Source organism: Paenibacillus sp. 7541, assembly GCF_002276395.1.
GTDB classification, from domain to species: Bacteria; Bacillota; Bacilli; order Paenibacillales; family Paenibacillaceae; genus Paenibacillus_AQ; species Paenibacillus_AQ campinasensis.
In genome coordinates this window covers 1-47,549 of sequence record NZ_NQLZ01000043.1, presented here as the reverse complement: position 1 = coordinate 47,549, position 47,549 = coordinate 1, and the positions used below count along the sequence as shown (strand labels likewise).

Genomic DNA, 47,549 nt, shown 5'->3' with positions numbered 1-47,549 from the left:
TGTTACGTGCATCAGCGCGTTACAAGCATTCGTGTTACTGCACTGGCGTTATATGCAAGAGGTACAGCAATCCATACCGGATGCTGCTCTAATAGCCAACTTCAGAAGCGATCCATCGTTCAGAGACGACGATGGATCGCTCATTTTTTTGTCCAGCCATGGCCATGACTTTACCCGCGTCAATGCCTACATCGCTGGCCAGGCTCCGCGATCATACAGATAGCGGGCAAAGGCCATCGGCGTTCGGTAGGACTGCTTCCAGGTCTCATCCATCCCTGCCTCTAAAAAACCGTAGCGCTGATCGCATCCGTTGCATTCTATAAAGTATAGCTTTCCATCCGGCGTAACCCCGATGTCCAGGCCGAAATCGGCGGCAAACGGAATATGTCTGGACAGCGTATGGGCGGTATGCAGAGCAAACTGGACCAGCCGCTCCAGCATCAGCGCTGTAGGGATATAGGGCAGACTCTTCGCGAGAATGTCCGGCACCAGATGAGCAGAGCCCCCCTGCGCAATGTTGGAAACAAATGTGCGCGGAGGGGACGTTTTGGCGAACATGCCGGTAACTTCCCACTCTCCGGAGCCTCCCCGTTGAACGGTAACCCGGATATCAAAGGGACGCCCCTCGTACTCAGCCAGCTGAATGCGTTCCTGAACGAGGAAGGCAGCTCGTGATATCCGGCGGTGTATAAGCGGGTGCAGTTTCGCGGCGGATACCCGCACGGTCCGCCATCCCTTGGCAGAGGGAGCGGAGCGGGAGTACGTCAGATAATACTTGCCGCTGCTGGCCCGAAGCCGCATAATGGCAATCCCGACGCTGCCGCTGCATGGCTTCAGCACGAGGTCGCCGTGCTGGTGGATCATCTCGCGGATGGACATCGGTGTCGCACGGACGGTATGGGGAAGCGCGGGAAGCATTTCGGGATCTTCCCCTAGCATGCGGTGGATGACATCTTTGCCATAGCGAGTTCGTCCGTTGTAAACATAGATGCCTTGATGCATTAACCGGTCAATGATGGAGAGTGCCCGCTTGTCAGTGTAGATGGCACGCAGATGAATGGCGCGCGGGATCGGAATCTGGACTTGAACATAGCCGGATTCGGCAGGAATGCAGCCGATGAGGGTGCCTTTCTCCGGAGACAGACGATCGATGGTTGTAAAACAAGGAACCAGCCCGTACATGGCAGCTGCTTCTTCATAGTTTTTCAGGGACAATCTGGCCGATCTACCGCCGGATAATCTGCGATACAGGTTGTTGTTGAGCAGTATGCCGACATAATCCGGATGCATGGTTATCCTCCTTGTCACCACTTTCATGTAGTCGATTGCTCCTAAACAGCTTATTCAGCGGTTGCCTGACGCGGGTGGACGGGTGTCGCGAGGGGATTGCCTATTCTTGAGCGAACCTGGTTTGCTCTGAACAAGCATGCGGATAGACAAGATTCCTGTGACGGTTGTCACCAATGACAGGTCCATCGGTATATGCTGTTGTATGATCAGAATGATGTGGAGTGATGGGAATGCGTAAGGTGGCGGTTGTAACGCCTGGATCATTTGTGATTCCTTCGGGAAGGAGCAGCTCGGTCGAGCGCGTTGTGGAACAGACGATTCCACTCGCCCGGGAGGCGGTCGAGGTGCGGATTTTTGGCGTGCTTGGACAGGGTCTTCCACCCAAAGGCATGATTAACGGTGTGCCTTGCTACCGTCTGCCAGCGGGAGCAGCCTACTATCCGTCGCTGCTGCGCAGGCTTCGCCAGTGGAGACCGGATGTGGTTGAGGTTCATAACAGACCCGTAATTGCCCAGCGGCTCAAGCTGCATCTTCCCGATATCAAAATGGTGCTGAATCTTCATTCCAATACGTTTATTCGCCCTCCATATATGAGCCGTGAGCGGTTCGGGAGCATCGCCCGCTGGGTGGATGCAATCGTCGTAAACAGCCGGTTTCTATACGAAGACATTACTTCCCGCCATCCCGAATTGGCCGATAAAATAACGATTAACCATCTGGGCGCGAGCCTGGAGCATTTCACGCCCCCCTTCAGTCCAGCGGCCAAGGCTCTTCAGGAAGCCAGGCTGGAGGATATGGGCTGGAAGGGAAGACGGATCGTCCTGTTTGCTGGCCGTCTCATCCCGGATAAGGGAGTTCACCATCTAATCGAGGCTTTGCCTCGCATTATCGAGCAACATCCCGAGGTGCTTCTGCTTATTATCGGAAGCGCGGCTTACTCCTCCGACCGGGAAACCGCCTATGTGCGGGAATTAAAGGCCTCGGCGGAGCCCTATCAGAACTGGGTTGCTTTCCGGCCATTCATCCCGTACCCTGCCATCGCCGATTGGTATGCCCTGGCTGATGTGGTTGTCGTGCCGTCTTCGGCCCGGGAGGCCTTTGGGCTCGTTAATGTAGAAGCAATGGCGACCGGGGTTCCGGTCATTGCCGCCGAATCCGGCGGGATACCTGAAATAGTGGAACATGGTGTGAACGGATTCCTGGTGCCAGGCGAGAATTTGCCCTCCGGACTGGCCGACTACATCAACCGGCTGCTGGATGACGAGGATCTGCGCCAGCGCATCGGCATGGCGGCCCATGAGTCGGTACGGCAGCGGTTTAGATGGGATCACACCGCAGAGCGGTGGGTCTCGTTGATGCAGCGAATCTAGCTAACGAATAGCGGTGGCAGGCGCCCTGTCCCTGGAATAAGATGGTCACAACGAATATAGCGTAAGGAGAGAGCTCATTTGAACAAGGCCAGAAGGATTGCGGCAAGAAGCAGCGGAAGACCTTACCGGCATCACGCAGGTCCTGCCAAGCAGCGGAGGTTCAGGGCGCCGGCTGATGCGGAGCCTGGCAGGAGGCGCATGTATGCAAGGCTGTATGAGGACACGGTCAATGCTTCGCATCTCCAGCATCGGAGCGTCCGGAGCGAAGCGATTGAAAACTATGCGGTTCACAGCATCCATCTGTCCCCCGAATCGATATCCAAGATCGCTCTCGCTTCTGTAGAACCGGAGCATCTGTCGTTCAATCCGGTACAGGGTGCTGCGGGCAAACCTCTGCTGCAGCAATTTGGATGTATGGACTTCGCCTTTCCGGCAGATGAGGAAGTTCTGGAGATTGCGATTCCGTTTGAGAAACGATACGCAGACAACGAATATACGCTGATCTGCTCCAGCAGCAGCCCTGGGTTTCATGCTTGGGTATTGTCCAGAGAGGCGGGGCAAGCGGTCGTCGGAGTCCGCAGACTAGAGGGTTCGGGGGAAGAGAAGGGGCTTTTGCACTGGATTGCAGTCGGCTGGTCATGAGTTAGAGGCAGGGAGAAGACAACTCCCTGCTTTTTTATCATTTCTGCTGGCTTTCATAGAGAAGAACTACACAGAAGCCGTTACGCCGTGAGCGGCACATCATAATATAGCATAGATTGCCGACAAGCAAATGACCCTGAAAGCTGAAGGGAGGAACCTGGTTTGCGGTATATACGGCGGTCAGTACGATCAACCGAAGGATTGGCACGTTTGACAACCAAGCCTGCATTCGCTGTCAGCCGAGCCATCAAAAGGGAAAAGCCCCGTGCGGCAGCATCTGCAGATGAAGCGGGGAAGTCTGCTCGACTGTCGGGGATAATGCGGGAGGAACCTGTTCCCATACGCAACCATCCAGATCCGCTTGTATCGGTTGTCGTCCCTGCAATGAACGAGGCAGAACGGATCGGGGCGGTTCTTGCCCAGGCAGGGGCGGTGCATCCCCAGTCGGAAGTGATCGTCGTTGCCAATGGATGCAGGGATCAGACAGAGGCAATTGCAGCGCGTATGGGAGCCAGGGTGCTGTCCTTTCCCGAACCGCTCGGTCACGATGTTGGTCGAAGCATCGGCGCAAGGGAAGCAAAGGGCGGGATTATTCTATTCATTGACAGTGATATGGTGATATCTGCTGAAGAGTTGAAGCCGTTTGTCTACGCTGTCCAATCCGGCGTGGATGTTGCGTTAAACAATTATAACGGACCGATTCACAGACAGCCTGTGCACCGGGTAATTCTCGCTAAATTCACGTTAAACTCGATGCTCGGAAGATCGGACCTGATGGGAGCCTCCATGACGGCAATTCCTCATGCATTAAGCCGGAAGGCGCTGGAGGTTATAGGGGCGGAGGCGCTGTCTGTTCCCCCGAAGGCGATGGTAACTGCAGTGTGCAGAGGCTTGCGAGTAGAGACGGTCCACAGCGTCGAAGTGGGCAAGAGGAATCCGGGCCGTTCCGCTGGAGCTGATCCGCTGGAGAGGCTGGTGCTTGGAGATCATCTGGAGGCGCTCTACGAATTGGCCATGCAACGCGGACCGCGCGGCGGTTTTTCCAATGGAGAAAGACGGCGAGATCTCGTGAGGTGAGCATATTGAAGCGGCTGAACAGAACGAAAAAAACGTGGGGGAGAAGCCAGCGGCAGGCACGCCAGTCACGCCCCAAGGGCTCCGGCCTGCGCCGGAGCGCGCCGAAGAAGCGTTGGCAGCGACGGGCTTGGTATGCCGGATATACTGCGGGACGAAGGGCGCTTCGACGCGGCGGGAGGCTGTCTCCGCGCGCTTTTGAACACTGGCTTGCCACCACCGGTCTTCAGGGGCTCCGGCTGAACTCATGGCTGCCTGAGCTTGCGGAATCCTTCCGGCGTGGATGCGCCAGAGGCAGCAAGGGCAGGCTTGGGACCGGGCCGCTGCCATCGGTGAAAGCCCGGGTCTCCGCTGTTGTCTTGGCCAGAAATCATGCGGCAACGATCACAAGCATGCTTCAGCAATTGAAGCAGCTGCCGCTTCATGAATTGATTGTGGTGCTGGATGGAAGCGAAGATAACAGCTTTAGCGCAGCTCGAGCCGTAGAGGGCGTGATCATTATTCATCTTCCGGAACAGGCAGGTCTGGATACGGCAAGAGCACTTGGAGCAAGGGCGAGCACAGGGGACTACGTTTTGTTCCTGAATGGGGACTTGCCGGTGCCTGCCCCGCAATTATATAGATTTCTTGCTGCGGCGGATCGGGGGGTGGAGGTTGCCCTGAATGACATAACTTCGCAGCTTCCTCCTTTTGCCGAGCAGACTGAAACGGTTCGCTGCCAGGCCTTTCTTAACCGGATGCTGGGGCGTGATGATCTCGGGGCGAATGCGCTCACGGTGCTACCGCATGCACTCAGCAGGCGGGCCATGGATGTGATCGGATATGCGAATCTGACGGTTCCGCCGAAGGCGCTGGCGCTAGCGATACAGAGAGGGCTTCGCATCGAAGCGGTTCATGCGGTGGATGCAGCAGGACGAACCGGAAGCGGCTTTTCCGGTCAGGAAGATCCCGGGCAAATTATCGGTGATCATATTGAAGCATTAACGGAAGTGATGGAGGAACAAGGGAGCCGTCTGCACTGGGGACAGGTGTCCCGGCAGGAGCTGGCTTTGCGGAGGAATGGGATATGAACGGAATGACGAGCATTATTATCCCGACATACAACGGTCTGCATTTGCTCCGGACCTGTGTAGAGCATATTCGAGCCTATACGGATGTCCCTTATGAAATCATTGTGGTCGACAATGGTTCTCATGACGGGACCGGCGCGTACTGCACCCAGGAGAAGCTGACCTTGATTTCCCTGCCGCATAATTTGGGCTTTCCCGCTGCGTGCAACTGGGGCATGAGAGCGGCCAGGGGGGACAATCTTCTGCTGTTGAACAATGACGTCTACGTGTCTCCACGCTGGTTGTCCGGACTCATAGACGCTTTGTACAGCAGCGAGGATGTCGGGATTGTGGGGCCGGTAACGAACTATGCTAGCGGTATCCAGCAGGTCGAGGTGGGATACAGCGACCTTGCGGGTTTTGTATCCGAAGCGGATCGCCGGAACGCGCCGGGGGCTCAGGACTGGCGGGAAGTTAGGCGCATCGTCGGATTATGTTATCTGTTCAAGCGATCAGTCATGGAGCGGATAGGATGGCTGGATGAGCTTTACTCGCCCGGACATTACGAAGATGACGATTACTGCTATCGCGCTCGTCTTGCAGGCTTCAGATTGCTGGTTGCCAATCATGTTCTGGTTCATCATGAGGGCAGCGCAAGCTTCCGGCACCGGTTCCCAAGCGGATTCAGAGAGCTTGTAGAACGTAATCGGAGACGTTTCCTGAACAAATGGAAGGTGGATCCACTACAGTTCATCGATGAGAGAGGTGGTGCATCATGAAGGGCATATTGCTGGCTGGCGGGAATGGCACCCGTTTGCTTCCGCTCACCAAGTATATTAACAAGCACCTGCTTCCAGTGGGGAAGCATCCGATGATCGCTTATGGCATAAGCAAGCTGCGCGAGGCAGGCGTGACCGAGATTCTGCTGATCACAGGCTCTCGCTCCCTCGGACTTTACGCGGAATATTTGGAGAATGGAAAAGATTTCGGGGTCAGTCTGACGTACAGGGTTCAGCACCAGGCTGGCGGCATTGCTGAGGCGCTTGAACTGGCGAACGGGTTTGTATCCCCCGGGGACAAATTCATCGTTCTTCTGGGAGATAACCTGTTCCAGGATGAGCTGACTCCCTATATTCGCTCATATATGAAGCAGCCGGCAGGATCGGCGATGGTTCTGCTGAGTCCGCAGGATCATCCGAATCGGTACGGGGTCCCGGTCTTTGCAGAGGATGGCAGCGGGAGCTTGCTGTATATCGAGGAGAAGCCGGAGCATCCCCAAAGTCAGTATGCCGTTACCGGCATTTACATGTACGACGATTCGGTGTTTGAGAAAATCCGCAAAATTCATCCGTCCCAGCGGGGGGAGCTTGAAATTACGGACGTCAACAATCTGTACGCCACCGAAGGCAAGCTGAAGTATGAACTGCTGCAGAAATGGTGGTGTGATGCCGGAACATTCGAATCTTTACAGGAAGCGGCCACTCGTATGAAGGATGTTCTGCCATGAACCGGGCCCGCTCCTCCCGAGGGCTGCCACCCGTAGCTGAGGAGCTGTATGAGGCCGGATTCCGGGCAGGCTATTCACTAGGTGTGCGCTACGGACGGAAGGATCGCTCCTGCCTCTATCCAGGCGTGAGCCTGGTTATCCCGGCGGACGGAAGCATCCCGCATCGCAGCATCATCCGCCAGCTCCAGGCGTGTACGCCTCAGCCTTATGAACTCATGGTTGCCATCTCAGGCGCAGCAGGAGGAAGCCGTAACCTGGCTCGAAGCCCGGCGGTGCGGTACATCCAGTCATCTGATGGCAGCATCATCACGGCCGTTAATCAGGCGCTTCGCGCTGCCCGGGGCGAGATGGTCGCTGTGCTTGCTTCCGGCGCCGCAGTCCGGGAAGGCTGGCTTCATCCGATGACCGCACGGCTTCAGCGAGGAGATGCCGTTCATGCCGTATATCAGGCGGAGGACTCCTTGGGTCTGGAGGGTGGCTACGGCGAGCCGAAGCCATCGTCGGGTGCGGAGGGGGTGATCAAGGGAGCACCGAGCTGCTTGTTGATTCGGCGTGAAGCGCTGAATATGTATGGCCATCTGAATGAATCTGAGGCTTCCATTCGGAACAGTATGCTGGCATGGCTGTTGCAGGTTCCGTCGTCCAATCGGCTCTGCTGCGGGGCGGATGGACTTGTGCTTCATCATTAAATTTGGGGGATGGTGACATTTAGGCTGGCCCAAGGGAATGTGAAGCCCGACCAACCGTTATAGCACCGTGTCTCGCGTGCCCGCATATGCTAAATCAACAAATTAAAGTGAAGGTGAGCTTAAGGATGGAGAGTCAAGTCAACGCTTTTTTATCGCATCTATCCCGTTCCCAGCAGCAGCTGGCGAGAATTCTGGAAGCCCAGCGACATGCTGCAATCCGGGCGGCTCAAATTATACATTCCCTGCCGAGCCAAGAGACGCCAAGAACAACCGGAACGAGGCGGTCGGAGGGACAGGCGGAGCAAGTGAACAAGAGCATTACAGCTTACTTGAATGCGATGGCTGATTTTCAGCAGACAGCTGCTGACAATCTTCAGGTGGTCATGAAGGAGCTCGGGGGTACCGAGGAAGAATAAACCGGAACACAGGCCGGGGGACCAAAGGCGGGAATCAAATTGAGCAAGGTAGAATCATTGATGCAGATGCTGGATGCAGCGGTTGTCATTCAGCGTGAAACCTCTCTTATTCTGGAGGGCAAGGCTGTCGAAGCGGAGAAAGTTTGCCAATGGGTTCTGTCCAACCAAGCTCTTGGAGCAGAGGGGCTGAAGGAACCGCTAGCTCTGCATGATCAGATCGTGGAGCAGATTGAAGGGCTGACCCGGATCGGCTCGGGGCTTTGCCGGAATTTGCGGATTATTCTGGGCACCTCGGATCAGGAGGATGGCGAAGGCGGCTTTGAAGAGTTTGATTTTGGAGAATCGGACGGATGATGTCGCGACTGGAGCAGGAGCAGACGGCAAAGATCGCCATGATTTCGTCGATCGCCAGCAGTCAACAGGCTTTGGCGAGCATCTTGGGCAGCATTGCGGACATTGCGGAGCATTCGGACATTACCGCCCGTCAGCTGGCGGAGAATATTCGGGTTCTCACGGCTTACCAATCTGTCATGACGGAGATGCTGACAGGCATTTCGCTGAACCGGATCAAGACCGGCAGCCCGGCAGCACCATGGTTGTCCTCCGCGTGCGGGCCGGAGCGCAGAGCCGCCGCGGAGCATCATTGATCTATAGGGGAGGAAAACAGCATGAAAATCAGATCAGGCGTACGAAATGGGAAACGGGTCAAAGGGGCTGGCAAAAGAGGCGCCCTGACCAGACACAAAAGACGGAAGGCAAGCCGGCTTGTGGCCAAGCCAGCCCATTCCAGACGGCGCCGGGTAGGCAGACGTCACGGCAGCGCGGTTGGGAAACAAGGGAAAAGCGGGTATCCGCAGCCGACGGCCGCTTACGGCGAAGGGTTTAACCAAGCCTATGACGAGGGCTTTAAGACAGGCTTCTCTCAAGGCTATGAAGATGGACAAATCCCTTATCCATTGCCGGAGGAGTCAGTGCAAGAAGAACCAACACCGGAATAAATGAGTGTGTTTCATAGAATTTAACGATATGGCGGTCTTTGTGAGCGGGTCTCGCAAGGACCGCTTTTTATCGTGCGGCGGAACTCCCCAGCATGCTGAACATAAGCGCATAAGTACGGGCATCCGCCAAATTCCCACTCTCCAAGACAACCGTCCATGATGCATCCGTCCTCGCGGCATATAGTTATATGAACCTTAGAAATCTCGCTAAAGACAGGTGAGGATGGTGAGTTTGGCACGAAGAGCAGGACATCTGGAGGGCTACCAGTCCGGATATCGCGAGGGTTACCGATTGGGAGGGTATCAGGCTTTGCTGGAACGCATCGCAGGCCCGGCTCTCCCATCATACGATCTGAAAGTGGTGTATATCCCGCAAGGCTTTGAATCCATTGATGATGGAATTATCAGCGGTCTTCGCGCTATGGTTCGCGAGCTGATCATCGGCACACCAGGCAGCATCACGGAGCTTGCATTACGCGAGCAGCCGGATGTCGTTCTGATCCTGAACGGGCTCCATGTATTCCCTGATCATTTCGAGCTTCAGATGCAGCAGCTCCGGGAGAGGGGGATTCGGACGGCCATCTGGTTTGTCGATGACCCGTATTTCACGGAGGATACGAGCCGGCTGTGTTTGCACTTTGACTATGTGTTCACACATGAACTCAGCTGTGTCGAGCTGTACCGTCAGCGGGGGGCCAGGCAGGTCCATTACTTGCCCCTTGCCGTGCATCCCGAGCTGTTCCGCCCGGTGCATGCCGGTCCAGCGTATCAATCCGATATTTGCTTCATCGGCAACGCCTTTCGTAATCGGGCAGCCTTGTTTGATGCGCTCGCTCCTTTTCTTAAAGGGAAGAAAGTGCGGATCATCGGGGGGTTCTGGCAGCGGCTGGCGCGTTATAAAGAGCTGTCCCCGTTTGTGTATAGCGGATTTATCCCGCCTGCGGAAACGGTCAAATTTTATAACGGGGCCAAAATGGTCATTAATCTGCACAGACCTTGTGAGTACGGGGAAGACAACCGCAACTCGCTCCATATCGCAGGCCGCTCGATCAATCCGCGCACGTTTGAGATCAATGCTTGCGGAACTTTGCAAATTACGGATGTTCGGGAGGATCTGTCGGTCTATTACACCCCTGGCGTTGATATCGAGACCTTCGGATCGGTCCAGGAATTAAAGAACAAGCTGGCCTATTATTTGGCGCATGAGGAGCATCGCAGAAGCATTGCGATGAAGGGGCTTGAGACCACTCTGTCCCGTCATACCTATGCTCATCGGTTGCCCCGGCTGCTTGATATCCTCTCGGTTCAAGAGGCTGCTGCGAGGAAGTAAGCAGTCACTACCATCATACGAAGGAGTGAAACGAATGCCTGGTTTGTTGGCGCGAAGAGCGCTACGCAGCGGCGCAGCCAGCTCCTATCAGCGAGGTCGGAGTGTTGGCCTGCAAGCAGGATACGAGGAAGGCTATTTCCGTGGAAAGGCGCAGGGGATCGTGAATCGGCTGGCCTATGCGCCGCCACTGCGAAATTTGCATGTCTTGTTTATCGGTTCGGGGAAAGGCTTTCCTTACTCCCCCATTGATGAAGCTATTGCTGCTACATTGCAAGGGATGGTCTCTCAACTGACCATGTCCAACGCAAGGGAGAATATAGCCGAAATTGCCAGAACCACAATGCCAGATCTTGTGCTCGTTCTGGACGGCATGTATCTGCCGCCTGAACAGATGGATGCGGTGCGGGCCATGGGCATCAGAACCGCCGTCTGGATGACGGATGACCCTTATTATACGGACATGACGGTGGGCTGGGTGCTTCATTACGATTACGTGTTCACCCTGGAGATTCACTGTGTGGACTTTTATCGCAATATGGGATGCCCACAGGTGCATTATTTGCCTTTCGGAGCATATCCGGTCCATTATCGCCCGGTCGTGAAGCCGGCGGCTCCGCGCCGGGAAATCGGCTTTGTCGGTACAGCATATCCGAAGCGGATCCAATTTTTCAGACCGATCATGGATCGTCTGATGCGTCACAATACGGTCATAAACGGCAATTGGTGGGATAAATTCCCGGGCTATACACAGTACAAAAACAAGATGGAGATCGGTAAATGGATGGGCCCTGCCCAAACAGCGGACGTATACAACAACATTAAAATCGTCATCAACCTGCATCGGGCTCCCGATGATAGTGAGATCAATCAGAACAGAATGAACATCCCGGCAGCCTCGCCGAATCCGCGGACCTTTGAAATTAACGCCTGTGCAACACTGCAGCTGTGCGATGTTCGCGATGATTTGGCACGGTTTTACACCCCGGGAGTCGAGATCGAAACCTACAGTTCTCAAGAGGAGCTTCTTGAAAAGGTTCAGTACTACCTCGTACATGAGGCTGCACGAAAGCAGATCGCTCTTCGGGCGCTTGAGCGGACCTTCCGGGAGCACACTTACGCGCACCGGCTGAACCAGATGCTCTCGATCATTTTCCCGTGACGGAAGTCGAAGACGCTGGGACGGACCTTAGGAAATAGATGACACAGATGGCGCTAAACTCGAGCCACCCTGTGTCTGGTATTGAAGTGTTCAACTGGCTGATAAGGAGGTGAATCGCATCCGGCACTGCCGATGCCTAGCGATTGCTGATGCGGATTAACCGATGACCTTTAAACCTAAATTGCTCATTTTCTCACACGTTTCGAATCCTGCAAGCATTACGGGAGCGGAGAAGCTGCTTCTATTCTTCTGCCAGGAGCTGCTCCCTTACTTTCACTGCGTTCTGGTTGCTCCGGAAGAAGGGCGTCTTACTGCGCTTGCCCGGGAGTCCGGTATTGAGGTCAAAATTTACAAGCTGCCGCTGCTCCATCGCATGTACAGCCCCTATCCCGGATTGACGGGCGAGGCTGTGAAGATGCAAAGCTCACCAGCGTTCAGCCAACTGGTGAACTGGATTGCGGAGGAGGCGCCGAGGCTTGTTATTGTCAACACCTGCGTCCATTTTATGCCGGCGGCGGCTGCACGCCGGCTGGATATTCCGGTCATATGGCAGCTGACCGAGGCGATAGAGCAGAACGGGAGCACCAGCCTTGCAACCGATCTGATCCATCGTTACAGCAGCTGGATGATCTGTATATCCGAAGCGGTGGCAGCCCGATTTCCGCCTGAACTCAGACAGAGCAAAATGTCGATCCTTCCTCCGTCATGGCGAGAACAGCAGGAGCATCATCCGGATGAATGGCCTGCCCTGAGACACTCTTTTCGCAGCCAGCTTCAAATCGGCAGCCACGCTCCGCTGATCGGGATGATCACCTCCTTCCGGATGGAGAGCAAGGGGGTACACCATTTTATCGACATGGCTTTATCGATCAAGGATGAATTTCCTGCCGCCGTATTTCTCGTCGTTGGAGATGCGCTTCGTCCGGAATACGAGAAGCAGTGTCAGAAGCGGATTGAGGCGTACGGGGCGAGTGACCGCTTTATTTTCCTTGAGGCGCAAGGCGACATCGGAAGGGTGTATTGCGGGCTTGATATCGTCGTTGTTCCAAGCTTGGTGCCGGAAGGCTTCGGCCTGACAGCGCTGGAAGGATTGCTGTACGGAAAGCCGGTCGTAGCTTACGACGCCGGAGGCTTGGGGGAGGTGCTACGTGCCGCAGGCTCCGGGCAGTTCCTTGTTGAGACTGGTTCAGCCGGCATGCTCGCAGATCGGGTAAGGACGATTCTGAATCTGCCGGATCAAGGGAAGGACCTAGGCGCGCACAATCGGAACCAGGTCATCGCTGCCTACGGTCCTGAGGGCTACCGGGCCCGGCTTAATGCCATCGTCGCGCGCTGGCTGTCCGAGCAGCCTGGATGGTTCCACGGGCCGCCGGTCGCCGCTGGAACGAAGGTTGAGGCGAGGCCTTCCGCTTCCAGTGGGAGAAGAGGCAAGCGTAAGAAGAGGAAAGGGAATTCCGTTCGTCGCCACGATATCCGAAGGGAAAGACGCAGAAGCCGCACTCGACCTGCCCGGTCGCAGGCCCGAGCACGCAAGCGTCGCCATCATCCCATCCGGCGGCGAAAGGCTTAATACCAATACTTCTTATGGATGCAGGCCAGGAGGGAGAAGCAGAGATGAAAGTGTTAACGATACTTGGAACCCGGCCGGAAATCATTCGGCTAAGTCTTATTATTCCGCTGCTGGACCAGTATGCGGAGCGCCACGTACTTGTGCATACCGGTCAGAATTTCACGGCTGGGCTCAGCGGCGTGTTTTTTAAGGAGCTGGGGCTGCGCGGTCCCGATTATGTGCTGCAGAACAAACAGGCAACACTTGGCACTCAGCTCTCTGTCATGTTCAGCAGAATGGAGCAGATTTTGGAGCAGGAGCAGCCTGACACCGTGCTGCTTCTGGGGGATACGAACAGCGCGCTGTGCGCCGTGCTGGCCGAGCGCCTGGGCTATCCTGTTGTGCATATGGAAGCGGGGAACCGCTGTTTTGACCTGGATGTGCCGGAGGAGAAAAACCGGAAGGTCATTGATGCGGTGTCCTCGATCAATATGCCGTATACGGAGTACAGCAAGCAGCATCTTCTCCGCGAAGGCGTTCCGAACAACCGGATCGTCGTGACAGGCAATCCGATCTATGAGGTGATGAAGCACTATGAGCCTCGCATTCAAAGCAGCACGGTAATGGAGAAGCTGTCCTTGAAGCCGCAGGACTATTTTCTGGTCACCGCCCATCGCTCTGAGAATGTAGACCGTCCGGAGCATCTTAGGGAGATTTTGAACGGCCTGAATATGGTCGCCGAAACGTTCGGTCGCCGGCTGATTACAAGTCTGCATCCGCGAACCGCTTCACGCCTGTCGAGTGACCAGCCGCTCAAGCCTCACCCGCTGATTGAATTTCATGAGCCGTTCGGTTTTTTTGATTTTGTCCGGTTGGAGAAGGATGCGCTGTGCGCAATCACCGACAGCGGAACGGTACAGGAAGAATGCTGTATATTGCATGTGCCAACCGTGACGGTTCGTCGTACGACGGAACGTCCGGAAACGGTCGACTGCGGCAGCAATATCGTATCCGGGTTGAGCGCAGAGCGCATTCATGGCGCAGTGAAGCTGATGACAACACTGAGCCGGGACTGGAAATGTCCGGAAGGGTACATGGCGGAGAATGTATCGAGAACGGTTGTAAAATTTGTGCTTGGAGGGAAAGTGAATGTTCACTAATCAACGGATTTTGGTAACCGGCGGTACGGGTTCCTGGGGACATGAACTGATCAGCCAGCTGCTCCCGCTGAACCCTAAGCAGATTATCGTCTATTCCAGAAGCGAGGCTACGCAGGTCGCGATGGATCGGGAGTTTGAGGATCCGAGACTGACCTTCCGTATCGGCGATATTCGGGATAAAGAAGCGTTGACGGCTGCATGCCAGGATGTGGACTATGTCTTCCATCTGGCGGCGCTGAAGCATGTTCCGGTGTGTGAAGAGCATCCTTATGAAGCTCTGAAGACGAATGTCGTGGGCACTCAGCATGTAATCGAGGCAGCCATCGAAAACAACGTTAAAAAAGTCATCTATATATCGACAGATAAAGCGGCCAATCCATCGAACTTCTACGGAATGACGAAGGCGATTGGCGAGAAGCTGATTGTATACGCCAACTTGCTCAGCCCGACTACCAAGTTTGTCTGTGTACGTGGCGGAAATGTGCTCGGTACAAATGGCAGTGTCGTTCATGTTTTCATGAATCAGATCAAGCAGAAAGGGCAAATCAACATTACGGATCAGCATATGACACGATTCTTCCTGACGCTGAAGGATGCGATCAAGCTGCTGTTTAAAGCTTCCATTGAGAGCGTGGGCGGCGAAATATTTGTCATGATGATGCCAACCTGCCGCATTATTGATCTGGCGGAAGTGTTGATTGAGGATTCCGGGAAGTCCGGTGTGAAGGTTGTTGAGACAGGAACCCGTCCTGGCGAGAAGATTCACGAAATATTGATGAGTGATTTTGAAAGCATGACAACGGTCGTGTATGATGAAGAATATTTGGTAATTCTCCCGACGCTCGATATTCCGGATCTGAAAGACCGGTATGCCAGCCTGCCGAAAGTTTCCTTTAACAGCTTCAGCTCTGAGCATAATTTAATGAGCAAGGATGAAATTCGGGAGCTTCTGAAACGAGGAGGTTTCCTGTCATGAAGCTGCTCGTACTCGGGGGAAACGGCATGGCAGGCCATGTGCTTGTTGAATATTTTCGCACAACGGGCAAGCATCATGTGTTTTACACGACCAGGGATATGCATGATCCCGAAGGGCTCGTGCTGGATGTTCTCGACATGAATGCGGTGGAGCATGTGGTCAGAATGGTCAGACCGGATATCATCATCAACGCAGTAGGCATTCTGAACAAGGCGGCTGAGGAGAACAAAATCAATGCTTATCATGTCAACGGCTTCCTCCCGCATCGTCTGCGCTACTTGGCAGATAAAATATCCGCAAGGCTCATCCACATCAGCACGGATTGTGTATTTCTCGGCACGAAGGGAGGCTATCGGGAAGATGATCTTCCCGATGGCGTGTCCGCCTACGCGGTAACCAAGGCGCTTGGGGAAATCGATGATCCGAATCATCTCACGATCCGCACATCCATCATCGGGCCGGAAATCCGCCAAAGCGGCATCGGCCTGTTCCAGTGGTTTATGAAGCAACGCGGTGAGGTGTCCGGCTATCGTGCTGTCAAATGGAACGGCGTCACGACCCTGGAGCTTGCGAAAGCCATCGACTTTTTTATGACTAAAGATGTCGGGGGGCTGATCCATCTGGCATCGCCGAATCCTCTTAGCAAATATGAGTTGCTGCGATTGTTTCAGGATATATGGAGCAAGGATGACGTGATCATCGTTCCAACGGATGATGTCGTTCAGGACCGGACGCTGCGCAGCACCCGGCTTGATGCCGCCTATCCTGTTCCAGATTATCCGGCTATGCTCAAGGAGATGTACGAATGGCAACAAACAAATTAACAGGAAAAAAACTGCTCATTACAGGTGCAGCCGGCTTCACGGGGCGCCACGCCTGCGAATATTTCGCGAAGCAGGGCTGTGACGTTGTCGCTGTTGCCCGTCATGTCTCGGCTTTAGAGGATATGCCAGGCATCAAGCCTTGGGGCTGCCAATTGGATCATCAAACACAAGTGGAAGAGATGATCCGGCATACTCGTCCCGATTATGTTTTGCATTTGGCCGGAAAAAATTCAGCCTCCGAGTCTTGGCATAAGCCGGCAAGCTACATGGAGAGCAATGTGATGGCTTCGGTCTATTTGCTGGAGGCGATGCGCAAACATCGTCCGGACGCGGGCATCGTGATCGCGGGCTCCCGCCTCAGCATTGATCCGGCCAAAGGGGCGGCGGCGGCGCCGCATCCCTATAGCCTCAGCAAAACCTTCGGCAGTTGGGTCGCAACCGCGTGGCATGCCATGTACGGCCTTCCCGTCATTCTGGCGGAACCGTCCAACCTGATCGGTCCAGGGGAATCGGCAGGCTTCTGCACATTGCTTGCGGGTTATGTGGTAGGATGCGAACAGGGGAAATCGCTGCCCATGTTCCGGATTAGTTCAAGGCATGAGTCCCGCGATTTTCTTGACGTAAGAGATGCTGTAGCGGCTTATGCCGTTCTGCTTGCCGAGGGCACGCCTGGAAGAACATACCCGATTTCTTCAGGCAGCGAGCATACATTAGGCGAGATCGCGGCCAAGTTGCTTGCTGAAGCCAAGGTCGATGTCCCGATGGATTGGGGGCCTGAAAGCGCGCCACTATCCGCAGACGCTCTTAATAAAGGAAGAAGCGGCGACCAAGTGGGTTCACTGGATACGCTGGGGTGGCAGCCGCGGATCCCGTTTGAACAGTCGCTTTCCGATATTATGGAGTACGCTCGTCGCAAGACTGGAATGGACGATACAGGAAGACCCTAGATACAGGGTCTTCTTTTTATTTTGTACAAATAAGAAGCCCTTAGCTTCCATGTCAAAACCTTTCAGCATACCGCTCTTTCGGTGAGGTCATCCTAAACAATGTTCATACACTTATTACAGAGATGGAGGATGAATTCATGATCAAATCGAAAGCTCTTCATTTGACCGTCTCCACAGCCCTGCTGCTGAGCATGGCCGCTGTAGCAGGCTGCGGCAACACCGACGGCAACGGAACACAGATGCACAATGCAGGGAACCAAGGTCGCGTCGGTGTCAACAACAACACGCGCGGTATGACTGCAGGACAGCATGATTTGACGAACCTGAAATATAGCAGACAGCTGTCTGAGAAGGTGTCCGACATCAGCGGGGCAGGTCCGGCTCACGTATTTGTTACGAATCGCAGCGCTTATGTTGCCTTGTCCAATCAGGGCAATGGCACGGGCATGGGCACCGGAGCTGGCAATGGTGCGGGGCTTGGTAACGGCGCTGGACTAGGCACGGGTGCTAGCGGTGGCGTCAATGGAATGAACAGAGGGACAACAGGTGCCGGTACGGGTGTGGGTACAATGAACAACCGTAACCATACCGGAGCTGGAACCGGCAACGGCACTTTTGGAACCTCGGGTACAGGCACTGTCGGATTGCTGCGCGGAATGACCGCTAACAACAACGATACTCGCGGTTTCGGGGTTCGTGGAACGGCGAACGGCGGCGGCTTTGGCGGTACTGGTTTTGACACAGCGAACAACACCCGCGGTAATGGTCTAATGGGAATGAACGGTGCTCGTGGCAATGGCCTTATGGGTACCCGTACTAATGGCACAGGTAATAATATGGGAGCTCAACATCAAGTTCCAGACCATGTGCGTCAAGAAATTACAACCAAAATCCAGAAGACAGCCCCACACATCAAACAAGTATATGTTACCTCTGATCCTGATTTTTATCAGCATTCGGCAGGATATGCGAACAACAACCGTCCTGAGAACACGACAGGAACGCTGGCTCACGATTTTGAATCTTGGATTAACCGCGTATTCCCGATGAATGCGAACGATGCCGATGAGTATCGTGCCAAAGGCGGACTGATTCATAACGACCGCGATGACGGCTGGTTTGGCGGGAACCGGAACGGCAGGTAACGATAATAAATAAAGGAGCTGCGCGGGTGAATTCACCAGCAGGCAGCTCCTTTAGTCTATATATTACTGAACATAACGATTCAGCAAAGCAGGGGAAGTCATTAATGCTTACGCTGTCCCTGTATCCATACGCCACGGAGCTCCAGCTCCGAGTTCAGCAGCAGCACATCGGCCCGTTTTCCCTGTTCCAGGCTGCCGGTTTGGCGATCAATCCCGATTTTGCGTGCAGGGTTCAAGCTCGCGATTTTGGAGGCTTCCTCAATGCTTAATCCGATCGTTTGGGTCAGCAGCTGGAAGCCTTTAATCATCGTTAACGTACTGCCGGCCAGACTGCTGCGATTATCCCTTAATGTTGCGATACCATTCTCTACAATGACCGGAAGATCACCGATCGTGTATTCGCCATCGGGCATGCCGGCGGCTGACATAGCGTCCGTAATCATAATAAGATTGCCGTCTTGTTTCGTACGCGTCAAAATTTTGATGCCTGCCGGATGAACATGAATGCCATCAGCGATAATTTCGCAGCTGATGCGGTCATCACTGAGCATGGCCCCTACGACGCCAGGCTTGCGGTGATGCAGTCCTGTCATCGCGTTGAAGGTATGAACCCCGTGGCTTAATCCTGCCTCCACAGCGGCCTCCACTTCTTCGTAGGTGGCATCGGTGTGGCCAAGTGCAGCCACGATGCCGTGCTGGCTAAGCCATGCGATGGCTTCCAAGGCGCCTTCCCGTTCAGGCGCTAACGTAACCTGGCGGATGAGCCCCGGGTAAGCAGCTTCCCACTCCTCCAGCCAATCGATGTTGGCAGGAACGATATGCTCCGGATTTTGCGCACCCGGCCATTTCGGGCTGATGAATGGGCCTTCCAGATGAACGCCTTCCAGGCGTGTGTAAGGCATTGCCTGCTGGCGATAAGCGTTCACTTCCTTCAGCACGCGGTCGATCGCTGCTTTAGGCGCGGTCATCGTTGTGGCCAGCATCGCGGTGGTACCCTGGGAGCTGTGGAAGGAAGTGATTTTGTCGAGCACCTCCTGGCTTGCATCCATGAAGTCCTCGCCGTTGCCGCCATGCACATGGATGTCGATAAAGCCGGGAATGATGTAGCCATCCGGCTGCTTCAGCGTCTCGCCTGCCGCATTGCGAATCGATTCCGGAAGTCCGAAGACGGGTCCGGCATAGAGGATGAAATCCCCGCCGATGGCAAGGACGCCGTCCTGCTCCAGTCCATCGGGCAGCAGGACGTTCCCGTACAGCAATTGAACCGAATTGTTGAATGTACTCATACCAGCAATCTCCCCGCTCCCTGATCCAGCAGCACCACGACATTCGGGTGGCATTGCAGAAGCGATGCCGGACATTGGGTAGTGATTGGGCCTTTAAGCGCACGGTGCACAATTTCCGCCTTGTCCTCTCCGCGAACGAGCAGCAGAATTTGACGAGCCTTCATGATGCTGGCCACGCCCATTGTAATCGCATGGGTTGGGACATCATCAATCGATGGGAAGAATCTTGCGTTCGCTGTCCGTGTCTTTTCCTGAAGCTCAACCAGGTGGGTTGCTCCGCTCAGGCTGTCTCCCGGCTCGTTAAACCCGATATGGCCGTTGTGTCCAAGTCCCAGAAGCTGGATATCGACCGGCCCGTATGTATCGAGCATCTGGTCATACTGCCGGCATTCCTCCTCCAGATCCTCCGCATTGCCATTAGGCACATGCGTCTGTTCCAGCGGGATGTCGATATGATTGAAGAATTTCTCGTTCATAAAGGTACGGTAGCTCTCCGGATGATTCTCTGGCAGGCCGACATACTCATCCAGATTGTAGGTGGTTACGCCGGCAAAGCTGACCAGTCCCTTACGGTGAATCTCAATCAGCTTGGCATACAAACCTACCGGGGTGCTTCCGGTAGCCAATCCGAGCTTGGCGTGGGGGTTGATATGCACCAGGCTGGAAATGATGCTGGCGGCGGTTTCTACAAAGCTTTCATCGTCCTTAAATGTGTAAATATTCATGATTATTGTCCTCCTCGGCCCTTGCGGTAGTTTTGAACATTCAGATAAGACTGCTCTAGACGCGGAACATATGTTGAAAAATCACGGCTGGCCATACCCATAAACAAAATATCGATAATATGCAGCTGCGCAATTCGGGAAGCCATGTCCCCGCGGCGCATCCCCTCTTCCAGTGAAGAGGAGTACAGCGGGATATCCGACAGTTTGGAAAGCCGGGTGCTTCTGTAGGAGGTGATGCTGATCGTGAAGGCGCCGGCGTCTTTGGCACAGGTCAGTGCGTCAATCGTCTCCGGGGTTTCCCCGGAATAGGAAATGGCAACCGCCACATCGCCCTCGGAGAGCGTTGAAGCTGACGTAATCTGCATGTGGGAATCTGCGAAGGCAGTACAGTTCTTACCGATCCGTACCAGCTTCTGATAGAAGTCCTGTGCCACAATCGACGAGGTTGCAACCCCGTAGAGATCAATGCGTTTGGCGCCGCATAGGGCGTTCACCGCACGCTCCAGTTGTCCGAGGTCCAATAGCTGCGTGGTGTCGCGGATGGAGGTGAGGTGATTGGACTCAATGGCTTCCACGATGTCGGCCAGATTCTTGCCGGCCACGATATCCTGATAGCGGGTGTTACCCATTTTGGATGCCATTTCGGCATGAGCGATCTCAGCCGACAGCTTCACCTTGAAATCAGGATACCCCTTGCACTGAAAGTTCTTGCAGAAGCGGGTCACCGTCGCAGCGCTGACCTCGCATGCAGCCGCCAGATCTGTAATCCCCATGTTCACAATGTTGGAGGGGTTTGCCAGAATGAATTCGGCCAGCCGCCTTTCCTGACGGGGAAGGGAGTCCTTCTCCACGGAGATAATATGCAGGATCGGTGTCATCAAATGGCCTCCTTCATTACCCGATCCGAGCGGGTGACGAGATTTGTTATGAAAATTATTTTATTAATATGAAAACTTGAAAAGAAAATAATTTTTACCCCTTCATCATAGTCGAACTTGGACCAGGAAGCAAGGGGAAATACTATAAGTTTGAGCTATTTTCTTTTCATTGAAACAAACACAAAAAAGCCTCCTATTTCCCGTTCTTGCTGGGAAAGAAGGCTTTCGCCGTGTTCGGTCCATAAACCGGCACCGACATGATGTCAGATCTTCAATTCACCGAGTTTTATCAACTCAACGACAGCTTGCGAACGTCCTTTTACGTTCAATTTCTGCATCACATTGGAGATGTGGTTACGCACCGTTTTTTCGCTAATAAATAACTGCCCGGCGATGTCGCGAGTCGTTTTGTCCTGCACGAGCAATTCAAACACTTCGCGTTCACGGTGGGTTAACAAGAACTTGCTGTTATGGTCGTTTCCCTTCAATGGTGTCACCCCTCCTTGCCCGGGTATGTGTGGTCTAACAAGGTTAAGGGATACAGTCAACTCATTCTATGTAAGGGCACAGGTGAAGGTGCGTAGATGGCGGTTAAATGGGCTCTTACCGCATTATCAGCTCAAGGATGCTATGCCCAAGGTAGAAATGTCACCCCGAGTTTGCTAGACTTATGTAAGTTATTGTAAATTACATCCGGAGTGTGCTCACAAGCGTACTCTGTATAGCAGGCAAGCACAGGCAGGTCGTCATGGGGAGGATAAGTGATATGGATATACATACCGGACTCTGGATCAGCATCGCCGTGTTCATAGGGGCTATCGCGATAGGCGCGGTGCTGTGGGACCGAAGAAAACGCAGGAAGCGCCGATCCGGCACAGTGGTCCCGCTGCAAGGAAAGCGCAAAGGGTCAGGAAGCGCGGACACTCAGCCATGCAGCCGCTGCCGGAAGCGCCGCAAGCTGACCTATTATGCGAATGATGCCGGAGTGGTCAGCGGGCTGTGCACAGAATGCAAAAAGGTGCTGGAGCGCCATCAGGAGCTGTATCCGATGTGAGCCAGCAGCTCGGCTAACGCCATAGCGATGATGCTTGGCTTAATAAACCAGGCAAAGGCGAAGGGCCTTGATGTATCCCAAGCGCGTGCTGATTCGCTATATAGGTAAGAGCTTGGCCGCGCAATGGGATGACAGATGGCCGGGCGGCAACGGAGCAGGGGGAAGGAGAAGGAAGAGATGAACAGACTGGGCAGATTTGGGAGTTTCAATACGCTCCGGAATCAAATTTTTCTGGGTTTTATGCTGGTCATGGTCATTGTGCTGGCCCTGGTCGGTTTTTTTGTGTACAACCAGGTGTCGGTACTGCTTCAGAACAGTGCGGAACGGCATATTCAGCAGACCGCTGTCCAGGCTGCGGGCAAGCTGGATGCTTCCCTGAAGCAGGTGGATACGCTGTCGGCACAGGTGAGCACGAACGCGACGGTGCAGCGCTTTTTGACACAAGAGACCGAGGGGCAACCGATCAGCTTCAGCGAGCGCCAGTCTTTGCAGCAGGAGGTGCGAAAGTACGAGGCCTACGCGACAGGCATTCGTTCGATGGAAATCTATACGACCGATTACCGGCGCCTGTTCCCGCTCGATGAAGGCAGCCTGGAGAGCCGGGTGCCGGGCGAGTGGATTGCGCTTGCGGACAGCGGGCAAGGCCGGCTGTACTGGTTCGGGCAGGACCCGAAGGAACCGGATCTGGTCATCGCGCTGCGGCGTATTCGGCTGATTGATGAGTCTTTTGCACACGGAGGATATTTGCTGGTCCGGATGGAGAAGAGCTATTTCGATCTGACCGACACCAGCGCTGCCTCGGATATTCGGGAAGCCATGCTGCTCTATGACCAGGCGGGACATATGATTGCCTCCAATTTCCATGAGGATGTGGATCCGGCCTATATTCTGGAGCGAGAGGGAGAGACCCTTACGCTGGGCAAGGAGGATTATATATCCGTGCACAAACAGTCGGCAGCGACTGGCTGGCGGATTGTGATGCTGACACCGGTGGATTATACAACCGAAGGGATTTCGGTGCTGCGGACCTCGATTTTGGTATCCGGGGCTGTAGGCGCCTTGCTGTTTCTTGTATTCAGCTTCATCTTGACCACGATGATTACCCGGCCGATTCTGCAGCTGATCAAGGCGATGCGCGGGGCGCGCTTCGGGACGCTGAAGCCGAACAAAGCGACCTCTTCCACGATGGAGATCAATGAACTGAACAATACGTATAATCAGATGGTGGATTCGCTTAATGAACTGATTGAGGTTGTATATCAGAAGGAAATTATTCAGAGCCGCACGGAGCTGAAAGCGCTGCAGGCGCAAATTAATCCGCACTTCCTTTTTAATACGTTGGAAGCGTTTTACTGGGCGCTTGAGGAGAAAGGAGAAGAGGAGCTGGCTCAGGTGGTGGTGGCGATGTCGGGGCTGTTCCGCTATGTCATCAACCGGAAGGACGAGGACGAATGGGTCACCATCGCCGATGAGCTGGAGCACGCGGAGCGGTACTTGACCATTATGAAAATGAGGCTGCTCGACCGCATATCCTGGCGGATCGAGGCGGACGACAGATGCCGTAAAATCATGATTCCGAAGCTGCTGATTCAGCCGCTGGTGGAAAATGCGATTTTGCACGGTGTTGAGCAGAAGCTGGAGCCCGGGAAGGTTGTGCTGCGCGTCGAGCCCTCGGCGCAGCCGGGATATACCCGGATATCGGTCTCGGATGACGGGCCCGGCATGGATGAGGAGGCGTTGGCACAGCTGTATGAGGCGATGGAGAGAGGGCATTCCGAATCATCCAAAGGAAGCGGAGTCGGGCTCGCCAACGTCGGCCGCAGAATCGGGCTGTATTACAGCGCTGAGCAAGGCGGGCTCAACGCGTTGCAGGTAGAGAGCAGGAAGGGAAGCGGGACGACCGTTTCCTTTGAAATCCCGAACGATGGCAAGGGGGAAATAAGATGAAAACGATCTTGATTGTGGACGATGAGCCGAGAACACGGGAAGGGATTCGCAAGACGCTGGAAGCTTGGTCGGCAGGAAGCTGCCGGATCGAGACAGCCGCAAGCGGCGTGGAGGCGCTCCGAATGCTGCCGGAGCTTCGAGCGAACCTGGTCGTCACCGATATCCGCATGCCGGAAATCGGCGGCCTGGAACTGATCGAGAAGCTGAGCGAGGCGCCGAATCCGCCGGTAGTCATTGTCATCTCCGGACATTCCGAATTTGATTATGCCAAACGTGCGCTGCAATTCGGCGTCGTTGATTATTTGCTGAAGCCGCTCGACAAGGGGAAGCTGGTGCAGGCTGTAGAGACGGCCCTGGTGCGTGAGGAGAAGCAGAACCGGATCAAGCGCATGGAGCAGCTGGTGGACCCCAAGCTGCTGGAGACGGTGCAGGAGGAGAAGGTATACAGCGCACAGATCCAGGAGGCGCTTAAATATGTGGATGAGCATCTGCATGAGAGCATGTCCATGAAGGAGGTAGCCGATCATCTGCATCTGAACGCCAGTTACTTCAGCGTGCTGTTTAAGGAACAGACGGGGCTCACCTTCAGTGAGTATTTGACCCGGCGCAGAGTCCAGCGGGCCAAGGAGCTGCTGCTGGCCACGCCGCTGCCTATCTCTGAAATTTCGGAGAGGGTCGGCTATCAGACGGCCAAATATTTTATCAAGGTGTTCCGAGATCAGGAGAACATGAGTCCAAGCCAGTATCGCCAGCAAGCAACCGATCGCGGAGAACGAATCCAATAAAAGTGGTATTAGTCCCAATCGCCATGACCTTATCGCTCGAAATAACCACTGCTACAATTGAATTAAAGCGGTTTCATAATAAAGATCCAAAAGGGGTTGAAAACGTGTTCAAGAAAAAGTGGACTGTACTGCTGTTGACGTTGTGTCTGGCACTCATTGCCGCCGGATGCGGATCTAGTGGTGGAAATTCCGGAGCTGCCGGCGGTTCGGGCGAATCCGGAAGCAGCGGAAGCGAAGGCGACAAGGTGACCTTGAACTTCATGCATCTATGGCCGGCTGGCGTCTCTGCCGGACAGAACCGAATTGTCAACCAGATTATCGAGGAATACCAGAAAGAGAACAGCCATGTCGTGATCAAGCAGGAAGTGCTGGATAACGAGCAATACAAAAACAAGCTGAAGGTGCTGTCAGCCTCGAATGAGCTGCCGGATGTCGGCGTAACATGGGCCGCAGGATTTCTGACACCTTATGTGGAGGGCAATCTGTTTGCACCGGTGGATGACCTGCTGAGCGGGGAACTCAACGGCAAGTTTGTAGCGGGCACGACCGAGGCCTATGCGATCGACGGCAAGACATACGCGCTGCCGCTGGAGTTTAACATCGCACCTGTATACTACAACAAAGCGATCTTTGAACAGTATGGGCTGGAAATTCCACAAACGTATGAAGAATTCAAATCGATTGTGAAAACGCTGTCGGACAACGGCATCGCACCGGTTGCTTTAGGGAATAAGGATCGCTGGACCGGCTCGCTCTGGTATATGTACCTGGCTGACCGGATCGGCGGGCAGGAGAGTCTGGCTGAAGCGATCACGGGGGCCGGCTCCTTTAAGGATGATGCGCTGGTGCAGGCTGCTGCCGAAGTGCAGTCGCTTGTGGACAGCAATGCATTTGTGAAAGGATACAACGGCTTATCCAACGAGGAAGCCAAGTCGGAATTTCTGAACGGGAAAGCGGCCATGTACATGATGGGAACGTGGGAGCTGCCGAACTTTACAACGAATGAAGATATTCCGCAGGAGTTCCGCGACAGCGTCGGTTTCTTCAAGTTCCCGACCGTTGATGGCGGCAAGGGCAATGTGGACAGCTGGGTCGGCGGACCGGGTGTCGGATTGTTTATCGCGGAGAACTCGGCTGTGAAGGAAGAAGCCAAGAAGTTCGTTGAATATTTTGTCACCAAGTGGGGTGAGCAGTCCGTGACTGGGGCAGGCGTCATCCCGGCTACGAAAGTGGATACGGCTTCGCTTGAGCTTCCTCAGCTCTATATCGACCTGTTCAATGAGATGAATCAGGCCAGCAGCATCACCTTGTTTGCCGATGTTCAGATGGAAGCCGGAGCGGCGGAAACGCATCTGAATATGATCCAGGCGCTCTTTGGGAAGGCCGTCACTCCGGAGAAATTCGCGGAGGAGCATGACGCGGCGATCTCCAAGGGGAACTAAGGTTTAAAGCAGCCAAGGGGAGCAGGAACCCCTTCTCCGGCCGTCCGTGCCGGGGAGGGGGCTTCACTTCCTGCAAGCCTGTACAGAAAGGAGTGGGAGCACTTGGATAAAGTCATGTCAAATAAAAAAATCATCACGCTGTACGTGCTGCCTGCGCTGCTCCTGATTCTGGCCATCGTCTATATTCCGATTGTGCTTACGGCTTATTATGGACTGCATGACTGGAACGGAATCGGCGCTATGACCTTTGTCGGCCTGGCTCACTATCAGAAGCTTCTTATGGATGGTATGTTCTGGAGCAGTGCGGGTCACTCGCTGCTGCTGGCGGTATTTTCGGCGCTGAGCTTGATTGTGTATCTCATTGTGGCTATGGTGCTGGCTTCCAAGATCAAGGGAGCGAATCTGTTCCGCAAAATCTACCTCATACCGATGCTGCTATCCTCGGTCGCCATTGCCCAGCTGTGGCTTCGGATGTATCATCCGACGAACGGGATTGTGAATTCGGTGCTGGAATCGCTTGGGGTGGCCAATCCGCCGGCCTGGCTGGCGGAACCGTCCCTGGTGCTCTATGCACTGTTCGTGCCGATCCTGTGGCAATATGCGGGCTTTTATATTTTGATTTACTACGCCGCCTTGAAGAATATCCCTTCTTCTCTGGAGGAAGCCGCCAAGATCGACGGCGCCAATTCTCTCCAAATCGCGTGGAGAATCAAACTTCCGCTGATGATGGAGGTATTCAAGGTAACGATTGTGCTGGCGGTGGTTGGCTCCTTGAAATATTTTGATCTGATCTATGTCATGACAGACGGCGGACCGAACGGGGCCAGTGAGGTTATGGCTTCCTACATGTATCGCCAAGCTTTCCGGGCATACGATTTCGGCTACGGCAGTGCAATCGGATTTTTCCTGCTTGTCATCTGCCTTGTCGTGACGTGGGCCATTCGCCGGGCGACCGCAACGAAAGACAGAATTCAATATTCGTAAGGAGGGGGTCTATATGGTACCTTCAACTGCAGCCCGGCTCGGAACGGAAAACGCAGGCTCCCGATCGCCGGTTGGAAAGCTGGGATACTTGCTGCTTTATGTCGTGCTTATTGTTGTGGCGGCCTTTCAGTTATTTCCACTCGTATGGCTGCTTCTTTTTTCACTGAAGAACAATCAGGAAGTGTTTGATCTTCCTCCTTTGTCGCTGCCGATGAATCCGCGCTGGGAAAACTACGAGAAGGTGTGGAGCGCGGGCAACATCAGCGTCTACTTCCTGAACAGCGTCTGGATTACGATTGCGGCGACGGTGCTGACGATCATATTGGGAAGCCTTGTTACCTTTGCTATCACCCGGATGAAGTGGAAGGGCAGCTCGCTTGTGCTCGGATTGTTCATGGTGGCGATGATGATTCCGGTTCACTCGACGCTTATCCCGTTGTTCAGTCTCTTTAACCGGGTGGGATTAACAGATCATCCGCTGTCGCTTGTACTTTCTTACGCGGCTTTTAACTTGCCGATTACGATGATGATTCTGCTCGGCTTTTATTACTCGCTTCCGCGCGAAGTGGAGGAGGCTGCCGTGATGGACGGCTGCTCTGTCCACCGCGTGTTTTTCCGGATCGTGCTGCCGATGACCGGCTCTGTGCTGGCCACCACGGCGATCATCAATATGATCTATAACTGGAACGAGTTTATTTTTGTCAATACATTCATCAGCTCGGATACGTTTAAAACGTTAACGGTGGGTGTTCAAAACTTTATTGGTCAGTATACAACGGATTGGGGTGCGATTGGCGCGACGCTCATGATCAGCATTTTGCCGATTCTGCTTATGTTCCTCTTCCTGAGCGATCGGATTGTGGAAGGGATAGCGGCCGGCTCCGTTAAAGGCTGATTATGCAAGCAAAATGATCATTGCGGATTCAAACTGCTGACAAATGAAGAAGGCCTGGATGCTCGGTCAAGAGCTCCAGGCCTTTAGCGTATAACCTTTGATGAACCAAGGTGACAGCGCGTGATCAGGAATGGCTTTTATAGATGAAATAGTCAAAATCAGCTGGCTGGCTTCGCCCCGACGTATCCTGGCACTGCATGCCGACAAAGGCTCCGGTGAAGAAACCGCCGCTGCGAATGTAGTCGTCCGACAGCTTGTAGGACTCGAAGCTTACCGGAAGCTGTACCCAGTTGTCTCCATCGAAGGAGTATGAATAATGGTAAAGATCGGTTTGCACATCTACGCGGAGATACACGTACTCCACTTCGTCCGGGATCGGAATTTCTTGCCCGTACAGCGGCTGAGCGTATTCGGAATTGTCGCAGGATGACAGCTCCAGCACTCTTCCTTTCTCTTCGTGCCACGTAATCTGGCAAGCGGTCCAGTGCTGAGTGTTGTAATAGTTCACTAGTCCTGCGGCCTGCTGGAAGGTATCCGGACGGAAGTCCACCTTCGTCTCCGCGGTAAAATTAAAGTGCTGCCAGCGTCTGGCGATGAAGGCCTGCGTGAACCTCGAGGTCAGGGATTCCTTGCCGTACAGGCGCAGATGGCCCGGGCGATCGGTCAGCGAGACGATATGCTCGCCAAGCGGAATGCGCAAATTCTGAAAATGAAGATTCAGCTCGCTGCTGTCGAAATCGTCCTTTTCCGGATAATCCGGGTCCCATGGAACTTCAGCAATTTCCGGCCCTTCAATTTCAAGCGAAGGGAAGTTGCCGCCGACGACATAAGGCCAGTCATTCCTCCACTCCAGACGCTGAATGGCCGTTTCACGGCCGAGCGGACAGAATCCCCGAGGATCCAGAAGCGGCTGATCCGGTCTTGGCAGTGGTCTGCCCGTCAGGTGGACCAAAAACCATTCATCGGTATGCGTTTTCACAATGGATGCATGGCCGGCCTTTTGCAGCGGGTTTCTCGGTACGGCAAAGGACGAAATCAGCGGATTGTCAGGATGAACCTCATAAGGCCCGTGAAGCTGCTTGGATCTGGCGATGGTCGCTTGATGATCGTATTTCGTGCCGCCTTCGGCAGTCAGCAAGTAGTAATAGTCGCCAATTTTGTACAGATGCGGAGCTTCGGTCAGCTTCACATCGGTTCCCTTGAAGATCACCTCGCGCTTGCCGACAAGCTTCTTCTCTTCCGGGCTGTATTCCTGAAGCACGATGCCATAGAAGTTATGATGGCCGCTGCGGTGATCCCACATCATATTCACGAGATATTTCTTGCCGTCATCATCATGGAACAGGGAAGGATCGAATCCGGAGCTGTTCAGGAATATCGGTTCAGACCACTCGCCATCAATTGTGTCTGTGGTGACCAGGTAATTGTGGCAGTCCTTCCAGCGCCCGTCCGTCACTTTCACATCGGTATAGATGAGCCAGAATACACCGTCATGATAGGAGAGCTGCGGAGCCCAGATACCGCCTGAATCGGGGTTGCCAAGCATGTTCAGCTGGCTTAGCCGATTGAGCGGACGGGACACGAGTCGCCAATGCTTCAGATCTTTGGAATGATAGATTCCGACTCCTGGAAACCACTCGAAGGTGGAGACGGCAATATAGTAGTCTTCACCGGCGCGGCAGATGCTCGGGTCCGGATTGAAGCCTGTCAGAATCGGATTGCGAATGATTGACATGAATGGTCACTCCTTCTCGGGAATAATGAAAGACTGTGCGGATGTTATCCATCTTCACAGCATTCTATTCATATGGCTTTATCTGTATAATATCAATAATAGAGATGTGCTTCCCATATCCATACTATGCCGTTATTTACCCAAATCAACTAAATGTTTTCGTATACATGAAGGCGCATTCATAAAGGGGGATTACCATGCAGCGTTTAACTGCCCGCAACATGGGAGAGGGGGAGTTCATGCTTCCGGATATGGATACCACCTTTCGCGTATTTGCCGCTCACTGGCGAAGGGTGGAGCCGAGCTGGAGCTATCCGCGTCACAAGCACGCCTTGTTTGAAGTGAATCTCGTGCTGTCCGGGACACAGAAGACGGTCGTGAATCGAAAAACGTACGTGCAGCACCCGGGGGATCTTCTGCTGTTGAATCCGGGGGATGAACATGAGAGCTGGGCTGTCGGCGATGAAGGGATGACGTATTATTGCCTTCATTTTGATGTGGACGAGCGGGCCTTCCGCGAGCTTATGCACCGGAATCGGACATGTTATCATGCCTCGGACAGCGATCTGGCCAGAGCGATCCGGCCGGCACTGGATAAACTGATCGAGCTGACTGCCCAGGAATCTGCTGCTCGCGTAGAGGGGAGAATGATGGCATTGTCCGCTATGTTTGAGCTTTTCGGGAGTTTGAGCGCAGCGCTTTCCAGACAGGTTGGCGACCGGACAGCGCATGGGATGACCCAGACAGCGGCTCGTATAGCCGAATATATCGAGCGAGCGATCGATAGGCAGCCGGGAGGCGATGGAGACGGTCAGGAGACGATTGCCTCGATCTCAGCAGAGGTGGGGTACAGCCTGTCGTCCGTGAACCGGATGTTCTCCGAGGTGTACGGGATGTCCCCGCGCCAATATATGTCCACTTTAATGCTGAAAAAGGCGAAGCTGCTGCTGATGGACCCGGCGTTGACGATTGAGGAGATTTCTCAGCGGCTGGGATATCACAATATCGCTCACTTCAGCCGCCAGTTCAAGCGCTGGACCGGGGAGCCGCCAAGCCGCTTCCGCAGCCGATTTCATGAATAGGGAGCCCCTTCTCTGCATCTTTTGCATCCGATTCTTCGGGTTGCCGAGATGCTTTTTCTATGGTATATGTATATATGAGCAATTGAACATATATGAATAGGAGTGGGGAAGATGAGATGGGATACCCTGATTATCGGAGCAGGACAGGCAGGAATGGCTGCGGCCTATTGGCTGAAGAAAGCGAGCGTCCCCTTCATTATGCTGGATCGTGGGGAGCGGCATGGGCAGGTCTGGGAAGAGCGGTATGACTCGCTTCGCCTCTTTACCCCGAGAACGCACAGCGCATTGCCGGGATTACCCTTGGAAGGGGATCCGGACGGGTTTCCGGACAAAGCGGAGATGGCTGCTTATCTGGCGAAATATGCGGACATGTTTGAGTTTCCGATCCGCTACGGGGCTGAGGTATTCGCTGTGCATCAAGAGGAGGAGGGCTTCCTCGTGAACACGGCCCAGGGAGATTATCACGCCAGACAGGTGATTGTGGCGACCGGACCGTTCCAGACCCCGAGAATTCCGGAATTGGCCGCAAGCCTGCCTGCGGATATTGTGCAGCTTCATTCCTCATCTTATCGCAATCCTTCCCAGCTCCAGTCTGGAAGTGTGCTCGTCGTTGGCGGGGGGAACAGCGGGGCCCAAATTGCGTACGAGCTGTCACATACACGGGAGACCCATCTGTCCATGAGCAAGCGGCCGCGTCATTTGCCAATGGTTCTGGGCGGCAAGGGCATGTTCTGGTGGCTGGACAAGCTGGGGCTGCTTCGGGCAAGCTCCACTTCATTCGTTGGAAAGCTGCTGAAACGCCAGGGAGATCCCATTTTTGGATATGAATTGAAACAGGCGATGAAGTACGGTAAAGTGAAGTTGCATGGCAAAACGGTTGGCGGAAGCGAGAGCGGCGTTCGATTCGAGGACGACTCGGAGCTTCAGGTACGCAATATTGTATGGGCAACCGGTTTTGCTTCTGACTATGGCTGGCTCCAGATGAAAGGGGCTTTGAATGACGAGGGCGGCGTGCAGCATTCCCGGGGAATCAGCCCGGTTCCCGGCCTGTACTATGTCGGTCTTCCTTGGCAAACGCACCGCGGGTCGGCTCTGCTGGCCGGGGTATCTGAGGATGCCCGCTGCATCGTGGAGGCGATACTTGAAAAGAGGGGATGAAGAATGAAGGAACACTGCCATGAACTTCTGGATGAGGAGCAGGCGGTCGAAGCTTCCCGATTGCTGAAGGCGATATCGGATCCGACGCGGATTCGCATACTGCATATGCTGTCTCAGGAAGAGTGCCCGGTGGGGCACATCGCGGAGGCGCTTGGGATGAGTCAGTCTGCGGTTTCGCACCAGCTGAGCTATTTGCGAAGCCTGAAGCTCGTGAAATACCGGAGGGACGGCAATATGTTTTACTATACATACGAAGATGAACATGTCATCGCCATACTGCGGCAGGTGCTCGAGCATATATCCCACTGATACGGATGATCCGGTTTGCTCTTGACATTTGTGGCAGTTGGAGTGTAATTTATGAACAACTGAATGGAACCAAGAACGATGATCAAGGACATAAGCTCGCATCATTCGGCGATCCAGAGAAGAAGCCCCTGGCTGAAAGGCTTCCTCGCACGGGTGCCGGCTTCCTACCTTGTAGTTTTCCGGGCTGGCCAGGTACTGGGCATCCCGGACGGTTGCGGCACGTTATCGCCGCCTAGAGGATTCTTTGCGGATTTTTAGGCGCAAGAATTGAATCAGGGTGGTACCACGAGCACATTCGTCCCTTTCGGCGGATGTGCTTTTTTTGTGTTGTCCTTGGGATGAATCCAGTCATGATATACAAAGGGGAGAGAACAGATGCGTCAAAGCCAATTATTGCTGACTACGCTGCGTGATGTGCCGTCTGAAGCTGAGGCACGAAGCCACCAATGGCTGCTTCGCGGCGGCTATATCCGGCAGATTGCGGCAGGGATTTATTCCTATTTACCGCTGGGCTGGCGGGTGCTGCGGAAGATCGAACACATGATTCGGCAGGAGATGGATGCCGCCGGCGCCCAAGAAATGTGGATGCCTGCCATTCAGCCTGCTGAGCTGTGGAAGGAATCCGGCCGGTATGGCGCCTATGGAGCCGAACTGATCCGGCTCCATGATCGCCAGGAGCGGGAATTTGTGCTCGGGCCGACGCATGAAGAAGTGATTACGTCGATCGTGCGCAATGAAATATCGTCTTATCGAAGACTACCGGTCAATCTGTACCAAATTCAGACGAAATACCGGGACGAGCGGCGGCCGCGGTTTGGCCTGATGCGGGGACGGGAGTTTCTGATGAAGGATGCGTATTCATTCGATCGCGACTGGGCAGGGCTTGATGCTGCATACCGGACGATGTATGCCGCCTATGAGCGCATCTTCGGCCGCTGCGGCTTGACATTCCGGCCCGTTGAAGCCGATGCGGGCTCGATCGGCGGGCAGGGGGAGACACATGAGTTCATGGCGCTGGCAGACATCGGTGAGGACATCATCGTATCCTGCAGCGCCTGCGATTACGCTGCCAATCTGGAACGGGCGGAGTCTGGCCGGACGGCGGGGAGCTCGGGAAATCATCCACATGCAAGTACCGATGGACAGGCACCGTCCGAGGTGCGTACGCCGAATGTTAAAAGCATCGAGGAACTGAGCGCATTTCTGCGGACTGGGCCGGAGCAGATCATCAAGACGCTGGTGTATCGTGCAGACGGCGAGCTGTACGCCGTGCTGGTTCGTGGAGATCGCGAAGTGAATGATACGAAGGTGAAATCCTATCTGAAGGCGGAGCAAGTGGAGCTCGCCGGTGCGGACGAGGTTCTGCAGGCCGCCGGTGCGCCGGTCGGCTTTGTCGGTCCGGTCGGCCTGACCTTAAACATCTTGGTGGATCATGAGGTTGCAGCTATGGCTGAAGGGATTACAGGCGCGAACCGGATTGATACCCATCTCACAGGCGCTCGTCCCGGGAAGGACTTTGCGCTGGAATTTACCGGGGATTTCCGGAATGTGACAGAGGGCGAACCTTGCCCGCGCTGCGGTCAAGCGCTGGAGTTCCATCGCGGCATTGAACTGGGGCATGTATTCAAGCTTGGCACCAAATACAGCGAGGCGATGAATGCGACCTTCCTCGATTCGGATGGCCGGGAGAAACCGCTTGTGATGGGTTGTTATGGCATCGGGGTGTCGCGGGTCATGGCAGCTGTAGCCGAGCAGAGCATTGTGGAGGATCGGCTCGTCTGGCCGATGTCGGTTGCGCCGTTCGCAGCGCATATCATCCAGGTGTCGATGAAGGATGAAGAGCAGCGCGCTCTGGCCGAGCAGCTCTATGCCGAGCTCGGGGCGGCAGGGGTGGATGTGCTGCTCGACGATCGCGATGAACGGCCAGGCGTCAAATTCAAGGATGCCGATCTGATTGGCGCACCGCATCGGATCATTGTCGGGCGCGGAGCGGCTTCGGGCGAAATTGAGTGGATGGGTGAAGACGGGATCAAGACAACAATCCCGGCTGCCGAAGCGGTGCAGCATGTACGTCAGGCGGCAGATGTGGCACGCTAGACGCCGAGGAGCTGGCTTGACGGGTCCGATGAATGCATGAAACGTTAATCCCCAGAAACTATGTACATGAGTGTGGTTTCCGGCTTATGATGGAGTCAGATGAGCTACAACCTACAACAGTCTGTGGACGGAGGAGTTAGAGGCATGAGCAAGCAGCAGCGGGAGCCGGGCCCGGAAGTGAAGGAAATGCCGGAGCATCATCTTGCACAGGTGAAAATAACGCTGGACAACCCACTGCGGTGGGTGAACAGCTATGTGCTGCGCGGGGATGAGGGCGTGACCATCATCGATCCGGGGCCGCGAACCGAAGGCTCGGAGCGGGAGTGGGAGGCGGCGCTGACGCAGCTGGGCATTACGCCAGGCGACATTGCCTCCATCGTGCTGACCCATCATCATCCCGACCATTATGGGCTTGCCGGATGGTTCCAGGCACGCTCCGGGGGCCGTGTATGGATGTCGCGGCGTGCGCACCAGGAAGCGATGCTGATGTGGGGGCCGAATTCCGCGATGGAGACGGCGCTTCCGTCGCTGTTTCGTCTTCACGGCATGCCGGAGCACCGGCTGGCTGAGCTTCCGGCCCATCTCAAGGGCTTTAACGCCCAGGTCACGCCGCAGCCGGACGTCTCCTTCCTGGAGGCGGGGCGACCGTTTCATATGGGCGATCGCCGCTGGCTCCCGATCGAAACGGCCGGACATGCTCCCGGGCATCTGTCATTCTATGATGCCGACCGCGGGGTGCTGCTGTGCGGCGATGCCGTGCTGCCGCAAATCTCGCCTAACGTAAGCTTGCTGCCCGGGAGCGATGAGGCGCCGCTGGCGCTCTACCTGGCCGGGCTGCGCCGCCTGCGCGAGCTGGATGTCCGGACGGCATATCCCGGACATCGTAACCCGTTCACGCATTTCCGTGAACGGATCGACGCGCTCCTCGAGCACCACGAGGAGCGTCTGGCCCACATCGCCGGCCTGCTGCGCGAGGCCGGGCAGCTGACCGCCTACGAGGTATGCACCGCCCTCTTCGGCGACTCGCTCGGCATCCATCAGCTGCGCTTCGCCATGTGCGAAGCGCTGGCCCATCTCGCCGAGCTGGCCCGGCGCCATAACGCCCGGATGGCCGAAGGCACGGGCGGCGCGCTTTATTTTACCGTGAGCGACTGAACTAAAAACTGACCGCCTGCTTGCACGTTTGACTTCTCATGCGTAGCGCAGGCGGTTTTTTTACGTATCCGATTTTCGAATCATTGTCAATCTCGCAGTCAGAGTTCCCGCTTCTCTCGCATATACTTGAATACCTTTCCTCTTTAAGCAACGCTCTCAAACGTCTCAAGCCCCATGTTTCAGTCTGATGCATCTCCATGATGCCCCGTCCTTTTTGCAAGCAAGTGCTGCTCGTTTCTTGGCATTCAACCGCCTGATTTCTTGTCTAAGATTCTGGATCAAGCGCCTCTAAAGGAGAATCGGCCATGAAGAAAAAAGATGTCGTCGCCATGCTGCTTGCCGGAGGCCAGGGCAAGCGGCTGAAAGGCTTAACGAAAACGCTGGCGAAGCCGGCGGTTTATTTCGGGGGAACCTACCGCATTATCGATTTTCCGCTCAGCAATTGCTCCCACTCCGGCATAGACACGGTCGGGGTGCTGACCCAGTACGAGCCGCTCGTGCTGCATTCGTATATCGGTGTCGGCAGCGACTGGGATCTGGATCGGTTAAGCGGAGGCGTTTATGTGCTCCCTCCTCATGAACGCGAAGACGGTACGACGTGGTACCGGGGCACCGCGGATGCGATTTTTCGCAATCTGAAGTTCATTGATCAGTATGAGCCTGACCATGTGCTGATTCTGTCCGGGGATCACATTTACAAGATGGATTATGATCGCATGCTTGCGTATCACAAGGAGAAGCAGGCAGATTGCACGATATCGGTCATTGAAGTGACGCTGGAGGAAGCTACCCGATTCGGGATGATTAACACCGATGACAGGTACCGCATTCTCGAATTTGAAGAGAAGCCCATTAGTCCGAAAAGCACGACCGCGTCGATGGGCGTCTATCTGTTTCGGTGGCCGCTGCTTCGGTCCTACCTGCTCCGCAATGCCGAGCTCACGGATACAAGCCATGATTTCGGAAAGGATATTCTGCCGCTGATGCTCAGGGAGGGCAGGAGCCTGTATGCTTATCCGTTTGACGGCTACTGGAAGGATGTCGGCACCATTCAGAGTCTGTGGGAAGCCAATATGGATCTGTTGACTGCTCAGCCGAAGCTGAATCTGAACGATCCGAGATGGCGCATTTATACCCGTAATCCGAATCAGCCACCGCAGTATATTTCTCCCCAGGGCATCGTTCGGAACAGTATGATCAGCGAAGGATGCGCGGTTAGCGGAGAGGTGGTGCGCTCTGTGCTGTTCTACGGCGTGGAGGTCGGCGAAGGGAGCGTCATCACCGACTCGGTCATTATGCCGAAGGCCCGCATCGGTCGCAATGTGCGGATACACCGGGCGATTATCACGGAGGATATGGAAATCGGAGACCATGCGGTGATCGGGACGCCGGATGCGGCTGAAGCTGAAATCACGCTCATTACCGGACAAGACGAAGAGGGGCTGAAGCTGCTTCAGACCTCTTCGCTCCGCACGGATCAGGGGTAGGAACAGGAGGCAGGAACGATGAGAGAGCTGATGGGCATTATTAATCTGGATCGGGAACGGGATGTGCTGAATGAATTGACCTATTATCGCTGCGGGGCTGCGGTCCCGTTCGCAGGCAGATACCGGTTGATCGACTTCATTATGTCGAGCATGATGCATGCCGGGATCCAGGATATTGCGATTTTCGTGCGGCGGAAATATCGTTCCCTGATGGATCATCTTGGCGAGGGGCGCCCCTGGGATATGAACCGCAAGCGGGGAGGGCTGTTCATACTGCCGCCCGACTGGAACGATGAGACGGATATGTCAGCAGGAGAGCTGAGGCATATCAACAATAATCTCGATTTTTTCGAGCGCGGGGCCGCCTCCCATATCGTCCATGCCGGCAGCCAGCATCTGAGCACGGTGGATCTGAACGCAGTCCATGCTTACCATCTGGAGAAGAAAGCGGATGTGACGCTGGTCTATACCCGCGTCCCTTCGCCAAGACCCGAGCACCGGTTCTGCTACCGGCTGGACGTTGACGAGGACGGCAGCGTTGCAGATATTCATTACGAGCAGCGGCATGACTGCATATATATGGAGATGTTTGTGATGGAGAAGTCGCTGTTCCTGGAGCTTGCCGAGCACTGCATCGCCCATGGCGGAAAGCACTTCTTTCGCGATGCCCTTATGAAGAACCGCCACAAGCTGAGCATCGCCGCCTATGAATACAAGGGCTACCATGCCGTGATCAATTCGCTGGAGAGCTATTACCGGACCAGCATGAACCTGCTGAATCCCCAAACGTATGACAGTCTGTTTGGCAAGCGGACCGTTCATACGAAGATCAAATACGAGGTGCCCGCTAAATATTTGGACACGGCGGACGTCAGCAATGCCTTGGTGGCCAACGGCTGCTGGATCGAAGGGGAAGTGAAGAACAGCATTCTGTTTCGCGGAGTCCAGGTAAAGCGAGGCGCAAGCATTCACAATTCCATCATCATGCAAAAATGTGTCATCGGTGAAAACGTCCGGCTTGAGAATGTCATCCTGGACAAAGATGTCATCATCTCCCGCGATCATCAGCTGCAGGGCGATTATCGCAAGCCTTTTGTGATCGCCAAGGATGTCTCAATCTAACCGCCAATAGGATGGGTCAGGAGGAACGACGTTGTTTAACGACAAGGAGTCATTCAAACAGCATTTCAAGGAACAGCTGGTCAGCCGATTGGGGAAGGCAGTGGAGGAAGCGACGCCCGGGGATGTATACAAGGTGCTTGGCAGTATGGTTCGGGAGCATGCCGGGCGGCCATGGGCCACGACGAACCGCATGTACCGGGAAACGGGGCAGAAGCAGGTGTACTACTTTTCGCTGGAATTTCTGATCGGACGTCTGCTCGGCAATAATCTGCTTAATTTGGACTTGCTGGATATGGTGCGGACCGGACTTGCCGAGCTCGGATGGGATTGGGAGGCGGTCGAAGAGCAGGAGACGGACGCAGGGCTTGGCAACGGCGGTCTCGGTCGTCTTGCTGCCTGCTTCCTGGATTCCATGGCATCGCTGCGGTATGCAGGACATGGCTGCGGCATCCGCTACAAGTATGGTCTGTTCGAGCAGAAGATCATTGACGGTCATCAGGTAGAGCTGCCGGACAACTGGCTTCAGCGCGGCAATGTGTGGGAAGAACGGCGGGCTGACAAGGCGGTGGAGGTGCATTTCTGGGGGCGGGTCGAAATCGCGGAGGAAGCCAGGCGGCTCGTATTCCGCACTGTTGACCAGGAGCGGATACGCGCGGTTCCCTACGATGTGCCGGTGATCGGTTATGGCGAAGGAAGCGTGAATACGCTGCGCCTGTGGAGCGCCGAATCCGTCACCGACATGAGCCGGATCGGGCAGGGAGGCCAGCATGGGTATCATCAATATTTGGATTACAACCGCTCCGTGGAATCGATCTCGGAATTTCTGTACCCGGATGATTCCGCTTATGAAGGGAAGCTGCTTCGGCTGAAGCAGCAGTATTTTCTCTGTTCGGCGGGCATCCAGAGCATTCTCCGCACCTTTGCCAAGCTGGGTCGGCCTTACCGCGAGCTGCCGGATTATGTGGCGGTGCATATTAACGATACCCATCCGACACTTGTCATTCCCGAGCTGATGCGGCTGTTGATTGACGAGCTCGGCTTTGGCTGGGAGGAAGCGTGGGACATTACAAGACGGACGGTGTCGTACACTAATCATACTTTGCTGAGCGAGGCACTGGAGCAGTGGCCGGTCGGCATGGTCAGAGAACTGCTTCCCCGTGTGTACATGATAATTGAGGAGATTAACAAGCGGTTCTGCGCGATGCTGCTTGACCGTTATCCCGGCGATCCGGAGCGGATCGCACGGCTGGCTATCATCGAAGGCGAACAGATTCGGATGGCGCATCTGGCAATCGCCGGGAGCTACAGTGTGAACGGCGTGGCCGCCTTGCATACCGAATTGCTAAAAAGCCAGGTGATGGCGCCTTTCTACCAGATCTACCCGGAACGTTTCAACAACAAAACGAACGGCATCACCCATCGCCGCTGGCTGTTGTATTGCAACCCTGCGCTCAGCGGTCTGATTGTCGAAGCGATCGGAACGGACTGGATGTTAAGTCCGCGTCAGCTTCGCTTGCTGGAGCCGCTCCAGCATGATGCTTCTTTTCAAGAAAAGCTTCAGGAGATCAAGCGGCATAACAAGCTTCGGTTGGCCGACTATATCCTCGACAAGCAGGGGATTACCGTGGACCCGGACTCGATCTTTGATGTTCAGGTGAAACGGCTGCACGGATACAAGCGGCAATTGCTTAACATTATGCGGGTAATGCATCTGTATAACATGATCAAGGACGACCCGACAGCTGAGGTTGTTCCGCGAACCGTCATATTCGGAGCGAAGGCGGCCCCAGGTTATTATTTGGCCAAAAACATCATCAAGCTCATTCACAATGTCGCGGATGCGGTCAATAGCGATCCTGATGTTTCCAGGAAGCTGCGCATCGTATTTCTGGAGAACTACTCGGTCTCCCTGGCAGAGCGGATTATCCCGGCAGCGGATCTGAGCGAGCAGATTTCGACGGCTGGCAAGGAAGCCTCCGGCACGGGCAATATGAAGTTTATGCTGAACGGCGCCTTGACCATTGGCACACTGGATGGGGCGAATGTGGAGATGCATGAGCTGCTGGGCGATGACAACATGTTTCTGTTTGGCCTTCGGGCCGAACAGGTGCTGTCTTATTACAGGGACGGCGGTTATGCAGCCCGGGAAATATACGAGCGGATGCCGGACATTTCAAGGGTGGTGGATCAGCTGGTGCAGCCCGGTCCGTTTTGTGCCCAGGAGCAGGAGTTTATCGCTATTTCTCAGTCCTTGCTGGATCATAACGATGAATTTTTTGTGCTGGGGGATTTTCATAGTTACTTAGCGGCGCAGGCGGCTGTGGACCACGCTTATGTCGATCGTTCCGCCTGGATGGCCAGAGCGGTGAAGAACATCGCGCATGCAGGCCATTTCTCCAGTGATGCCACCATTCATCGGTATGCGTCGGAGATATGGGGAATCTCGCCGATCTGATCGTTCGACAAGCAGGTGGCTTTGCCTTCGAATAGATAAACAAATAAACCTCTGATCATCAGAGGTTTATTTGACGTTCTATACTTGCTTTAAGGCTTCAGGCGACGCCGGTACATAGGCTTGCTTAGAGCAGCTGCTCGTTAGGGGCAGTTGCACTGGCTGTTACTCCTGTTCCGGGGCGGTTGGCTCGCCTTCTTCAATTTCATGGTCCTCTTGCTTGCGGTGGGCGATCCGGCTGCTGGCTGCGGCTGCAATCGCGCCGACGATGTCGTCGAGGAAGGTGTTTACGATGCCTTCCGATTTATCGTTCAGCCGTTCAAGCACCCCCGGCTTCAGCTTGTCGATATACCCGTAATTCGTGAAGCCGATGCTGCCATAAACATTGACGATGGAGAAGGCCAGAATTTCATCCACGCCGTACAGGCTTTCGTCATTGGCTAGCAATTCCTGGAGCGGGGACAACAGCTTGCCCTGCTCTGCCAGAATGTCAAGCTGAATGCCGGTCAGCACGGCATTTTGGACTTCTCTTTTGCTGAGTACGGCCTCGACATTTTCGATACATTCTTCCATCGAGAGGTCTGGATAATACTTCTTCTGAAGCACCATAACCAGCTCCGCGATCTCTTCGGTGTGAACCCCCCGCTCTTCGAGCAACTTCCAGGTGGCTTCAGCTACCTTTTTGCTGTTCAGGCTGTAAGGGATGTTTGTATCCGCCATGATCTCACCTCATTGAATTCTTCGTTTGAATGATGGTGCTTACTGAAGATTGTACTTTTTTCACAACCCCTTTGTCCAGAAAACAGGGGAACGAGGGTATTTTTTTGAAAAGGGCTCGTATACATAGGAGTACAACCTGTACAAAATTTAGGGAGGAACAATACATGACACGTAAGAGATCACTGCGCAGAGTTTCAGCCGCCGGGCTCCTTGCTGTTCCGATCATGATATCCGGCTGCGGTCCATTCGGAGGCAATCAGTCTGAAGCGATCGACCCGCCGCCGGCTCAAGTGGAGGAACAAATGATGAACGGCATCGGTTCGGCCGCAACCCAAGGGGAGATTGGCGAGCAGACGACCGTATATCTGACGGACAACCGTGGAATGCTGGTGCCTGTTACGATGGGAATCCCGAGCGAGGAAGGCTCGGATAGCATGAGCAGCGCGCTGGAAGTGCTGATCAAGGGAGGAAGATACGCCGCTTATATACCGCCAGGCTTCCAGGGGGTATTGCCGCCAGGAACGCAAGTCAACAATGTTACCGTAGATGAGGAGAACAAGCTGGCCTTGGTCGAGTTTAACCCGGCGTTTGCAAGCTACAGTGCTCAGGAGGAACGGCGGATACTGGAGGCGCTGACCTGGACGCTCACCGGACAGGAAGGGATTGAACAGCTGCAGATTTGGGTGGACGGTGTGAAGCTGACGGAGATGCCGGTGAACGGGACACCGCTTGACCGGCCGCTGACCAGAGCACTGGGCATCAATCTTCAAAAAGCGGACGATGCGATCTACTCCTCCTCTACACCGGTAACCGTGTACTTCTCTTCGGTGACGCCGGAGGGAATTCAGTACTATGTGCCGGTAACCCGACTCGTTCCAAGAGGGCAAAGCGCTCTTCAAGCAGCGCTGAATGAGCTGATCCGGGGGCCGCAGCCGGGAGATGGCCTGGAGAGTGTCATATCCGGGGATGCCGCCGTAGCTTCTGTTGAGCAGGGAGAGGACGGCCTGGTGACGGTTGCGCTTGAGGACGACATGTTCATGGAGGGAGACCCGATTCCTTCGGAGCTGCTGCAGGCCGTTGTGCTGACGGTGTCGGAGAACGCACAGAATGCCAAAGTGAAAATCCGCATGAATGATCTGGCAGAGGTGGTCGGCACCGACAGCCTGAATTACAGCGAACCTGTCACCCGTCCTGAGCGCATCAACGAAATTTCCATTTAAGCAAGCCATCCGTCCAGAGGGTGCTTTTGTGCCTGCACTTTGGTAGAATAGGGAATGCTAATCAGGATTGCGATATGAAGTAGGAGGCAGAAAACATGAGATCTAACGGACGTAAGAGCGATGAGCTTCGCCCGATGAATTTATCGACCCATGTGAATAAATATGCGGAAGGCTCCGTGTACATCGAAATGGGGGACACGAAGGTGCTGGTGACGGCAACCGTCGACGAGAAGGTTCCTCCGTTTCTGAAAGGACAAGGAAAGGGCTGGGTAACGGCAGAGTATTCGATGCTGCCGCGCGCTACGCAATCCCGGAATCAACGGGAAGCGAATCGTGGAAAGCTCAGCGGCCGGACGATGGAAATTCAGCGGCTGATCGGCAGAGCTCTCAGGTCTGTTGTGAATCTGCATGCACTTGGTGAGCGTACCATTACGCTGGACTGCGATGTGATTCAGGCTGACGGCGGTACGCGCACCACCTCCATTACCGGGGCATTCGTTGCGCTTGCCATTGCGGTTAACAAAATTGTGGAACAGCATAAGCTGCCTGTATTTCCGATCACCGATTATCTGGCTTCGGTCAGTGTAGGCATCGCCGGTGGAGAGGCCCTTCTTGATCTCAATTACGAGGAAGATTCCAAAGCCAAGGTGGATATGAATCTGGTGATGACAGGAAGCGGCAACTTTGTCGAGGTGCAGGGTACCGGTGAAGAAAGCCCGTTCACCCGCGAGGAGCTTGACCAGATTCTTGAGCTGGGTGACAAGGGGATTCGGGAACTGATCCGCCGTCAGCAGGAAGCGCTTGGTCCGATTGCCGATAAAATTGGTTCAGTCAAGAGTGGGAGTGTAAGATAACAAATGAAGCTGAAGCTTGGAGACACACTAATTGTTGCGACACGTAATCAAGGCAAAGTTAAGGAATTTTCCCATGCTTTCGCTGCATTTGGAACTTCCGTCAAAAGCATGTATGATTATCCGGAATTGCCGGACGTGGTGGAGGATGGCGCAACCTTTGCCGAGAATGCTTACAAGAAGGCAAAGGCGGTTGGCGATGCGCTGGGGCTTCCGGTGCTGGCCGATGACTCCGGCCTGTGCGTCGATGCTCTGAACGGAGAGCCGGGGGTGTACTCTGCCCGTTACGCCGGGGAACATGGCAACGACGAGGAGAATAACAACAAGCTGCTTGCGGAGCTGGAGAAGCTGAAGCTTGGTGAAGATACGGAGCAGCCGCTGCTCAGCACGGCACGATTCGTATGCGCGCTCGTGCTGTATGATCCGGCATCCGGCACCAAGATTGAGACCGAGGGCACCGTCGAGGGCTGGATTACCTCGGAGCCGGCGGGCTGCGGTGGCTTCGGCTATGATCCGTTGTTCTACCTGCCAAGCCATGAGAAAACGATGGCGGAGCTTAGCGTGGAGGAAAAGCAGGAGATCAGCCATCGGGGTGCAGCGCTGCGTCAGCTTGTGGCTCAATTGCAGGAGAGCTGAAGTTATCCGGACCGGAAGGGTCTCACGCCCCTTGCGTCCGCTAGCCACTTTAGCATCATATAGACAGGGAAAGGTCGAGGAATGAGCCTAACTGCTCAATACCCCGGCCTTTTTTGTGGTTTTATGGATGTTACCGGATCGCGACATTGTACTCCTTCAGCCAGAAGTGCACCTGGGCCAAATAAGCGAACAATTGGGGGCCCGACATCAGCTGGCCGAACCAAGGCAAATTGGAGGAGGCGTCCGGTGATGAGGCGAGTTCGCGAATTTTTTTCTTATCAATCAGCGGGAGCAGCGGCGAGGTTGAGTCATCCAGGATCGACAGCACCTGCTGTTTGACGGCCGTCAAATAGTTCGGATTGTGGGTTTTGGGATAAGGGCTCTTTTTGCGATACAGCACGTCATCGGGCAGAACGCCCTCAAGCGCTTTGCGAAGGATGCCTTTCTCACGGTTTCCTGCCGTTTTGATGCTCCATGGAATGTTCCATACATATTCAATTAGCCGATGATCGGTATAAGGCACCCGAACTTCAAGGCCCACGCCCATGCTCATCCGATCTTTACGATCCAGCAGCGTAGGCATGAAGCGTGTAATGTTCAGGTAAGACATGACCCGCATTTTCTGCTGTTCGCCGGTTTCGCCCTGGAGTGCGGGAACTTCGGCCACAGCTTCGGAGTATCGGTCCCCGAGATATTCAAGCGGCTTGATCCACTCCCGGATCTCTGGCGAGAGCAGTCCTGCCCGCATGTCAGGTGCAACCGACCATGGGAAGGTACCGGAATTCAGCATTTCCTCCCGGTGGAACCATGGATATCCGCCAAAAATTTCGTCTGCTGCTTCGCCGGAAATGGCAACGGTGGCGCCTTTCTTGATCTCGCGGCAAAAGAGGAAGAGGGAGGCATCGACATCCGCCATCCCTGGCAGGTCGCGCTGACGGGTTGAGGCATCAAGCGCTTCAACAAGCTCCGGTGTGTCAAATTCAATCCAGTGATGCTGCGTGCCAAGCTCCTCGCTCATGCGTTTGATCCAGGGGGCGTCGGCGCCGGGCTGGAAAGAATGGGACTGGAAAAACTTATCATTGTCCACATAGTCCACAGAATACGTATGGACCTGGCCTTGCCCTGTTCGGCTGTAATAGTCGACGGCAAGGGAAGACAGGGCGCTTGAATCCAGACCGCCGGACAGCAGCGAACAGACCGGTACATCGGATACCAGCTGTCGCTCCACCGTATCGCTCAGAAGATCGCGGAGATGGCGGGCCGTCTGATCGACATCGTCCTCATGCGGCTTGCTTTCGAGCTTCCAATAGCTATATTTTCGCAGACCCTCCCGGTTGAAGATCATTGCACAGCCCGGACGCAGCTCGGATATGTCCTTGTAGACGCCATGTCCCGGGGTTCTTGCAGGCCCGATGATGAACACTTCTGCCAAGCCCTCTGCACCGACGACAGGCTCCACCTTCGGATGTTGAAGGATCGCTTTCGGTTCGGAGCCGAAGATCAGCGTGCCGTCCTTGTAGCTGTAGAACAGCGGCTTTACGCCCACGCGGTCTCTCGCGAAAAAAACCTGCTCTCTGACGCTGTCCCAGATGGCAAAGGCAAAAATTCCATTCAGCCTCTCAAGGCAATCCGGTCCCCACTCCATATAAGAGACGAGCAGTACCTCCGTGTCGCACTGGGTCTGGAACCGATGTCCCCGCGCAACCAGTTCGGCTCTCAGCTCTGCCGTATTATATAACTCCCCGTTGTATACAATGGCATATACATCCTCTTCTTTATGAATGATCATCGGCTGGGCACCATTCTCGGGATCAATCACGCTAAGACGGCGGTGACCAAAAGCGCAGGGATTGGAAATCCAAGTGCCTGATCCGTCAGGTCCGCGGTGGGCCAAACTATCTGTCATCTTGACCAGCAGCTGCGAATCCTGGGTCAAGTCGCCGCTCCATTGTATAAAACCGGTTATTCCGCACATGACGGCTCATCCTCTCTTCACTTTGTCATACGTTGTCCTTCTTTAAGGGGTTATTTGGGAAAGTGATACAGATATATGCCGAAGCAAGGCATAAAATGTCTGTCCTTTTACGAAAACTAGGGAGGAGGACGAATGTAGAACAAAGGAGTGAACCGTCCATGAACAAACAGAAATATTATGTTTCCGTTCAAAGCAAATCCGTGATGAATCAGCAAGGGGACGCCTCCTACGAGTGGGAGATTGAAGCGACACCCGAAGAGGCGGATCAAGTTCGGATCGAGCTGGACATGATGCAGGAGAAGGAGGAAGAAGCTTTTCCCGGTTATGTGTTTCCATGGCCGGACACCCCGGAGCAAAGCAATAACGCCCTGTTTCAGGATTCGCTGGATCGGGTCTACCGGACGATTTACCGGTTTGGAACCGAAGAGACACGCAAGCAGATGGAGCAGTTCAGGCTGATTCCGGGTCTGGAACAACAATATTAAACCGTGCTGTCCGCAGTGCGATAGTTAGGAGAATGCAGAGATGTATACGATACAGGATGTCAAAATTCGCCGGATTACCGAAATGAATGGAGCGCCCTGCGCGGAGGTTGAGGTATACCCGGCAACGGAAGGAGACAGCGTCCTGCTCGCTTACTTGACGCCTTCGGCTCCTCTGGGCGGCTATGAGCTGGTCAAGCTCGTTCGCAGTGATGCAAGCCTGGAGGTAGATTGGTATGACAACAGTATGCACAGCGCTTATGAGGACGCGACGGACGAAGCGTTCGAGAACAGTACGACGGCCACTGCCGAGGAGAATCGGGATGCATTCAAGCAGCAGCTGCTCTCTTTTGGCCAATTGTACGAGCAGTTGAACCAGCGTTTGAGCGAAGGCACGAACTGGATGTAATGCATATGTAAGAACGCAGAATATGCGGGGAAAAAGCTTGGTGACAGAAGTCGCCAGGCTTTTATTATATTAGGGGGATCGCGTTAAACGTATTCGCGTAGTACCTGAACCCCCTTCAGAACGTTGTACACAAAAGTCAGAAAATAAATCAGGCCAAACAGGATCAGATACATAATGACGGAACCGAGCACCTCAGCGGTAAACATCAGGTAGATAAGCGGGATGGCCGCAATAACCGGAATCAGGTGGGAGAGGAGCGCATGACGCGCATGCCGGGCTATATAGGCGTTGTCCGAGAGAACCCATACGAGGAAGGGGAATATAAAGGGAGCAAAAAAGATGCTGAAATAGGACAGGGAGGACAGCAGTTGTTTCATATCATTCACGCTCCTTGTTCGCTGTCATGTTGTTTACATATTACCCCATGGAACGGGCTCTGATTCGGGCTCCCATAATGAATAAAAAAAGGCTTTGAATTTTCTCCAAAATGCGATATAATAATCTTCGTCACTGTTTCAAAAAACCAATTACATACCTA

Annotated in this window: 48 protein-coding genes; 39 read left to right on the top strand and 9 right to left on the bottom strand. The window is 54.5% G+C overall.

What is annotated here, in order from left to right:
- Positions 1 to 186 precede the first annotated feature (186 nt).
- Positions 187 to 1,290, bottom strand: coding sequence for a YheC/YheD family endospore coat-associated protein (locus CHH75_RS22005; protein ID WP_095399166.1), 1,104 nt, complete (start codon positions 1,288 to 1,290; stop codon positions 187 to 189).
- 224 nt (positions 1,291 to 1,514) lie between these two features.
- Here CHH75_RS22005 and CHH75_RS22000 point away from each other — a divergent pair, with 224 nt between their 5' ends.
- The 19 genes from CHH75_RS22000 (at position 1,515) to CHH75_RS21910 (ending at position 18,125) form a co-directional block, all read left to right on the top strand.
- Positions 1,515 to 2,660, top strand: a complete 1,146-nt coding sequence (locus CHH75_RS22000; RefSeq protein ID WP_095399165.1) for a glycosyltransferase family 4 protein — start codon at positions 1,515 to 1,517, stop codon at positions 2,658 to 2,660.
- Positions 2,661 to 2,738: 78 nt separating this feature from the next.
- Positions 2,739 to 3,302, top strand: coding sequence for a WIAG-tail domain (locus CHH75_RS21995; protein ID WP_095399164.1), 564 nt, complete (start codon positions 2,739 to 2,741; stop codon positions 3,300 to 3,302).
- A 318-nt stretch (positions 3,303 to 3,620) separates the two neighbouring features.
- The gene (locus CHH75_RS21990; protein ID WP_095399167.1) at positions 3,621 to 4,379 is read left to right on the top strand and encodes a glycosyltransferase family 2 protein; all 759 of its coding nucleotides are present in this window, start codon (positions 3,621 to 3,623) and stop codon (positions 4,377 to 4,379) included.
- Complete coding sequence (locus CHH75_RS21985) at positions 4,376 to 5,446, top strand: glycosyltransferase family 2 protein (protein WP_255223095.1); 1,071 nt, start codon at positions 4,376 to 4,378, stop codon at positions 5,444 to 5,446. Before CHH75_RS21990 ends, CHH75_RS21985 begins: the two co-directional genes overlap by 4 nt.
- Positions 5,443 to 6,204, top strand: coding sequence for a glycosyltransferase family 2 protein (locus CHH75_RS21980; RefSeq protein WP_095266764.1), 762 nt, complete (start codon positions 5,443 to 5,445; stop codon positions 6,202 to 6,204). Before CHH75_RS21985 ends, CHH75_RS21980 begins: the two co-directional genes overlap by 4 nt.
- Entirely contained in the window at positions 6,201 to 6,932 is a 732-nt protein-coding gene (locus tag CHH75_RS21975; protein ID WP_095399163.1) for a sugar phosphate nucleotidyltransferase, read from the top strand. Before CHH75_RS21980 ends, CHH75_RS21975 begins: the two co-directional genes overlap by 4 nt.
- A complete protein-coding gene (locus CHH75_RS21970; RefSeq protein WP_095399162.1) occupies positions 6,929 to 7,621 on the top strand; it encodes a glycosyltransferase family A protein in 693 nt (230 codons plus the stop codon). The genes CHH75_RS21975 and CHH75_RS21970 overlap by 4 nt, the downstream gene beginning before the upstream one ends.
- 125 nt (positions 7,622 to 7,746) lie before the next feature.
- Positions 7,747 to 8,037 (top strand): nucleoside-diphosphate sugar epimerase, encoded by a 291-nt coding sequence (locus tag CHH75_RS21965; RefSeq protein ID WP_095399161.1) that lies wholly within the window; start codon positions 7,747 to 7,749, stop codon positions 8,035 to 8,037.
- Positions 8,038 to 8,076: 39 nt separating this feature from the next.
- Complete coding sequence (locus tag CHH75_RS21960; RefSeq protein WP_095399160.1) at positions 8,077 to 8,391, top strand: alpha-helical endospore appendage domain-containing protein; 315 nt, start codon at positions 8,077 to 8,079, stop codon at positions 8,389 to 8,391.
- Positions 8,388 to 8,684, top strand: a complete 297-nt coding sequence (locus CHH75_RS21955; RefSeq protein WP_095399159.1) for a hypothetical protein — start codon at positions 8,388 to 8,390, stop codon at positions 8,682 to 8,684. Before CHH75_RS21960 ends, CHH75_RS21955 begins: the two co-directional genes overlap by 4 nt.
- Positions 8,685 to 8,705: 21 nt before the next feature.
- Complete coding sequence (locus CHH75_RS21950; protein ID WP_095399158.1) at positions 8,706 to 9,035, top strand: hypothetical protein; 330 nt, start codon at positions 8,706 to 8,708, stop codon at positions 9,033 to 9,035.
- A gap of 223 nt (positions 9,036 to 9,258) precedes the next feature.
- The gene (locus CHH75_RS21945) at positions 9,259 to 10,365 is read left to right on the top strand and encodes a CgeB family protein (protein WP_095399157.1); all 1,107 of its coding nucleotides are present in this window, start codon (positions 9,259 to 9,261) and stop codon (positions 10,363 to 10,365) included.
- A 34-nt stretch (positions 10,366 to 10,399) separates the two neighbouring features.
- The gene (locus CHH75_RS21940) at positions 10,400 to 11,524 is read left to right on the top strand and encodes a glycosyltransferase family protein (protein ID WP_095399156.1); all 1,125 of its coding nucleotides are present in this window, start codon (positions 10,400 to 10,402) and stop codon (positions 11,522 to 11,524) included.
- Positions 11,525 to 11,687: 163 nt separating this feature from the next.
- Positions 11,688 to 13,094: a glycosyltransferase family 4 protein gene (locus CHH75_RS21935; protein WP_095399155.1), complete on the top strand. Its 1,407-nt coding sequence runs from the start codon at positions 11,688 to 11,690 to the stop codon at positions 13,092 to 13,094.
- A 44-nt stretch (positions 13,095 to 13,138) separates the two neighbouring features.
- On the top strand, positions 13,139 to 14,233 hold the full coding sequence (gene wecB / locus CHH75_RS21930) for a non-hydrolyzing UDP-N-acetylglucosamine 2-epimerase (protein WP_095266781.1): 1,095 nt from the start codon (positions 13,139 to 13,141) through the stop codon (positions 14,231 to 14,233).
- Positions 14,223 to 15,209 carry a polysaccharide biosynthesis protein gene (locus tag CHH75_RS21925; protein ID WP_095266783.1) on the top strand — a complete coding sequence of 329 codons (987 nt, stop codon included), beginning with the start codon at positions 14,223 to 14,225 and terminating at the stop codon, positions 15,207 to 15,209. The genes wecB and CHH75_RS21925 overlap by 11 nt, the downstream gene beginning before the upstream one ends.
- On the top strand, positions 15,206 to 16,033 hold the full coding sequence (locus CHH75_RS21920; RefSeq protein WP_095399154.1) for an SDR family oxidoreductase: 828 nt from the start codon (positions 15,206 to 15,208) through the stop codon (positions 16,031 to 16,033). The genes CHH75_RS21925 and CHH75_RS21920 overlap by 4 nt, the downstream gene beginning before the upstream one ends.
- A complete protein-coding gene (locus tag CHH75_RS21915) occupies positions 16,015 to 16,980 on the top strand; it encodes an NAD-dependent epimerase/dehydratase family protein (protein ID WP_095266787.1) in 966 nt (321 codons plus the stop codon). The genes CHH75_RS21920 and CHH75_RS21915 overlap by 19 nt, the downstream gene beginning before the upstream one ends.
- Before the next feature lie 137 nt (positions 16,981 to 17,117).
- Complete coding sequence (locus tag CHH75_RS21910) at positions 17,118 to 18,125, top strand: YhcN/YlaJ family sporulation lipoprotein (RefSeq protein ID WP_095266790.1); 1,008 nt, start codon at positions 17,118 to 17,120, stop codon at positions 18,123 to 18,125.
- A 101-nt stretch (positions 18,126 to 18,226) separates the two neighbouring features.
- On the opposite strand, the gene nagA is transcribed toward CHH75_RS21910, so the two are convergent.
- From nagA to CHH75_RS21890, 4 genes are all read right to left on the bottom strand, one after another.
- Complete coding sequence (gene nagA / locus CHH75_RS21905; protein ID WP_095266791.1) at positions 18,227 to 19,411, bottom strand: N-acetylglucosamine-6-phosphate deacetylase; 1,185 nt, start codon at positions 19,409 to 19,411, stop codon at positions 18,227 to 18,229.
- Complete coding sequence (gene nagB, locus CHH75_RS21900; RefSeq protein WP_095399153.1) at positions 19,408 to 20,136, bottom strand: glucosamine-6-phosphate deaminase; 729 nt, start codon at positions 20,134 to 20,136, stop codon at positions 19,408 to 19,410. The genes nagA and nagB overlap by 4 nt, the downstream gene beginning before the upstream one ends.
- A 2-nt stretch (positions 20,137 to 20,138) precedes the next feature.
- The gene (locus CHH75_RS21895; RefSeq protein ID WP_095266795.1) at positions 20,139 to 21,014 is read right to left on the bottom strand and encodes a MurR/RpiR family transcriptional regulator; all 876 of its coding nucleotides are present in this window, start codon (positions 21,012 to 21,014) and stop codon (positions 20,139 to 20,141) included.
- A 263-nt stretch (positions 21,015 to 21,277) separates the two neighbouring features.
- Positions 21,278 to 21,502 carry a helix-turn-helix domain-containing protein gene (locus CHH75_RS21890; RefSeq protein ID WP_046678368.1) on the bottom strand — a complete coding sequence of 75 codons (225 nt, stop codon included), beginning with the start codon at positions 21,500 to 21,502 and terminating at the stop codon, positions 21,278 to 21,280.
- A 278-nt stretch (positions 21,503 to 21,780) separates the two neighbouring features.
- On the opposite strand from CHH75_RS21890, the gene CHH75_RS21885 reads away from it, so the two are divergent.
- The 6 genes from CHH75_RS21885 to CHH75_RS21860 all read left to right on the top strand — a co-directional run bounded on the left by CHH75_RS21885 (position 21,781) and on the right by CHH75_RS21860 (position 28,121).
- Complete coding sequence (locus CHH75_RS21885) at positions 21,781 to 22,068, top strand: hypothetical protein (protein WP_095399151.1); 288 nt, start codon at positions 21,781 to 21,783, stop codon at positions 22,066 to 22,068.
- Between the two features lie 177 nt (positions 22,069 to 22,245).
- Positions 22,246 to 24,015 (top strand): cache domain-containing sensor histidine kinase, encoded by a 1,770-nt coding sequence (locus tag CHH75_RS21880; RefSeq protein WP_095266916.1) that lies wholly within the window; start codon positions 22,246 to 22,248, stop codon positions 24,013 to 24,015.
- Positions 24,012 to 24,800 (top strand): response regulator transcription factor, encoded by a 789-nt coding sequence (locus CHH75_RS21875; RefSeq protein ID WP_095266917.1) that lies wholly within the window; start codon positions 24,012 to 24,014, stop codon positions 24,798 to 24,800. The genes CHH75_RS21880 and CHH75_RS21875 overlap by 4 nt, the downstream gene beginning before the upstream one ends.
- Before the next feature lie 104 nt (positions 24,801 to 24,904).
- Positions 24,905 to 26,242, top strand: coding sequence for an extracellular solute-binding protein (locus CHH75_RS21870; RefSeq protein WP_095266919.1), 1,338 nt, complete (start codon positions 24,905 to 24,907; stop codon positions 26,240 to 26,242).
- Positions 26,243 to 26,344: 102 nt separating this feature from the next.
- Positions 26,345 to 27,226 carry a carbohydrate ABC transporter permease gene (locus CHH75_RS21865; RefSeq protein ID WP_095266920.1) on the top strand — a complete coding sequence of 294 codons (882 nt, stop codon included), beginning with the start codon at positions 26,345 to 26,347 and terminating at the stop codon, positions 27,224 to 27,226.
- A 13-nt stretch (positions 27,227 to 27,239) separates the two neighbouring features.
- Complete coding sequence (locus tag CHH75_RS21860) at positions 27,240 to 28,121, top strand: carbohydrate ABC transporter permease (protein ID WP_095266922.1); 882 nt, start codon at positions 27,240 to 27,242, stop codon at positions 28,119 to 28,121.
- A gap of 124 nt (positions 28,122 to 28,245) precedes the next feature.
- Here CHH75_RS21860 and CHH75_RS21855 read toward each other — a convergent pair whose 3' ends face one another.
- Entirely contained in the window at positions 28,246 to 29,856 is a 1,611-nt protein-coding gene (locus CHH75_RS21855; protein WP_095266923.1) for a glycoside hydrolase family 43 protein, read from the bottom strand.
- Positions 29,857 to 30,053: 197 nt separating this feature from the next.
- Between CHH75_RS21855 and CHH75_RS21850 the strand changes: the two genes are divergently transcribed.
- The 9 genes from CHH75_RS21850 (at position 30,054) to CHH75_RS21815 (ending at position 40,721) form a co-directional block, all read left to right on the top strand.
- Positions 30,054 to 30,938: a helix-turn-helix domain-containing protein gene (locus CHH75_RS21850; RefSeq protein WP_230875782.1), complete on the top strand. Its 885-nt coding sequence runs from the start codon at positions 30,054 to 30,056 to the stop codon at positions 30,936 to 30,938.
- A gap of 111 nt (positions 30,939 to 31,049) precedes the next feature.
- Positions 31,050 to 32,096 carry a flavin-containing monooxygenase gene (locus CHH75_RS21845; protein ID WP_095399150.1) on the top strand — a complete coding sequence of 349 codons (1,047 nt, stop codon included), beginning with the start codon at positions 31,050 to 31,052 and terminating at the stop codon, positions 32,094 to 32,096.
- 3 nt (positions 32,097 to 32,099) lie between these two features.
- Positions 32,100 to 32,405 (top strand): ArsR/SmtB family transcription factor, encoded by a 306-nt coding sequence (locus tag CHH75_RS21840; RefSeq protein WP_095266927.1) that lies wholly within the window; start codon positions 32,100 to 32,102, stop codon positions 32,403 to 32,405.
- Positions 32,406 to 32,483: 78 nt separating this feature from the next.
- A complete protein-coding gene (locus CHH75_RS24700; protein ID WP_141235874.1) occupies positions 32,484 to 32,663 on the top strand; it encodes a hypothetical protein in 180 nt (59 codons plus the stop codon).
- Positions 32,664 to 32,780: 117 nt separating this feature from the next.
- Positions 32,781 to 34,502, top strand: a complete 1,722-nt coding sequence (locus CHH75_RS21835; RefSeq protein ID WP_095266929.1) for a proline--tRNA ligase — start codon at positions 32,781 to 32,783, stop codon at positions 34,500 to 34,502.
- A 144-nt stretch (positions 34,503 to 34,646) separates the two neighbouring features.
- A complete protein-coding gene (locus tag CHH75_RS21830) occupies positions 34,647 to 35,657 on the top strand; it encodes an MBL fold metallo-hydrolase (RefSeq protein WP_095266931.1) in 1,011 nt (336 codons plus the stop codon).
- A 305-nt stretch (positions 35,658 to 35,962) separates the two neighbouring features.
- Positions 35,963 to 37,144: a glucose-1-phosphate adenylyltransferase gene (locus CHH75_RS21825; RefSeq protein ID WP_095266932.1), complete on the top strand. Its 1,182-nt coding sequence runs from the start codon at positions 35,963 to 35,965 to the stop codon at positions 37,142 to 37,144.
- An 18-nt stretch (positions 37,145 to 37,162) separates the two neighbouring features.
- The gene (glgD, locus tag CHH75_RS21820) at positions 37,163 to 38,266 is read left to right on the top strand and encodes a glucose-1-phosphate adenylyltransferase subunit GlgD (RefSeq protein ID WP_095266934.1); all 1,104 of its coding nucleotides are present in this window, start codon (positions 37,163 to 37,165) and stop codon (positions 38,264 to 38,266) included.
- Positions 38,267 to 38,297: 31 nt separating this feature from the next.
- The gene (locus tag CHH75_RS21815; RefSeq protein ID WP_095399149.1) at positions 38,298 to 40,721 is read left to right on the top strand and encodes a glycogen/starch/alpha-glucan phosphorylase; all 2,424 of its coding nucleotides are present in this window, start codon (positions 38,298 to 38,300) and stop codon (positions 40,719 to 40,721) included.
- A gap of 162 nt (positions 40,722 to 40,883) precedes the next feature.
- Here CHH75_RS21815 and CHH75_RS21810 read toward each other — a convergent pair whose 3' ends face one another.
- The gene (locus tag CHH75_RS21810; RefSeq protein WP_095399148.1) at positions 40,884 to 41,438 is read right to left on the bottom strand and encodes a phosphatidylglycerophosphatase A family protein; all 555 of its coding nucleotides are present in this window, start codon (positions 41,436 to 41,438) and stop codon (positions 40,884 to 40,886) included.
- Positions 41,439 to 41,602: 164 nt separating this feature from the next.
- On the opposite strand from CHH75_RS21810, the gene CHH75_RS21805 reads away from it, so the two are divergent.
- The 3 genes from CHH75_RS21805 to CHH75_RS21795 all read left to right on the top strand — a co-directional run bounded on the left by CHH75_RS21805 (position 41,603) and on the right by CHH75_RS21795 (position 44,145).
- Positions 41,603 to 42,658 (top strand): GerMN domain-containing protein, encoded by a 1,056-nt coding sequence (locus tag CHH75_RS21805; RefSeq protein ID WP_095399147.1) that lies wholly within the window; start codon positions 41,603 to 41,605, stop codon positions 42,656 to 42,658.
- Positions 42,659 to 42,753: 95 nt separating this feature from the next.
- Positions 42,754 to 43,512 (top strand): ribonuclease PH, encoded by a 759-nt coding sequence (gene rph, locus CHH75_RS21800; RefSeq protein ID WP_095399146.1) that lies wholly within the window; start codon positions 42,754 to 42,756, stop codon positions 43,510 to 43,512.
- 3 nt (positions 43,513 to 43,515) lie between these two features.
- Complete coding sequence (locus tag CHH75_RS21795; RefSeq protein ID WP_095266944.1) at positions 43,516 to 44,145, top strand: XTP/dITP diphosphatase; 630 nt, start codon at positions 43,516 to 43,518, stop codon at positions 44,143 to 44,145.
- A gap of 130 nt (positions 44,146 to 44,275) precedes the next feature.
- Here the strand turns inward: CHH75_RS21795 and asnB are convergent, their stop codons facing one another.
- Complete coding sequence (gene asnB / locus CHH75_RS21790; protein ID WP_095399145.1) at positions 44,276 to 46,120, bottom strand: asparagine synthase (glutamine-hydrolyzing); 1,845 nt, start codon at positions 46,118 to 46,120, stop codon at positions 44,276 to 44,278.
- A gap of 158 nt (positions 46,121 to 46,278) precedes the next feature.
- On the opposite strand from asnB, the gene CHH75_RS21785 reads away from it, so the two are divergent.
- Positions 46,279 to 46,605, top strand: a complete 327-nt coding sequence (locus CHH75_RS21785; RefSeq protein ID WP_095266948.1) for a hypothetical protein — start codon at positions 46,279 to 46,281, stop codon at positions 46,603 to 46,605.
- Between the two features lie 40 nt (positions 46,606 to 46,645).
- Positions 46,646 to 47,011 (top strand): hypothetical protein, encoded by a 366-nt coding sequence (locus CHH75_RS21780; protein WP_095266950.1) that lies wholly within the window; start codon positions 46,646 to 46,648, stop codon positions 47,009 to 47,011.
- Positions 47,012 to 47,094: 83 nt separating this feature from the next.
- Here CHH75_RS21780 and CHH75_RS21775 read toward each other — a convergent pair whose 3' ends face one another.
- The gene (locus CHH75_RS21775) at positions 47,095 to 47,388 is read right to left on the bottom strand and encodes a magnetosome magnetite crystal formation protein family (protein WP_095399144.1); all 294 of its coding nucleotides are present in this window, start codon (positions 47,386 to 47,388) and stop codon (positions 47,095 to 47,097) included.
- Positions 47,389 to 47,549: the final 161 nt, after the last annotated feature.

Bases quoted from the DNA above. Each gene is read 5' to 3' on its own strand.
- CHH75_RS21920 (WP_095399154.1), top strand. From the start codon at position 15,206: ATGAAGCTGCTCGTACTCGGGGGAAACGGCATGGCAGGCCATGTGCTT.
- CHH75_RS21970 (WP_095399162.1), top strand. From the start codon at position 6,929: ATGAACCGGGCCCGCTCCTCCCGAGGGCTGCCACCCGTAGCTGAGGAG.
- CHH75_RS21925 (WP_095266783.1), top strand. From the start codon at position 14,223: ATGTTCACTAATCAACGGATTTTGGTAACCGGCGGTACGGGTTCCTGG.
- CHH75_RS21955 (WP_095399159.1), top strand. From the start codon at position 8,388: ATGATGTCGCGACTGGAGCAGGAGCAGACGGCAAAGATCGCCATGATT.
- nagB (WP_095399153.1), bottom strand. From the start codon at position 20,136: ATGAATATTTACACATTTAAGGACGATGAAAGCTTTGTAGAAACCGCC.
- CHH75_RS21845 (WP_095399150.1), top strand. From the start codon at position 31,050: ATGAGATGGGATACCCTGATTATCGGAGCAGGACAGGCAGGAATGGCT.
- nagA (WP_095266791.1), bottom strand. From the start codon at position 19,411: ATGAGTACATTCAACAATTCGGTTCAATTGCTGTACGGGAACGTCCTG.
- CHH75_RS21980 (WP_095266764.1), top strand. From the start codon at position 5,443: ATGAACGGAATGACGAGCATTATTATCCCGACATACAACGGTCTGCAT.
- CHH75_RS21880 (WP_095266916.1), top strand. From the start codon at position 22,246: ATGAACAGACTGGGCAGATTTGGGAGTTTCAATACGCTCCGGAATCAA.
- CHH75_RS21940 (WP_095399156.1), top strand. From the start codon at position 10,400: ATGCCTGGTTTGTTGGCGCGAAGAGCGCTACGCAGCGGCGCAGCCAGC.
- CHH75_RS21910 (WP_095266790.1), top strand. From the start codon at position 17,118: ATGATCAAATCGAAAGCTCTTCATTTGACCGTCTCCACAGCCCTGCTG.
- CHH75_RS21775 (WP_095399144.1), bottom strand. From the start codon at position 47,388: ATGAAACAACTGCTGTCCTCCCTGTCCTATTTCAGCATCTTTTTTGCT.
- CHH75_RS21780 (WP_095266950.1), top strand. From the start codon at position 46,646: ATGTATACGATACAGGATGTCAAAATTCGCCGGATTACCGAAATGAAT.
- CHH75_RS21990 (WP_095399167.1), top strand. From the start codon at position 3,621: ATGCGGGAGGAACCTGTTCCCATACGCAACCATCCAGATCCGCTTGTA.
- CHH75_RS21830 (WP_095266931.1), top strand. From the start codon at position 34,647: ATGAGCAAGCAGCAGCGGGAGCCGGGCCCGGAAGTGAAGGAAATGCCG.
- CHH75_RS21850 (WP_230875782.1), top strand. From the start codon at position 30,054: ATGCAGCGTTTAACTGCCCGCAACATGGGAGAGGGGGAGTTCATGCTT.
- CHH75_RS21855 (WP_095266923.1), bottom strand. From the start codon at position 29,856: ATGTCAATCATTCGCAATCCGATTCTGACAGGCTTCAATCCGGACCCG.
- CHH75_RS21945 (WP_095399157.1), top strand. From the start codon at position 9,259: ATGGTGAGTTTGGCACGAAGAGCAGGACATCTGGAGGGCTACCAGTCC.
- CHH75_RS21935 (WP_095399155.1), top strand. From the start codon at position 11,688: ATGACCTTTAAACCTAAATTGCTCATTTTCTCACACGTTTCGAATCCT.
- CHH75_RS22005 (WP_095399166.1), bottom strand. From the start codon at position 1,290: ATGCATCCGGATTATGTCGGCATACTGCTCAACAACAACCTGTATCGC.
- CHH75_RS21895 (WP_095266795.1), bottom strand. From the start codon at position 21,014: ATGACACCGATCCTGCATATTATCTCCGTGGAGAAGGACTCCCTTCCC.
- glgD (WP_095266934.1), top strand. From the start codon at position 37,163: ATGAGAGAGCTGATGGGCATTATTAATCTGGATCGGGAACGGGATGTG.
- CHH75_RS21835 (WP_095266929.1), top strand. From the start codon at position 32,781: ATGCGTCAAAGCCAATTATTGCTGACTACGCTGCGTGATGTGCCGTCT.
- rph (WP_095399146.1), top strand. From the start codon at position 42,754: ATGAGATCTAACGGACGTAAGAGCGATGAGCTTCGCCCGATGAATTTA.
- CHH75_RS21785 (WP_095266948.1), top strand. From the start codon at position 46,279: ATGAACAAACAGAAATATTATGTTTCCGTTCAAAGCAAATCCGTGATG.
- CHH75_RS21795 (WP_095266944.1), top strand. From the start codon at position 43,516: ATGAAGCTGAAGCTTGGAGACACACTAATTGTTGCGACACGTAATCAA.
- asnB (WP_095399145.1), bottom strand. From the start codon at position 46,120: ATGTGCGGAATAACCGGTTTTATACAATGGAGCGGCGACTTGACCCAG.
- CHH75_RS21950 (WP_095399158.1), top strand. From the start codon at position 8,706: ATGAAAATCAGATCAGGCGTACGAAATGGGAAACGGGTCAAAGGGGCT.
- CHH75_RS21885 (WP_095399151.1), top strand. From the start codon at position 21,781: ATGGATATACATACCGGACTCTGGATCAGCATCGCCGTGTTCATAGGG.
- CHH75_RS22000 (WP_095399165.1), top strand. From the start codon at position 1,515: ATGGGAATGCGTAAGGTGGCGGTTGTAACGCCTGGATCATTTGTGATT.
- CHH75_RS21975 (WP_095399163.1), top strand. From the start codon at position 6,201: ATGAAGGGCATATTGCTGGCTGGCGGGAATGGCACCCGTTTGCTTCCG.
- CHH75_RS21825 (WP_095266932.1), top strand. From the start codon at position 35,963: ATGAAGAAAAAAGATGTCGTCGCCATGCTGCTTGCCGGAGGCCAGGGC.
- CHH75_RS21965 (WP_095399161.1), top strand. From the start codon at position 7,747: ATGGAGAGTCAAGTCAACGCTTTTTTATCGCATCTATCCCGTTCCCAG.
- wecB (WP_095266781.1), top strand. From the start codon at position 13,139: ATGAAAGTGTTAACGATACTTGGAACCCGGCCGGAAATCATTCGGCTA.
- CHH75_RS21875 (WP_095266917.1), top strand. From the start codon at position 24,012: ATGAAAACGATCTTGATTGTGGACGATGAGCCGAGAACACGGGAAGGG.
- CHH75_RS21840 (WP_095266927.1), top strand. From the start codon at position 32,100: ATGAAGGAACACTGCCATGAACTTCTGGATGAGGAGCAGGCGGTCGAA.
- CHH75_RS21810 (WP_095399148.1), bottom strand. From the start codon at position 41,438: ATGGCGGATACAAACATCCCTTACAGCCTGAACAGCAAAAAGGTAGCT.
- CHH75_RS21805 (WP_095399147.1), top strand. From the start codon at position 41,603: ATGACACGTAAGAGATCACTGCGCAGAGTTTCAGCCGCCGGGCTCCTT.
- CHH75_RS21915 (WP_095266787.1), top strand. From the start codon at position 16,015: ATGGCAACAAACAAATTAACAGGAAAAAAACTGCTCATTACAGGTGCA.
- CHH75_RS24700 (WP_141235874.1), top strand. From the start codon at position 32,484: ATGATCAAGGACATAAGCTCGCATCATTCGGCGATCCAGAGAAGAAGC.
- CHH75_RS21860 (WP_095266922.1), top strand. From the start codon at position 27,240: ATGGTACCTTCAACTGCAGCCCGGCTCGGAACGGAAAACGCAGGCTCC.